We start from the raw sequence: 57,671 nt of genomic DNA, 5'->3' as shown, positions 1-57,671 counted from the left end.
TCATTATTGGCTTACGAGCTGACCGGCCAAGGTCGGTTCAAGGAGCTCTACTCGAGAACGCACGACTACGTCTTCCGGACCTTCCCCCAGCCGGACCGGAGGATCGGAGAATGGATTCAAATACGCGACCGGGAGGGTAACCCGATGGAGAAGGTCGTCGCGCTGCCGGTCAAGGATCCGTTTCATATCCTTCGCAACGTGCTGCTTATCATCGAGCTGTATTCCAAAGCTTAGCATCCATGCGGCTAAGATGCGGCAAAAGATAGAATGAAAGGAGCGGAGTCGGCGATGAGAGAACCGCCGCTTAAGCTTGGCACCGCCAAAGCGGATATTACCCCGGCAGCGCCCGTGCCGCTTGCAGGCTTTGCGCATCGGGCCGGTCCGTTCGAGCATATCGCACACCGGTTATATGCGAGAATTCATTGTTTTGAGCAGCAGGATAAGACGGGAAGGAAAGCTTCCGCTCTCCTCGTCTCCGCGGATTTGATCTGGTGGGGGAGCGATCTGGTGAGCAGGCTGACCCCGGTATTACGGGAGCGTTACGGCTTCCAAACCGTGCTGCTCCATGCGACCCATACCCATTGCGGGCCTCAGACGAGCAGCCTCTTCACGGATGCTCTCGGAAAGCCCGATCCCGGTTATTTGGAGGCTTTGGAGCAGCGGCTGCTTGCCGGCGTTGAGGAGGCGCTGCACAATTCGGAGCCCGTGACGGTGGAACGCGGGAGCGGGCAATGCCGGATCGGGGTGAACCGCAGGAAACAATCCGGCGGCCGCATCGAGATGGCCCCGAATGAACACGGTCAGATCGATCCGGATGTGACCGTGATCCGCTTTCGCACGTCAAACGGCAGCGTCAAAGCACTGTTCGTTCATTATACGTGTCACCCGACAACGACAGGAGATAACGAAATCTCCTCCGAGTACTGCGGGGTGGCCATGGAACGGATCGAGCAATCCTTGGGCGATGGTGCCGTCGGCGCCTTTTTGCAAGGCTGCTGCGGAGACATCCGGCCTGCCCTCGTCAGCGACGGCGCGTTTTACCGGGGCCACCGGATGGAGGTGGAGCGCTTCGGCAGCTGGATGACCGAGGAGGTGCTGCGCATCAACAGCCTGCCGATGGAAGAGCTGGCTCCCGGCGATTTAACAAGCAAGACGTTGGAGCTGCCGCTTGGGTTCGATTCGGTGCCGTCCGTCGAGCTGCTTGAAGAACAGGCCGATCGGAGTGATATTCACAGCGAGTGGGCATGCCTGCTGCTTCGCGAGCCGCACCGCAGAGCGGAGAGCATCCCGCTGGAGATTACGCGGCTTGATGTGGCGAAGGACCTTTCCTTCGTCGCATTCAATGCGGAAATGGTGGTCGACTACGGCTTGTTTGTCAAGCAAGCCTCCCATGGAACGATGCTTCCCTTAGCTTACACCAACGGCATGATCGGCTATGTGCCGACCGCTGAACAGCTGGCGCAAGGCGGGTACGAGTCGCGGGATGCCGTCCCTTACTTCGGCTTGCCGTCGCCTTTTCGTCCGCAGATTGAGAACGATATTCGCAATGCCATATCTTTAATTACCGGAAAGGAAGAGGAAACCCATGAACCTGAATGAAACGATTCAACCTTTACAAACAACAGCCGTCGACCGGCTCCGTGTCCAAATTTATGAGAACAGACAGCAGATGGGGAATGCGGCCGGAAGCCATGTCGCCGGCAAAATGAAGGAGCTTTTGAGCACCAAAAGCCGCATCCGGATGGTATTTGCCGCCGCCCCTTCGCAAAACGAATTTCTGCAAACGTTAAAAAGCAGCGAAGGAATCGATTGGTCCCGCGTCTCCGTGTTTCATATGGATGAGTACATCGGTCTTTCCCTGGATGCGCCTCAGCGATTCGGCACGTTCCTATGTGAACGGCTGTTTGACGAGGTGAAGCCGGGAGAAGTGCATTTGATCGACAGCTCGGGAAATATTGACGAGGAATGCCTGCGCTATGCAGAACTGCTTGGAGAAGCGCCGATCGACATCGTATGCTTGGGAATCGGGGAGAACGGCCATATTGCGTTCAACGATCCGCCGGTTGCCGATTTTAACGATCCGATGCTGGTGAAAAGCGTGGAGCTGGATCTGCCTTGCCGGCAGCAGCAGGTGAACGACGGCTGCTTTGCCACGCTGCAGGACGTGCCCACCCATGCTCTTACATTGACCATCCCGGCGCTTTGCTCCGGCGCGCATTTGTATTGCATGGTACCGGGCAAGACCAAGACGGCTGCCGTTCGACGGACGCTGAACGGCTCCATTTCGACGGAATGTCCATCCACGGTACTTCGCAGACATCCGGACTGCACGCTGTATGTGGACACCGATTCCTATGGCGGAGAGCTCGAGTAGGAGATGATCGCCATGTCTGGATATGTAACGAAGGTGGAAGGAATACATTATACAACCGGTGAGCCCGTTACGATTCATATCGAAGACGGCCTTATTAGGGAGATTCAACCGCTAGCACCGGAGCAAGGGAGGTCTTCGCTGCCTTATATCGCTCCCGGTCTGGTGGATTTGCAAATCAACGGCTACTTCGGCACCGACTTCAATTCGATTCCGATTGCCCCAGAAGCGGTGCAGCAGGCTACGCGCAAGCTGTGGAAGGAGGGCGTTACCTCTTATTATCCTACGGTCATAACGAATGGCGATGCCGAAATCGAACAGGCGGTGCAAACCATTGCCGCTGCTTGTGCGGAAGACCCGGTGTCCGATGCCGGCGTCGCAGGCATTCATCTCGAGGGCCCGTTTATTTCATCGGAGGACGGCCCCCGCGGGGCCCATAACCGAAGCTATACGAAGGCGCCGAGCTGGCCTTTGTTCCAGCGGTGGCAGGAGGCGGCGCAAGGCCGCATCCAACTGATTACGTTGTCGCCCGAATGGCCGGGGGCGACTGAATTTATCGAGCGGGCTACGGATCAGGGCGTCACCGTATCGATCGGGCATACGGCTGCTTCGGCAGAGCAGATCGATGCTGCTGTCCAAGCCGGTGCGACAATGTCCACTCATCTCGGCAATGGGGCTCATTTGATGCTGCCTCGCCATCCCAATTACATATGGGAGCAATTAAGCCAGGACGGGCTGACCGCATGCGTCATTTCCGACGGCTTCCATCTGCCGCGATCGGTGCTGAAGGTCGTGCTGCGCACCAAAGGCAACAAGGCGCTGCTCGTCAGCGACGCCGTTTCCTTCAGCGGTTTGGCCCCCGGAGCGTACGATAATCATATCGGCGGACGGGTGGTCCTTACACCGGAAGGACGGCTGCATATGGCCGATACCCCCGGGCTTTTGGCGGGATCGGTGCAGATGCTCCCATGGGGCATCTCCCATCTGGTCAAAAGCGGCTTGGCACCTCTCGAGGATGCATGGGACATGGCTTCGGTCCGTCCCTCCGCGTTTATGGGATTACCTTCGCAGCACGGACTTGCTGCCGGAGCGCCCGCCGACCTGGTCTTGTTCGAGCTGAAGGATCAGAATGTGACTGTTGTGCAGACGTATAAACAAGGCAGCCGGGTTTACGATTCGACCGCACCCGAGTGAGGAGGAGTCCGTATGAGCTTACCCGTAATGACCCAATACCTTCATAAAATTGTTCACCATCTGGAGCTGCTTCATCAGGAGGAGCAAGCGCCGATTGCCCGCGCGGCCCGCTTGATGGCGGATCATATCAAGCTGGACAAGATCGTGTATGCTTATGGTCCCGGCGGGCATTCGAACCTGGGCTCGCAGGAAATATTTTTCCGGGCAGGCGGCCTTATGCATATCAGCGCCATGCTGGATGAAGGTACGCTGCTGAGCGGCGGAGCGCTCAGGTCGATGGCGGTGGAGAGAACTCCCGGATATGCCCGAATCGTCATGGACGATTACGGATTGAAGCAGGGGGACTTATTGATCATTATTAATTCCTATGGCATCAACTCCGCTACTATTGATGCGGCTTTGGAGGCCCGAGCACGCGGCGTCACCACGATCGGGGTCACATCCGTCCGGCATGCGCTCGCCACACCCGAGCATCACGTTGCGCGCCATCCGTCGAAGCAAAACTTGCACGACCTCGTCGATGTCGTCCTCGACACGAAGATCGAGGTAGGAGACGCCGTCGTCGATATCGACAGGTTGGATCAGCGGGTGGCGGCCATGTCTACGTTCGCCAACGCGTATTTGTTAAATTCGCTCGTTTCGGAGACGATTGAGCTGCTCGTCAAGGACGGAGTCCGGCCGCCGATTTGGATGAGCGGCAATGCAAGCGGCGGCGATGAGTCCAACGCCCGCTTTATTGAACAGTTCAAAGGAAGAATCAAGAAGCTGTAGCCCGGATTCATGAGCCTGCATTCCCGCTCTTATAGTTATAGAAGCCGCTTTATGTAACATAGAGCGGCTTTTTGCATTGCTGCACAGTGAAACCATAAAATAAATCCGACTAAACACATTGACATTTAGGTATATTGCGATACAATAATTAGTAAATAAGCTGCAGCGTTGAATTGAATCGATATCAATCGATATCTTGGGATCGGGGGAATCTATAATGAAGACGGTAGCGATCATCGGAGGCAGTCAGACGGACACATTTAAGAAGCTGGGAGAAAAGCAAGGCTTGATCGTTGAGCATCATAACGGCAAGACCGGCGGCGGATCCGTGGAGCATTATTTTCAGCGGATCATTAATAAAGCGGATGTGATCATTGTGCTGAAAGGCGCGATCAAGCATACGTCGATGTGGGCGGTACGGGAGCTTGCCGAGAAGAAAGGGAAGAAGATCGATTATCACGACGGCTTTGGCGCATCCGGCGCGTTGAAGAAGGCTTTGACGCTGGTCGGTTAATGATCCTACTCAGAAGGTGAAACAAATAGAAAGCTGGTGGAGGCAATTCGATGTAATGGTATCGAAAAAAGACCCTTTCCCGCATAGTTTTCGTTCCATCGAGTCGAGTTGACCGATGGCAAACGGAAGCAGCGGCATAAGGGTCTATTTCTATTGAATGCGCTAATTGCAGCACAGCTGGCTCATTCCATTTATTTCTGGGCCACCATGGCGCTTCGCCGATACTCGCTCGGCGTCATTCCGGTCCACTTCTTGAACATCCGGTTGAACGACGTAATATTCCGGTAGCCGATCTGCAGGCTGACGTCGTTGATGCTCGTATCCGTGCCCGACAGCAACTCCTGCGCCTTGCGGATACGGATATCGTTCAAATGATCGCTGAAGTTCGTTCCCGTCTTTTCCTTAATATATACAGATAAATAAGCGCTCGACATATTGAGCTTATCGGCCAAATAGTCGAGAGACAGCTCTTCACCGTACTTCGTATGAAGATTGTCCATAACGAAATTGATGATCGGATCGCTTTCCCCTTTTTTCTCGACAATCAAGGACACGGCCAGCTCGATAATGCCGGCGTAAGCCTGCTTGTACTCATCGAGCGTACAGCATTCTCTCAGCTGCTGCATCAGAGGCTTAAGGGGCCACGACGCGCCCTGCTCAATTTTATAAATGTCCATGAACTTCCATACTTTGGCCTCGATCGACTCCGCGAACAAAGCGAATTGGGTTACGCTCGCTTCCTTCATGTACATTTCATCGAGAAAACGCCGGAGCAGCTCGTTCGCTCCTTCCGCGTCGCCGGCTTGAATGCTGGCATTCAGCTCCTGATCCTGCGCAGGGCTTAACGTGAACGTTGCCGGCAGCATGCGGCTGCCGAGCAGGATTTGCGTCTCCTCCTCGAGTCTCGCCTGACGGACGATTTCGAGAACCTGCCTGTACGCATGGTTGAACTGCGAAGAATGCTCGAACCATGAGCTGACCGCCACGGTGAACAGGCTGTACTGGCTGTCCCTGTCGAAGACCACCTTCAGCTCCTTCAGCACTTCCTCGATCCGTTCTTTCTCATGTCGGCCGTTGATAACGGTCAGTATTTGATTTTTCTCCATTTGGAACGTATGGCAGCCCGGGAACCGCTCCGAGAAAATAAGCGAAATATGCTCGCGGAAGTAATAAGCGGCACGGTCCTTTTTCAAGGTCGTATCGTCGAACGACCCGCTGCGAAACCTCAGCATATAAAGGACGATCGTGAAGCTTTCCTCCGCCGCGATAAAGTCCTTCCATTCATTAATATCCGTATTGATGCTCTTTAGTTTATTAATATAATTGTAGCTTTTCAGAATGGACTGCTTGCTTGACAGCTCGGATTGGACGACGTTTTTCTCCGCTACGAGATCGAATATTTTCTGATTGATGAAATCGAACTCGCTGATCGAGCTGGTCAGATCGGATTTTTGCCCGTTAATAATCGAGGTAATGAGCTGCTTGACCGGACGATTGATCCGTTTGCTGTAATAAAATGAAGCGGCAAGACCTATGCTAAGCGACATGATGAAAATGAGAAGCAGCGTAACCATCATCCGGTTGAGCTGAGCGGCCATGGCGGCGTTGGGAACAGCCGTAATGTAGGTCATTCCTTCGCTGTCTTGCTCCTTGAAATAATAGATGCCGTCCTTCAGCGCGTAATTCATCCCTTCCGAAAATTGCGGTACCCGCTCCTCCCGCCATTCCCCTCCGGACTGATACAGCATGGTGCCGTCCTTATCGGCAATCATGAATTTGCGAGCGTTCTCACTATCGTCGAAGAAGGCTTGCTGCGACTTGGCGATGTCGAGATAGCCGATTACCATATAATGGCTGTCCGGGAGCTTGAAGCTGATCGGCAGCAGCTCTTTTTTCTCCGGTACATTCCAGGTCGTCTGAAAGCGCGAAACCGGAAGCATTGAGAAATTAGCGCTCTTCGCCAGATGCGACTTCCAGAACGTGAGCGGATAAATGCCGCTCGAATAGAGAGCATTGAACTGATCCTCCGCGCCGCTGCTTCCTTCCTTGTCCAGCGTAAACTCCTTGGATTGGTAATACAGGGTTACATTGTCCAGAAACAGCTGCGGATTATACACCTCGGAGCGCAGCAGCTCGATGATTTTTTTACCCTGCAAATAATTGACGTCCTGATCCTGCTTCGTCAAGAGCTGACGATTGAACCCGGAAACCTCGGGATCGTTATAAATTTTGTAAAGCGATGTCTTCACCCGGGCAAAATGAGTGTTGTACCGTTCTGCCGTATTTTGCAAAATGAGCCGGTTATATCGGATCAGCTCGTCCTGATATTTGCTTTTGAAGAAGGCGAACGCTACCACATTAAATGTGAAAAACAAAAGAATGATGACCAAAAAACTGATAAGTATAGTAAAAAACAACGAAGTTCTTCTAGTTTTAAAACGGTTCATCAGAGCGACCCCTTTAGCGTTCTTGCTTGTCCTTACTATCTTACAAGATGCGTCCGGAACAGGAAAGGAACAAAATTTTAGATATTTATCTCTTTTTTAGAAACGAAGGTAAAGCCGGAAAACAAAAGAAAAGTCTATAGTCAGAGAGCGTTCTGGCGTCGTATGATCCGAAACAGGGGCAGACAACCTGCGAAACATTGCCGTAGAGAGGAAGGTGACCATGAATACAGTCATCAGACGCATTAGAAGAAACGCAGATCTGTACTTGCTGTTCCTGCCGGTTTTGGCATTCTTCATCATATTCGAGTACGTGCCGATGTACGGGGTTCAGATCGCATTTAAAGATTTTATCGCAACAAAAGGCATATGGGGGAGTCCATGGGTAGGGTTCAAGCATTTTGAGCGGTTTTTCTCCAGCTTTTATTTTTGGCGGATTATGAAAAATACGCTGGGCATCGGATTGTATCAGCTAATCGTCGGCTTTCCCGTACCGATCCTGCTCGCGCTTATGATCAATGAGGTGCGTTCGAGCTTGTACCGCCGCTTCATCCAAACGGTGACGTACGCGCCGCACTTCTTGTCGACCGTCGTAGCCGTCGGTATGGTCATGATGTTTCTGTCGCCGGAGACGGGACTTGTCAATATCGTGATCCGGATGTTCGGTGGAGAATCGATTCCGTTCATGACGGAGCCGGGCTGGTTCAAGACGATCTATGTGCTGTCGGGCGTATGGCAGCAAATGGGATGGAGCTCAATCATTTATCTGGCTGCGCTGGCAGGCATCGATCCGCAGCTGCATGAAGCGGCGCGCATGGATGGTGCGAGCAGACTGCAGCGCATATGGCACATTAATTTGCCGGGCATCATGCCGACCGTCGTTATCCTGCTCATCCTTAATGTAGGATCGATTCTCGGCGTTGGCTTCGAGAAAGTGTTCCTGATGCAGAACTCGCTTAACATGAGCGCATCGGACGTTATTTCGACCAACGTATACCGAAGCGGGATTTTGGGTGCGGAATTCAGCTACTCGGCTGCGGTCGGATTGTTCAATTCCGTCGTTAACTTCATCCTGCTGCTTACGGTGAACCGGATCGCCCGCAAAGTCAACGAAACTAGCTTATGGTAAAAAGGGGGAGCCTGTATTGCTCGAAACTCGGACAGATAAAACGATCGAGCTTGTCATCTACGCCGTCCTGGCCATCGTGACGATAACCGTGTTGTACCCCCTGATCTTCGTAGCCGTCGCGTCGCTCAGCAGCCCTGAGAGAGTAATGAACGGGGAAGTGTGGCTGTGGCCCAAGGGGCTGACGTTTGTCGGGTACGAGCGGATTTTCGACAATAAAGAAATATTGACAGGGTATATGAACACGATTCTGTACACGTTAGTCGGAACGGCAATCAACCTGGTCATGACCGTTGCGGCGGCTTATCCGCTGTCACGCCGAGATTTTTACGGCCGCAACGTGTTCACGGCGCTGATTTTGTTCACGATGTTTTTCAGCGGCGGCATGATTCCGACCTATTTGCTCATCAAAAAGCTCGGTATGCTGAATACGTTCTGGGCGCTAGTTATTCCTTCCGCTCTCTCGGTGTGGAACATTCTAATCATGCGCACGTTTTTCCAGAGCAGCATTCCTTGGGAAATTCAGGAGTCCGCCAGCATAGACGGATGCTCCAATATGCAGACCCTGGTGCGGATCGTCCTGCCGCTGTCGGCGCCGATTATCGCTGTTATGGTGCTGTTCTACAGCGTAGGGCATTGGAATGCGTACTTTAATGCGCTGCTTTATTTGACGGACCGGGCCAAATACCCGCTCCAGCTTATCCTGCGGGAAATTCTTGTGCAGGGCCAGATGCAGGAGATGGTCGACGTCAGCGACACGAGTCTGGCCAAGAGCGTGATGGATGCGGAAGCAATCAAATATGCAGCCGTCATCGTCGCCAATTTACCGGTGCTAGTGCTGTATCCGTTTTTACAGAAATATTTCGTCAAAGGCATCATGGTGGGAGCTATTAAAGGGTAACCAAGGACAAGTTTCAACTCCGTATTAAGATTCAATCGATTGAGGCCTTATCTCAAGTTATACTATATATTGGATGGATTCGAGGAGGAACTACAAATGATGAAACGTAACAAATGGATCGCATCGATGCTTACCGTGACGATGGCCGGCAGCATGCTGGCCGCTTGCAGCTCCGGTGACGGAAAAGAGCAGGCCAAGCCGGGCGCCGCGGATGCAGGCAAGGGCGTCAATCCTACGGGGATGCCGATTGTCAATACGCCGCTGAATCTGAAATTTTTCACAGGGAAATCGCCTACGAACGGCAACAAGTTCGAGGACACGCTGGTATGGAAGGAATATGCCAAAATGTCCAACATGAACGTGATCTTCGAGCTGATCCCGTTTGAAAACTTGACGGAGAAGAAGAATCTGGTGCTGGCCGGCGGCGATTACCCGGATGCGTTTTATTCCGCTCGACTGTCCGCGGCGGAGCTGTCCAAGTACGGCAGCCAGGGCGTCTTCGTCAAGCTGAACGATATGATCGACAAGTATGCGCCTAACTTCAAGAAGCTGATGGACAAATACCCGGATATCCGCAAAGGCTTGACGATGCCGGACGGCAACATTTATTCGCTGCCTTCCTTCTATGATCCGAGCTTCCTGCCGATGCTGATCGGTACGCCGCTGTGGGTGAACAAGGAATGGCTCGACAAGCTGGGAATGGAAGAGCCTAAGACGACAGAGGAATTTTACCAATATTTGAAGAAAGTAAAAGATACGGATTTGAACGGGAACGGCCAAAAGGACGAAATTCCGTACAGCAGCGCAGGCATCGGCAACCTGATCAATCAGGTTAAGGGCGCATGGGGTCTTGGTAACCGCGGTCTGGGACATGCGTATGTCGATATGGATCCGGCTTCGAACAAGCTGAGATTTACGAAGACCGACCCGAAATATAAGGAAATGCTGCAGTATGTGAACAAGCTGTATGCGGAAGGACTTTTGGATAAGGAAATTTTCACGATCAAGGACAGCGCGCTCTATGCGAAAGGGCAAAAAGGCGTGCTCGGCTCCACCGTTATCCCGAATCCGGCAACATTGATGAATCAGAAAAACTACATCGGTCTGGGCGCTCTGAAGGGGCCGCAAGGCGACCAGCTTTACTCTCACGTCAAAGTGCCTATGGTACACGTCGGAGCTTTTGCGATTACGAACAAAAACCCGAATCCGGAAGCTACGCTTCGCTGGATGGACTACTTCTACAGCGAGGAAGGCGCGAAGTTCTACTTCATGGGGCAAAAGGACGTAACGTACAAAGAAGGCGCCGAAGGCAAGATGGAATACGTGGACGACATCACGAAAAATCCTCAAGGCTTGACCCAGGACCAAGCACTCGCCAAATACTTCACTTGGCTCGGCGGAAGCTATCCGGGTTATGTGACGGAGAAATGGTTCAAAGGCTCCGAGACGCTTCCTGAAGCGATTGCGACAGGCAAGAAGGCTCAGCCGAACGCCGTGAAGGAGATTTGGAACAACTTCAACTTCACCGATGCGGAGAATGAAATTATGTCTTCGGTAGGCAAGGACATCACGTCCTATGTAACGGAGATGGAGGCGAAGTTCGTTAACGGCTCGGCCTCGTTCGATGAGTGGGACAAATATGTGGCAACGGTGCAAAAAATGGGACTCGACCAGTACATGAAAACGTATCAGGCCGCATATGAAAGGTACAGCAAGTCCAAATGATGACGGAGAACAACAAGGAGATCAAGGACGGGAAGCCGAAAGGCAAATCCCGTCTGCGCCTCGGGCTGGAGCTTGCTCTGGCCTTGTTCGCGCTGTTCGGGATCGCGGCGTTGGCCTTCACCCAATGGAAGCCGGAGGAGCAGGCTACACCTGCTCCGGCTCCGGTTCCGTCGGCGGCTCCAGCCGAGAAGCTGCGGACCGGCGAGGTGTTCGATGCATCCCAATATAAAGGGATGCTTACGGTAAGGTACTTGTACCTGGATGGCGACGTGCTCATGGGAGACAGCATTCTTATTCAGTCCCCGGACGGGAAGACGATGCTGATTGACGCAGGAGTTAACGACGCCGGGCAGCAGGTGGTCGGTTATTTGAACAAGCTCGGCATCGACAGCATCGATATCGCGCTGAATACGCACCCGCATTCCGACCATATAGGCGGTTTCGCTACGGTAGTCAGAAGCAAGGACGTCAAGGCGTTCTATATGGAAAATTTCCCGTATACGAACTCGAGCTACTACCGCAGAACGATGGAAGCCGTCCAGGCCAAGCAAATTCCCGTCACCTTCCTGGAGGAAGGATCGAAGTTCCAGCTGGGCAGCGAGGTATCGATTGAAGTGCTGAGCCCTCCGAAGGGCGCGCTGCCGGACGCCATCAAATCGTATTCGGCTGCGGAAATCAATGATTTCTCCATGGTGTTTAAGCTGACGTACAAGGACACTTCGTATTTGTTCACGGCCGACATTTACAAGCACCGCGAGGTGGAGCTGGTTGGCTCCGCGACGGCGGAGCCGCTGCTGAAGAGCATGATGATGCACGCGCCTCATCACGGCAACGAATCGACGTCGTCCTCGGACATTTTCCTGACAACCGTCAGCCCGTCGATTGCGGTTCTGAGCCAGAACCTGTTCGTCAGTCCGAATTTGATGGAACGTTATAAGAAAAAGGGAATTACCGCTTATTCAACCGGAATGCACGGTAATGTGCTGATCACGTCCGACGGCAAGACCATGAACGTGATTACGGAACGTGAGGGCAAGCGCCCCATTAAGGCCGGGACAACCGGCGTTTCCATGGAAGAGAAGTGAAAGGAGATCACAAGCTTATGAAGGCAGCTGTAGTAGGTTGCGGTATTATGGGGAGAACGCACGCCAAAAATTGGGTCTCGGTACCGGGAGTCGAATTGGTCGGCGTGTGCGATATCGACAAGGATTTGGCGGACAAGGTGGCCGGATCGAACAAGACAAAAGCCTATACTTCGTTTGCGGAGCTGCTTGAGGCCGAAAAGCCCGACGTCGTAAGCGTCTGCGTGCCTACGTATTTGCACAAGGAGCTTGTGCTGCAAGCCGCCGAGGCAGGGGTACATATCGTCTGTGAGAAGCCGATTGCTTCTACGCTTACGGATGCGGCGGAAATGATCGCCGCCTGCAAGGTGCACGATGTGCGGCTGTTCATCGCGCATGTCGTGCGGTTTTTCCCGAGCTATCGGGACTTGTCGGCCAAGCTGAAGGCCGGCGTCATCGGCGAGCCGGGCGTAATCCATACGAAGCGGGTCGGAGGCCATCCGGGCCGGGCGAAGTCTTGGTATTGCGACCAAGAGAAGAGCGGGGGCGTAATTCTAGACCTGCTCATTCATGATATAGACTATTTGCGAAGCGCCGTAGGCGAAGTCGAATCCGTCTTTGCCTTGAAGCGGATGACGGAGGAAGCGGATTATGCGCTCGTAACGCTTCGATTCGCCAATGGAGCCATTGCGAATCTGGAAGGGTATTGGGGTTATCCGGGGCCGTTTACAACTGCGGTTGAAATGGCCGGTACGAAAGGAGTGCTTCGTTATCACTCCGACGATGCGGTCTCTTTGAAGGTGCTCTCGTCACGTAAAGCTTCGGATATCGGTCCGAGCGTTGCCGTGCCGAAAAGTCCGGCATACCACGATCCGTATTATTACGAATTGGAGCACTTTGCCCAATGCCTTGCCAACGGTACGGAGCCGATAGTAAGCACCGAGGACGCTTATCAGGCGATGAGCATCGCCTTCGCCGCCGTAGCTTCGGCACAAAGCGGCAAGCCGGTGCGCATGGACGATTTTGCACAAGAGCGCGCCTTGAAAGGAGACAATTCCGATGTCTGATTCCGTTACACTAAAAATCGGCATGATCAGCTTCGCCCATTCTCACGGGCGCAGTTATTTCAAAGAGCTGGCCGGGATGCCGGACGTAGAAATCGTCGCGATTGCGGACAACGACAAGTCCCGTGTCCAGTCGCTGCTGGATTCGTATGGTGTCGCCTATTATGAGGATCATCAGGAGCTGCTGCAGCAGAAGGAGATCGAAGCCGTCGTCATTTGCTCGGAAAATGTTCATCACGCCCGTCTCACTCTGGATGCCGCCCGTGCAGGGAAGCATGTGATATGCGAAAAGCCGCTTGGCGTTACGGTCCAGGAAATGCAGGAGATGATCCGGGTTTGCAAGGAGAACGGCGTGCAGCTGATGACGGCTTTCCCCTGCCGCTATTTGCCTGCGGTCGTGAGTGCCAAAGAAGCGGTTGAACGCGGCGACATCGGTGAGATCATCGCCATTAAAGGAACGAACCGCGGCTCCATGCCGGGCAGCTGGTTCGTGAATCCCGCCCTGTCCGGCGGAGGCGCGGTACTGGATCATACCGTCCACGTGATGGATTTGATGCGGTGGATTACCGGCAGCGAGCCGGCTCAAGTATATTGCGAGATGGGCACCTTGTTCCATGAGCTGCCTGTGGAAGATTCGGGCATGGTGCACGTGACGTTCGATAACGGCACCATCGCCGTATTGGACACGAGCTGGTCGCGCAGCAAGTCGTTCCCGTTCTGGGGCGACGTGACGATGGAGATCATCGGCACGAACGGCGTCATCAGCGTCGATGCGTTCGGTCAGAAGAACGAAGTGTACAGCAACGAAGCGGCCAAATCGCAATGGAGCCATTGGGGCGACCGGATGGACCATTACATGCTGCAGGATTTCGTCCGCGCGATCAAGGAGAACGCGCCGGCTCCGATCAGCGGGGAAGACGGCATGCACTCGGCGGCGGTAGCTCTGGCCGCATACGAGTCGGTGAAGCGCAAAGCTGCCGTCTCCATTAGCGAGCTGCTAGGATAAGATGAATCTGCTGCTCCTTATGCATAGATAAGCTCTTAACCGCGGGAGTGCAGCATGGACTGTACAGGCCGAAGCGTATCGGCATTCCCGCAAGCGATAGCGGCGTTTATCCAGGGCTTTAGCAGCCAGGGTAACACGCCGCTTTTTGTTGGCAGCTCCAAGCTAAGCGGTTCCAAACTCAGCCGTTCCAAATTCATCTGTTCCAAACTCAGCTGTTCTTAGGCACAAAGAAAGGAAGTCTTGCTCATCCATGACCCGCCATTTTATCTTCCGCTGCCTCATCTGCCTTATGGCTCTTTGCTTTCCGGCCGCTGCCGCACAAGCGCATAACTATAATAACGGGTACTCCTATGTGACGATTCAGGAGCAGGACCATTCGGTCGAGTACGAGCTGCTCCTGCCTTTTCCCATCTTGCTGCAGTACGATACGGACGGGAATGAGCTGATAAGCGATGAGGAGCTGAAGATGAACAAGGCTGCTATCGAAGCGTATTTGTACAAGCATCTGGAGCTGTTCAACAACGAAATCGCCATGGATGCGGAGCTGGTCAGCCTGGGGACGGCGATTCAAAAGCAAACGGAGGACACTGTCGTAAGGGCGGAGCTGAAGTATAGCTCCTCCATGCCGATAGGGAGCCTGACGATTTTGTATAAATTGATATTCGACGACATAGATTCGGGTCACCAAAACTATATTCAGTTGTTCCAGGGAGATCGCCAGCTCATTGGGCATTGGGTGGCGGAGAAAGGCACCGGCGCGATCCGATACATGCCGGACGGCGGTCAACCGTTCACAGCCTCGCTGCTCGGAGCGTATATGGCGGTGGGGGCGCAGCATACGGTGCGAAGCCTGTTCAGCTGGTTCGCTCTGCTCTCGCTCGCGCTTGCGGCAGGAACGTTCAAAGAAGGGTCGGCTTCCGTGGCGCAAGCCTCGCTGTACTGCCTGATCGGGCTTGTCGGGATGGACAAGCTGTCCTCCGGCATGGGCTCGCTATGGCTGAGCCTCTGCGGGCTCATAGCGCCGGGCCTTGTCGTATTGTGCATCGTACTGACTCGCTGGAGGGCCAAGACGAAGCTGGCCGCCGGCCTGATCGGATTGGCGTGGGGCATCGCATCCGCGCCGATGATCGGCTCGCTGCAGCTCGGCAGCCAGTTCAAGCTGGTCTCCCTGGTGCTGTACACGGTGGGTGGACTGGCGGCCTGGCTCGCCATGATGTATGTGCTTCATGTGGTGAAGCAGCTCGTCCCGTTGCAGGAAGCAGGCCATTGGAGCAGGCGAATCGGTCTGCTTCGCAAGCCGCTTTTTATCCTTGCATGCGTATCGGCATGGCTTCAAATTTGATACGGGAATGGGGAAATAGATCCGCATGGATATGATGACCGTGATTTTCATGTATATTAACCTGGGGCTGGAGCATATTTTGACCGGATATGATCATTTGTTGTTTCTATTGGCGCTGATCATCGTCTCCGAACGGTTCGCCGTCATTTTAAAAATCGTTACCGCCTTCACCATCGCTCACAGCATCACCTTATGCCTTGCGGCATTGGGCCTGATCCCGGTCTATCCGAAATGGATAGAAGCAGGAATTGCTTTGACGATTTGCTATGTTGCGGTCGAAAATTTCTTCGTCCGGTCGTTCCGCTGGCGCTGGGTGCTGACGTTTCTGTTCGGCTTGATCCACGGGCTGGGTTTCGCGAGCTCGATCAGCGAAATCGGCTTTCATACCGGCTATTTGGTCACCTCGCTTGTATCCTTCAATGTCGGTATTGAGCTAGGCCAGCTGGGAATCGTTGCGGTTCTGCTGCCTATACTGTCCCGTTTGCGCAAGCAAACAGGGGTGTACACGTGGTTTTTCCGCGCCACGTCCGCGTGCATATTGGTTATCGGCTTGTATTGGGTCGTGGAGCGAATATGGGGCGGCGTGTAGCGCGGATCACCTTGAAAAGGAACAACACCTAATTAGAATACGACAAAAAGCCTCCAGCGTCATCGACGTTGAAGGCTTTTTTCACTGTTTTCTTTCCTTGCTTGAGCGTTACTTCTTCAATTGCTGCTCGATATTTTTGTTGACGGCTTCTTCCGCCGTGCGTAATGCCGTGTTAATATCCACGCTGTTCTGTGTTACGGCTGTGACCGCGTCGCCCATCGGCTTGCCTACGGCGCTGCTGTCAAGAACATGGAATGGCGGCAGCGGAGCCATTTTATTTTTGAAAATCGCATCGATGTTTTTGTTTTTCAAGCTTTGGTAGTTTTCGCCGAGATGCTTCCGGATTTCCTTATCCGTCTGAACCGGGATTCTTCCGGTCTTGGCTACTTCTACTTGCACATCACGGGATGTGGTCAAATATTGAATGATTTCGAACGCTTCGTCCTTGTGCTGGCTTTGGGACGAGACCATAAGAATGTGAGCATCGACTTTGGCTCCAACGCCCGGCTTATCCGGGAAAGACGGAGTGGTTACAAGATCCCAATTCAGCGGCGTCCCCGCTTTGTGCGCCTCCTCCAGCTTGGAGACCGTATCGGTCCACCAGAAGGAATACATCGCCAGCGTCTGGTCCTTCGTAAATCCGTCCATCCCTTTCAGCTTGCCGATATCCGGTATCGAGTTAATATCCTTCAGAAGCTGCAGCACCTTGCCGTAGCCCTCGCTGTTGACCAGAGCTTTGTTCGTCTTCGGATCGATCTTCGGCAGTGACAGCTGGCTTCCCAGCGTATCCCAGCTTCCCGGATTCAAGCCCTGATAAGTCACGCCGCCGTCGTTGCGCGTTACTTTGCGGGCCAGCTCGACGATCTCCGTCCAGGTCATGCCGTCTTTGGGATAAGGCACGCCGAAACGGTCGAAAATATCTTTGTTATAGAACAAGGCTGTCGTTCCCATGTAAAAAGGCAGCGCTACGAGCTTGCCGTCGCGGAACCCTTTGAGGGCATCCAGCGCCACCGGTTCAAATTTGGATAAATCGACTCCGTTTTGCTTGATCCGGTCGTCGATCTCGAGAGGAATGCCTACATCCGTCAAGTTAGGGATATAGTAAAAGCCGGTCAGCAAAATATCGGGGATCGCTCCGGCGGCAATCCGGTCGGTGATTTCGTTGCCTTTGGCTTTCTCGCTTCGCTCCAAGGTAACATTCGGATACTTGGCCTTCACCGGTTTGGCGATCAAATTGTCAAAGTCCTCCGCCAGCATCGGCACTTCGGTAAATACGCTCAGAGTAATCGGATTGGTGCCGATTTTGCTTTGAGCTTGGGGCTTGCCTTCCGGAGGCGGCGCCGCCTCTTCCTTGCCGCAGCCGGCACCAATTCCGGCTACCAGCGTCAAGGTTAATAATGATGCACTCCATTGTTTTTTCATTCTCGTTAGACTCCTTTTCATTCAGGTACGGTTCTCTCTTTTTCTGAGTGACCCTCTTTTTTGTTAGCGTTTTCAGTAACTCTTATTTTAGTTGGTTTTTCCTGCAATTAAGATGGTTAAAGTTAACCTTTTTTTGTATTTAATTAACATGGGCTTATGGAAGACGGATACTTTGCCCTAAGAAATGGAATGATACAAGGTGATTTATGGGTAGGCGGATGTCCAATATGTGCCCCGTACCATAGTGCAAGATGTTGAATCTTTGCAGGGTCAGCTTGTTAAGTTATTGTTAATGTGTTGAATGATCCAGGTTGTAGTTAACAGATTTCTATATTCGGAGGCAGAACATGCAGAAGGAATTTACGATTGCGAATCCGTTAGGAATCCATTCCCGACCGGCCGGAGACGTCATGAAGAAAGCCAAGTCGTTTCCATGTGAAATAAGCATTATCAAAAACGATAAACGGGTTAACGCCAAAAGCATCGTAGGCGTATTGGCGCTCGAGATGCGCTGTGGAGATAAAGTAACGGTGGAGACGAAGGGCGAGCGGGAGCAGGAAGCACTGGATGAGCTCGGAGCGATGCTCGAATCGGTTCTGGAATAGATGTCGAAAGACGGGATAGAGGAGGTGGTTGGCGCCATGCGGTTACAAGGGATTGCTGCTGCATCCGGATTTGCGATGGGGCCGGCGTTTATGCTTCAGGAACGTTCCGGGACGGTTGAAAAATATAATGTTGCCGAGGATCGAGTGCAAGCTGAAGCATCTCGGCTTCAAGAGCATGTTCAGCTCGCCATCCGTCAGCTGGAAGCGCTCATCGTTCAGACGCGGAACAATGTAGGGGAAGAGCAGGCCAAAATTTTCGAATCGCAAATTTTGCTGCTCGAGGACGAGGAATTTACGGGCGCAGCCGTACAATCCGTTCTATCCGAGCGTATCAATGCGGAAGCGGCGCTGGAAGCGGCTTCACAAATGATCATCTCGATATTCGAGAGCATGGAGGACGAGCATTTGCGCGAGCGGGCGGCGGATATCCGCGATGTGACGAATCGTGTCATGCGGCTGCTGAGAGGCGAAGACGGCGATCCGTTATCCGCGATTTCGGAGCCGGTCGTGCTGTTCGCCCATGATTTGACGCCTTCCGATACCGCACAGCTCGACCGCAGCAAGACGGCGGGCTTCGTTACGGCCATCGGAGGCAAGACGTCCCACTCGGCGATCATGGCCCGATCGATGGGGATACCTGCCGTAGTCGGGATGGGCGGCGCGATGACTCAAGTCCAAGCGGGCGATTACATTATTTTAGACGGGGCACAAGGCATCGTCTATGTGAATCCCGAGCCGTCCGTCATCGAAGAATACAAAGCGAAGCAGGCGAAGTTCGAAAGCCGCCGTGCTGCGCTGATGCGCTACATGAATCAGCCGACGGTCACGGCCGACGGGCATTCGGTGGAGCTAGTCGCCAATATCGGCAATCCGAAGGATGCCCACTCAGCCAAAGAGCTAGGCGCCGAGGGAGTCGGCTTGTACCGGACGGAGTTTCTGTACATGGGAAGAAACAGCTTTCCGTCGGAGGAAGAACAGTTCCAGTCGTACAAAGTGGTGGCCGAAGTATTCGGCAAAGATCAGCCTGTCGTCATCAGGACTCTCGATGTCGGCGGCGACAAGGAGCTTCCTTATTTGGAGCTGCCGAAGGAAGCGAATCCGTTCCTCGGCGTCCGTGCGATCCGGCTTTGCCTGGAGGAAACGGAGCTGTTCAAGACGCAGCTTCGCGCCATAGTAAAAGCAAGTGCCTTTGGCAATATTAAGCTCATGTATCCGATGATTGCCACGCTTAACGAGCTGCGCCAAGCGAACGGGCTGCTGGCGGAGGTCAAGGCCGAGCTCGACCGGGAAGGCATTCCGTACAACCGGGAGATGGAAGTCGGCATCATGATCGAGGTTCCCGGAGCGGCCCTCATCGCCGATCAGCTGGCGAAGGAAGTCGACTTTTTCAGCATCGGGACCAACGACCTGGTGCAGTATGTGATGGCGGCGGACCGGATGAACGAACGGTTGTCCTATTTGGCCGAGCCGTTCCAGCCTGCCGTGCTGCGCTTGATTTATCAGGTCATTCAAGCTGCACACCGCGAAGGCAAGTGGGTCGGCATGTGCGGGGAAATGGCCGGCAACCTGACGGCCGTGCCGATATTGCTCGGCATGGGGCTCGACGAGTTCAGCATGAGCGCAAGCTCGGTGCTTCCGGCACGCGCGCTGCTTCATAAGCTGAATCGCGCCGACATGGAGCAGCTGGCAGAGCACGTGCTTCAGCTGGCCTCGGCGGAAGACATCAAAAGCTATGTCGAAGAGCAAGTGAAGGCTATTGCCGATTTGCGGGCTTAGACAGCACAATCACAATCGAATCGCAGGCAAACGAGGTGATTCCGATAGCACTCTCAACACGTTCACGCATGCTGCTTAAGAAAATGCTGCTCTCCCGGATGCCGCATAGAGTCAAGGAGCTGGCGCACCAATTCGATGTAAGCGAGAGAACGATCAAATATGATCTGGAGACGATTCGCGTTTGGCTGCAGGAGCAGAATGTCTTCATGCGTTCCAATCCGAGCAAAGGGATTTGGATCGAATGCGACGAAGCGGAGCGAAAGTCGCTGTTGGAGCAGGTGGAGGACTCCGGCAATCACAACTGGGCCAATCAGCAGGAGCGAGTCCGCCGCATGGTGCTCGATTTGCTGCTTAGCGATTCTCATATAACGATCGGTGAATGGGGAAAGAAGAACGATGTGAGCCGGAATACGATCCTCTCGGATTTGGCGCTGGCCGAGGCGTTCTTCGCCGATTGGCAGCTCCGCCTGGAGCGCAGCCGGTTCGGCATCCGCATCGTCGGCACGGAAAAGCAGCGCCGCTCGGTGCTTGAGAATGTCATACATGACATGCTGGACGGCAACGATATGCTGCAAATCGTCCAAGGCGTCGTGCAGCGGCAAAAGCCGGCCCTGCATTTCAGCAAGGTGCTGGAGCGGCTGCTGGGTCCGGTCAAGGACCTGGATTCGCTGTTCGGCGCGTTATCCCGAATCGTAAGAGACATCGAAAAGGATGTCGGAGTTCTGCTCTCCGACCGGGTCATTATCGGCGTCTTTGTCCGGCTGTGCATCGTGATCCAGAGACACCGTCAGCCCGGGGGACATGCAGAGGACTTCGCCGAATCCAGGGAGTTTTTTTCCGAGAACAGCTTGAACATGTACCATTTGTTCCGCAAGGTCTTGATCGAACTGTCGGAGCGGGAGGAATGGCGGCTCTCTGACGACGACATCTGGTTCATCAGTCTGCAGGCGATAGGAATGGCTTCGCCGTTCCCGAACGAGCAGGAGACGAACGGGGAGGGCATGCCTGACGTCTATACGGTTACGCAGGAGCTGATCGAGCATGTGGCTCGGCAAATGCAGTTTCCGTTTCAGAAGGATCCGGAGCTGTTCAACAATCTTCTTGCCCACATGTCGGATAAATTAATGAAATACAGTATCGGCGTGGCGGAGCCGAACCCGCTGCTGAAAGAAATTGTCCACTCCTACCGGACTATGTTCGATTATGTAAAGGCTGCATGCGGCGATGTATTAGGCCGCCAAGGCGTTCATCTGACAGACCCGGATATCGCTTTTATCGTGCTTCACTTTCAAACCGCCTACGAACGCAGGGCTGATCAGTATAAGTGGAAGGCGCTGATCGTTTGCGGTACGGGTCGAGGCACATCGAAGCTGCTAATGACGATCATTGAAAATGAAATTAAGCATATTCAGTTCGTAGCCTCCTGCTCGGTTATGGACGTGGAAAAGGTGCTGGACAACATCCAAGTGGATCTTGTCGTCAGCATTTTGCCTGTTAAAGCCGATGTGCCGGTGGTCGTTGTAAGCCCGATCCCGGGCAAGCACGATTTTCAGGCTATCCAGAAACAGCTGAATGAGTTAGCCGGCAAGAAGGTACGCTCCGCGTCAAGAGAACGTGCAGACATAGGCCGTTCAGGAATGCTCTCTCCGGATACCGGGCAGCTGGAAAGCATGGTTCAAGACATTATTTACACCGGCTTCGAGCTGAGCAGGGACATCGTTACCCGATTCAAACCGTATTTGTCGGAGGAACGGGCGGAAGGCCTGATGCTGCACCTGCTGTTTATGGTCAATCGCCTCCATTTTAATAAGGCCTATAAGCAGTATGGAGAAACGCCTGCATTGGAAGGGTCGGCATTAGCCTTGAAGGAGGAGCTGGAGCAAGTGCTGAAAAGTAAAAATGTAAGCGCTACAGAGGGTGAGATTCATGCGATCCTCAGATACTTCGAGCCTGCAGATAAGGGAGTGGAAACATGCTGATAGATGTATTGATTGAAAGCGGTACGGTCATCGATCCTTCGACCGGTACGTCAGGCAAGCGCGATGTCGCCATAGCCGGAGAGCGTATCGTAGGGGTGTTCGAGCCGGGTACGTTCACCGGTGAAGCCCGCCGGATGCTGGATGCAGAAGGCTGTCTGGTCACTCCGGGGCTGATCGATATTCACGCTCATATATTCGAAGCGGTGCCGGAGATGGGAGTGCGTCCCGATAGTGTCGGCATAGATCAGGGAGTCACGACCGTAGTCGATGCAGGAAGTGCGGGAGAGCGCAATTTCGACGCCTTCGTGGAGAACAGTGTGAAAACCAATGCGACGCAAGTGCTTGCATGGTTGAACATTGCGGGTCCCGGCCTCGTAGAAGGCAGATCGGAGCTCGCGAATACGGATAACCTCGTGGCGGATCGAACGTTGGCCTGTATCGAGCGCTACCCGGAGCTGATCGTAGGAATCAAGGCGCGGATGAGCGGCTCGGTCGTCAAGGACAACGGCATTTATCCGCTGGCTGTAGCCAAATCCGTCGCTCGGCGGGCCGGTCTCCCTGTCATGGTTCATATCGGCAATGCGCCGCCGAGCCTGGGCGAGGTGCTCGATTTGCTGGACGACGGCGATGTCGTCACCCATGCGTTTCACGGCAAACGCGGCGGCATGATAGGCGAGGACGGGCAGCTAATCCCGCAGGCGCGCAAGGCGCTGGCTCGCGGCGTCCGGTTCGACGTAGGGCACGGCAGCTCCAGCTTCAGCTTCGATACGATGAAGAAGGCACGCGAATTAAGGATAACGCCTTATTCGATCAGCACGGATTTGTATTTGGAAAACCTGCTGAGGGGGCCGGTGTACAGCCTGACCACGACGATGACGAAGTTTTTGGCGCTAGGGTATTCGATAGAGCAAATCGTCGAGTGGACTACTCTCGCGCCGGCACGCATTCTGCGCAGGTCTGACGAGCTCGGAACATTGAAGGAAGGAACCGTCGCCGACATCACGATTCTTAAGATCGCAGAGCAGAACGTAGAGCTGGTGGATTCGGAGAATGCCCGCCTTACGTTCGACAAGCTGATTCAAGCGCAATACACCATGAAATCCGGAGAGATCTACACATGCAAATAATTGAAACGATACTGAATGAAATTCCTGACAAAACAACGGTAACGACAGCCGAGCTCGAGCAGCTGCGCCCGCTGCTGACCTTCACGAAAGCAAGCGCGGAAGAAGCGGGATTGACCTTGACTCACGATAAGCTTCTCATTATCGGCATCCATCTGCTGGCTTATATGCGCCGAGTCCGCAATAACGAATATTTGCCGGAGCTGGAGGAAAGCATGTTTGAAGAAGTCACCCCGGAGCTGGTCGAATTAAGCAAGCGGGTGCTTAGCAGCTATGAAGCAGGAGCTGAGCGCAAGCTCGATGCGGCGGAAATTTTTTATTTGACGGTACATTTTGAAGCAGCCAAATTTAACGAAGAGGAGTAATTTTATATGGAAAATAAAGTAAAAGTTGTTATCGGCGATCGTTTGGGCAAAGGGCAAAATGTTGCGAAAGGCGTTGAGGCCGCTGGCGGTATCGCAATCGTCATTCCGGGCGTAGGCGCGGACATGAAGGTCGGCGATGTCATGAACAAGGAAAACGCGGACTTCGGCATCTCGTTCTGCGGCAGCGGAGGCGCGGGAGCGGTAACGGCCAATACGAAGTATAAGTATCCGATGGAGTTCGGGCTTCGTTCGGTGGATGCGGGAGTCACCGCCATCCGTGAAGGCAAGAAGGTGATCGGCTTCGGCTTTATGGATATCGAAGAATTGGGAAGAAAGCTGACGGAAGCGTACATCAAAAAAAATCAGGGGTGACGTCAATGTTTCAAGTAACGGAACGTTCGATTGTCGTAAGCGGTTCGGCAGAGACGAAGGCCATGGCCTTTCAGCAAGCGCTGACGCAAATGAAGAAGAACATCGCGAAGGAAATACCGGATATTTTGCTGCAAATCGAGCCACAAAATGTCGAGGTGCTGTCCGCCACGGAGTCGACCTACAGGGAACGGTTTCTCGGGCTATTGTTCCCGCGGACGAGAACCCGTTACGACATTACGATACGGGTGGATGTCAAAATCCGTGCGGTGATCCTCTCCGAGGTCCCGTTCGAGCAAAAATCCGAGCAGCTGCCTCCTTTGCAGCGCGTCTTGAAGATGCGTTAAGCGGAAATAGTTTGTTTAAAAAGTTGGTTTTTCAGCACCGAGAAGGTTGCGAGAACCTGAAGAAGGAGGAGCGGAGTGTAGGCGAAACCTACATGAGCACCTGAGAGCTTTCCGGAGGAAAGCTAGCACCGTAAGCGTTACTCCTTCGAAGGTGAACGCAAGATTCGATGTCGATTGAGCCTCCCGACCTGCTTCGTGATCAAAAGACGACTTTTTAAACCTTATAACAAGGAATCTAGTAGGGAGGTACCATATGAATACACTTACGATTGTATTCGAATCCATCATCATTGGCATCCTGGTTGGTTTTGGCGTAGGAGCGGGTGCGGCGCGGATGTTCCACGCGCCCAGCGTTCAGGGAATGGGGGCTTTCCGGACGTTCGGAGAGCTGAATGCCTGCGAAGGCGACCCGGTAGCGCATTTTTCATTCGGTCTCGGCTTCTTGTTCAATGCATGGGCATCGGTCGTAGGGGCCGGCGGCTTGACTCAGGACGTCGACCACCGGATTATCCCGCATTGGGCGGCGGCAGCTTTGATGAGTAAGAACAAAAACGTCGAGGAGACGCTGCACGACCCGAAAAAGATGGCGATCGCCGGCGCGCTGATCGGTGCTGTCGTCGTAGCCGTGCTGAACTCCACCGCCGCGGCGATTCCGGCGTCCTTGCAGGCGATCGCTACGAAGGTGCTTGTTCCCGCGGCCAACTGGCTGATCAATCCGATCATGCCGATCGTTTTCTGGACGGCGGCGATGGATGCGGGCAAAAGAACGGGCGTATGGGCTACGGCTTTGGGGGGACTTGCCCACCTCGTTATGGGTAACGCCGTTCCGGGTCTCGTGCTCGGTATTCTTATCGGCAAAGGTGTTGATGACAGCGGCTGGAACCGGATTACGAAAACTCTTGTTGTAGCCGTTGTACTCTTATACATTTTCAGCGGCTTCTTCCGCGGCTTTGACGTTGCTTTGCTGCACAGCTTGAATGTACAGGTCATTCCTCAATGGCTTATTGATCTTCACGCATTTTTCGGATCGGTGGTGAAGTAAGATGGAAAACACGGAACAATTGAAAAAAGGCTTTTGGTATTCCGAATGGGCGTTTACGCTGTTCGTAGCTTGTCTGTCTTCAGGGATTTTTGCGGGAACGCATTTGTACTACGTGTACCATGTCGGGGCTTTTAACGATATTGCTATCGTTGCGCTGCTCGAAGCGGGCATTAAAGGCGGAAGCTTCGGAGCCGCTGCGGCGTTCGGCGCGAGCTTCCTGTTCGCCCGTATTTTGGAAGGGCCGCTGGTCGGTATCCTCGATATCGGCGGCTCGCTGCAAACCGGCCTTGGCATAGGAGTTCCGGCCTTGATGCTGGGTGCGGGAATTACCGCTCCGCTTACGTCGTTCCCGTTGGCTTTGCTGACCGGAGCGGTGCTCGGCTTCCTGGTCGGCTTCGTTATCATTATGATCCGCAAATATACGATCAACGCTTCCAACTCGACCTTCGGCGCCGACGTTATGATGGGCGCGGGCAATGCGGCCGGACGGTACCTGGGTCCGCTCATCGTCATCTCCGCAGTAATGGCGTCCATTCCTGTAGGCATCGGAGCGACCATAGGTGCGGCGGTGTTCTACTATTACAAAAAGCCGATCGCAGGCGGAGCTATTATCGGTGCGATGATTTTGGGGGCATTTTTCCCGATTATTACAAAATAAAAGGAACTACAAGGAGAAAGCCATGAGTATATTCGAACAATACGGCTGCAAAAAAGTCATCAACGCGAGCGGCAAAATGACCGCTCTCGGAGCAAGCGCTGTCGCTCCCGTTGTTGCCGATGCACTGCGTACTGCTGCAATGGACTATGTGGACGTTTCTGAATTGTTAGTCGCCGCAGGCAAAGTAATCGCGTCGGTGACAGGAGCCGAGGACGGATGTCCTACGACCGGCGCGGCGGCGGGAACCGCTATCGCGGCGGCGGCCGTTATCGCCGGAACGAACTTGTCGTTAATCGAGAGCATTCCGAATACGAATGGAGTTCCGAACGAAATCATTATTCAGAAGGGCCATTCCGTTCATTTCGGGGCTCCGATCATCCAAATGCTTTCCATTGGCGGAGCAAAGGTTGTTGAAGTCGGCCAGGCGAATCACGTGGAGAAAGAGCATATCGCCGACGCGGTGACGGAACGTACCGCTGCGCTCTTTTATGTGAAATCGCACCATGCCGTGCAAAAAGGAATGCAGTCGATCGAGACGATGCTCGCCATCGCCAAGGAGAAGGGTATTCCGCTCATCATCGATGCGGCGGCCGAGGAAGATTTGCGCAAGTATATCGCCATGGGAGCCGATCTCGTTATTTACAGCGGCGGCAAAGCGATCGAAGGCCCGACATCAGGTATGATCTGCGGACGGGCGTCGTTGATTGAGGCTTGCCGGGCGCAGTATAAAGGCGTCGGCCGGCCGATGAAAATCGGCAAGGAAGGCATCATCGGCTTCCTGACGGCTTTGCAGCGCTACGATGATAGGCCAGACGAATCCCAGCAGCAGCTGGAGCGGATGAAATGGCTCATCGAACAGCTCAAAGGTACGCCGGGCGTGACCGGAACGATATTGCAGGATGAGGCGGGCCGCGCGATTTACCGGGCACAGCTCGCTATCGACGCCAAAGCTGCGGGCAAGACGGCCTACGATGTGATCCGCGAGCTGGAGTCGGGGAACCCGGCGATTTACACACGCAATCATTATGCCAATCTGGGCCTGATCAACATCGATCCAAGACCATTGTTGGAAGGTCAGGAAGAGATTATCGTCGCTCGGGTCAAGGAAATATTGGCCAAGTAAGAGATAAGAGATCGTTACGGTTTAACGTGCTATAGACATCAGGGAAGGTAAAGGAGAGGACATACGGTGAGTAATCCTATTATTAAATTGAACGTTTTGGCTAAAAATGCGGACAACGCGAAGCAAATCGTCGACGCTGCCGAAGGGAATGTCTACGTTGGACTTCTGGTGAAAAATTTCCCTACGGTGGAGGCTGCCGTAGAAGCCGTTCGGGAATTCCAGCAAGCGGATGTGCCGGTATCCGTCGGTTTGGGAGCGGGTGACCCTGCCATGTGGAAAAAGGTCGTTGATGTCGCCGTGCAAACCAAGCCGGCTCACGTGAACCAAGTATTCCCGGCTGCGGGCTATACGCTCGGCGCGCTTCAGCATGTGGGCAGCGAGCATTCCATCGTGAATGCGCTGATTACGCCGAGCGGGACGCCGGGCAAGGTTATCATTACAACCGGACCGACGAGCGAGCCGTTGAAGGAAACGGTATCCTGCGACGCAGCCGCTGCCATGCTGGCGGAAATCGGAGTCCATTCCGTCAAGTTTTATCCTATCGGCGGCACGGATCATTTGGACGAAGTAGCGGCTATGGTCAAAGCGGCCGTGAAGCATAAGATCAAAATTTTCGAGCCTACGGGCGGCATCGATATCCATACGATCGGTAAAGTCATTGAAGTGTGCGTTGACAATGGAGCGGATTATATCATTCCGCACATTTATACCTCGATCATCGACAAAGCAACCGGCTTGACGCGTATTGAGGATGTGCGCGAGCTGGCGCGCTTTTGCAAGTAAGCAAATTTAATGAAGAGCAGGAATGACGGTTGAGGCCGTTGCTCCTGCTTTTTTGCATTGTACGAATTACCTTTAGACGATTATCAACGGAGTAAGTTGTTGAATTTTGGAGAAACGAGAATTTTTATACCACAAATTGGTATATTTTGCTATAATACGTTTTAAAACATTTAGGGGGAGAAACGGTTTGTCGCTTATTGAAGTGAATCATATCCGAAAAGTGTTTGAAATGAACGTTCGGCGCAAAGGGAAGCTCGGCGCGCTCACCAGCCTGGTACGGCCGGAGAAGCGGGAGGTTGTCGGAGTGGACGATATCAGCTTTACCATTGAGAAAGGGGAAAGCGTCGCTTATTTGGGTCCTAACGGCGCGGGCAAGTCGACCACCATCAAGATGCTGACCGGTGTACTGGAGCCGAGCAGCGGGGAGATCAAGGTGGCGGGAGTCGTTCCGAGCAAAAACCGCAAGCTGAACAGCTACCAGATTGGAGTTGTCTTCGGACAGCGCAGCCAGCTTCTGTTCGATTTGCCGGTCAAAGACTCCTTCGATTTGCTGCGGTATATGTACAGCATTTCTTGGGAGCGCTATCATCGCAACCTGAAGGAGTATTCCGACATTCTCGAAGTCGGGCATCTCTTGGAGCGTCCGGTAAGAACGCTGTCCCTCGGGCAGCGAATGCGCTGCGAAATATTGGCTGCTCTGCTGCACGAGCCGGATATTTTGTTCCTAGACGAGCCTACGATAGGACTCGATGTGGTAGCCAAGGAACGTATCCGTGCCTTTATCGAAAGCATTAACCGCGAGAAGGGCGTTACGCTGCTGCTGACAACCCACGATATGCATGACATCGAGAGACTGTGCCATCGGACGATGATTATTGACAAAGGCCGCCTGATCTACGACGGCAACCTTCAATACATACGCGATCGTTTCGCAACGGAGCGGCAGATCCGCGCTGTATTCTCCGATTCGGATGCTGCGTTGGCGGCGGCTGCCGTATTGGACGGGATTAAGGAGATCGCCGTTCATGCGGAGGAGCAGGTGCTGCGCGTCACCTACGACCAGCATTTGACCGATACGTCGGAGCTGCTGCGGCTGCTTCTGCAGCGGGCGAACCCGCGCGACCTGTCAATGCAGGATGAGAGCATCGACGCGCTGATCAGCCGTATTTACCGGGAAGGCATCGACGATACGGATAGGGATACGTATACATATGCGAGGAAAGAAGCGGCGGTTGCCGCGTCAGGAGGAGCGGTACGATGATCCACGCCGTGCAGCGAATGATCGGAATGTCGCGGATCGCCGTCCGTCAGCGGATGCAGTTCCGGTTCGATTTTATTATGACCTTGATTTCCACGCTCATGTTCAGCGTCATGTACTACATGCTGTGGAAAGCCATTTATATGTACTCGACCGATACGGCGCTCCCTTGGGAGCAGCTGATTACATATGTCATGGTCGGGCAAGCCATTAACTTTGCGCGCTGGTCGCCGGCAGAGCGGGCGCCTACTTACGCTATGGCTCAGAGGGTAAGGACGGGGGATATTGCGCTTGATCTGATCCGTCCGGTCGATTTTCAAGTTCAGCGCTTCTTGGAGGCCGCCGGGTTCTTCATTGTGGAAATGCTTTGGGTGAACATTCCTGCGATGCTTCTGCTCATTTTCATTCTGGGCATTTCCCCTCCGCCGGATGCGGCTGCCGTAATAGGCTTCGCCGTCAGCCTGTGCATCGGCTTTCTGGTCGCCTTCAGCATCAATTCGATCATCATGATGATTTCCTTCATGACGACGAATACGTTTGGGGTTCAATTGGCCAAACGAGCGATCGTAGACATCTTCGCGGGAACGCTGATCCCGTTCGAGTTTTTTCCGGAGGCGCTGCGCCGGGTGCTGGAATTGTTGCCGTTCCAATCAATGGCGTATATTCCGCTCTCCATTTATACGGGGCGGCTGTCCGGGATACATATGCTGACCGCTCTGCTGGAGCAGCTCGGCTGGGCTGCGGTCATGATTATTATTAGCCGATTGCTGTGGATGAAAGCAGCCAAGCGGCTGTCGATCAACGGAGGGTGAGGGCATGCAGGTACCGAAACGAAATATGGCTCAACAGCTGCTGTACTTAATCGGCTTGTACGGTCAATATTTGAAAGTGTACGGAAAAACGCTTCTGGAATACCGGGCGGATACGATTATCGCCGTGATCGCCGGGATTGTAGCTCAAGGCAGCACGCTTGTTTTTCTGACGGTTATTTTTCAGCGGATTCCTTCTTTGGCCGATTGGAGCTTTTACGAGCTTGTCTTTATCTTCGGTTTGGCTGCGACAGGGAAGGCATTGAATCAAACGCTGCTTAATGCGCCTTTCTCGTTAACGGGGTACATTCGCCGGGGACAGCTGGATATTATGATGATTCGTCCGGTAGGCGTGTTGTTCCAAGCAATTGGAAACTCACAAGAATTGAACGGAGTAGGGCAGCTCGTGACCGGTGTCATCGTCATGGGGTATGCAGCCGGACATCTGGAGATGCAGTGGACGGTAGGAACGGTGGCGTATGTCATCATCGCTTTGTTCAGCAGCGCGATCATTCAGTTCGCCATCCTGCTGACGATCAGCGTTCTGACGTTCTGGGTGCAGGAGGTGAGGTCGCTCATCTATCCGATCACCTGGCTGTACGATTTCACCCGGTATCCGCTGGAAATATTTCATCCGCTCCTACGCGGATTGTTGACCTACGTGATTCCGTATGCTGTCGGAAGCTTCTTCCCAGCGGCATTCCTGCTTCGTCCGGAGCAATACCCATGGGCGGTTTGGGGCGTACCGGCGGCGGCCGTTGTCGTTATGTCATTGACCTATTGCGTCTGGTCGTTCGGTCTAAGACGCTATTCGAGCGCTGCAGGGTAATTAATGCTTGAAGCAGTTTGATAAGACCTCCAATGTCGCTATTATGGCGAGATCGGGGGTTTTCTTTTGTGGTACGGATTGCTCTGGGCTGGCCGAAAACGAATAGCGCTTCAGCGCGCTGTAGTCGAAGGAAAGAAGAAATGCTTGTCATTTTATTGTATCGAATGAAGATACCACCTCTCCGGTATGAAAAAAACGCCACTACATCAAGATGTAGTGACGTTGTGCGGCGCGAAAGATGAGGGGGCTGCGGACAATGGTTCCGTTATTATTGAAAAAGCGGCCATAAACGGAAGGCTATCGGACCGTCGTTCCGTTATTAGGGCCCAATCCGAAGAGATTGGGTGAGAAAAACAGCCCATAGCGGATCCTGTGTCCGATAACCATGCGTTTTCGCGTTATTTTTGGCAAATAACGGATCTCCTGTCCGATGAAGCTGTACCTTTTGCGTTCCGCTAGCCGTAAGTGGTCTTCCTAGATGAGCTGCATGAAAATGTGGAACGGTGGAGGAACAACGCACTTGCGATCTTGTATCAACCTACGCAGTTGCTGCCCATCCTTGCTTACCTCAACCTACTGGACGCCTCATCCTCGTTCTGCCACAACTTGAGCTGTTGCATCATTTGCGCATGGCTTCAATCTACTCGGAGCATCAAACTCCTCTTAGCGAGGCGTTGGCGTCGGAGCAAACGGATAACTGTAATTCAGCTCTTCGTCAAAGGTTACATAGTCGAGGTTCACCATCAGAAGCAGGTAGCGCATGCCTGTTTTCGGATCGCTGATGATAATATGGTCGCGTCCTGCAGCCTCGATTCTCCCCTTAAAAACTTTGGCGTTCCATTGGCTGTTGTTTTCATAAGTCATGTAGAACGTTCCGATTTTTCCCAGATTCAGCCTTAAAATATTCTCGACGTAAGACTGCTCGATGGGCAGCATAGGCATGCTTCCGGGAGCACCTGGTGGAGGTGCACCGGCAGGACCTCCGGGTATGTACGATCCGCCAGCTCCCGTTTGACCTCCGGGCTGCCCTGTCATACCAGGACCGTAGCCAGGTACACCGCCTTGGAAGCCGGTTCCGGGATATGCGCGATACTGCTGCGGCCCCAGATTGTTGTAAGGATTATTCATCATGCTCACAAATTCCTCCTTTAACAAGTATATGAAACCTCCTACATTAATACCTATTATGAAGGCTTGGACAAATAGCACTAGTTGGCCAATAAAAAAAGCTGCCATCAACAATGAATGGCAGCCTTGCTTTGGTTATTAGAAATTAAAGTTGTCCGGATCGGGGCCGAAACGGCGGTTTTCGTTCAATGCGTCCAGCTTGGCCATATCCTCGGCAGACAGCTGGAAGTCGAAGATGTCGCCGTTTTGCTGGATGCGGCTTGCTGTGACCGATTTAGGGATCGTGACGACGCCATGCTGCAGATCCCATCGCAATATAATCTGGGCAGGGGATTTGCCGTGCTTCGCTCCAAGCTCGGACAGCAGCGGGATATCCAGGTTGCCTTGCATTAATGGACTCCATGCCTCCAGCTGGATCCGATGCTCGCGGCAGAAGCTGCGCAGCTTCTCCTGGGTCAAGAGAGGGTGGAATTCCACCTGATTCACCATAGGGGTAATCTCGCTTTGCGACATCACATCTTCAAGGTGATGAACCTGGAAATTGCTGACACCGATGGCGCGGACAGCGCCGTCTTTATACAGCTTCTCCAGGGCGCGCCAAGTGTCTTTATATTTGCCTTTGACCGGCCAGTGTACGAGATACAGGTCGATGACGTCCAGACCAAGCTTGCGGCGGCTTTCCTCGAACGCCCGCAATGTGGAGTCGTAGCCTTGATCCGCATTCCACACCTTGGTGGTAATGAACAGCTCGTCCCTTTGGACTCCGCTTTCCTTGATGGCTGTTCCAACACCGTCTTCATTGCCGTAAGCCGCTGCCGTATCGATGCTGCGGTAGCCTGCTTGAATAGCGGCTTTTACAGACTGGATGACTTCTTCACCGTCTTTGGTTTTCCATACGCCAAGTCCAAGCCAAGGCATCTCGACGCCATTGCTTAGAGCCGTGCGGCTAGAAATATGCTGTGTCATTGTTACGCCTCCTCCATTTTTTGCTTACTTATTAATCATATCATATTAATGCGGTAGGATAAAAATCGCAGCGAGGTTGTCCTTGTACGGTCACTACCGCTTGCCGCGATGGAATGATAAAAAGCCTCCCCCGGTCGTCGAAAATGGGGGAGGCACTCTGGGACGCGGCACCGCTTATCGTTACACGGCAAGGTGTTTCTTAACCTGCTCTTCGCTAAGCTGGGCGGAGCTGCCCTCGGCAACGATAGTGCCTTTATCGAGCACGTAATAATAATCGGCGATGCTGGTGGCGAACGTCAGGCTCTGCTCAACCAGCAGCACGGACATCTGCTTTTGCGCTTTGATCGACTCGATAACCTGTTCGATCTCCATTACAATGGAAGGCTGAATGCCTTCCATCGGCTCATCGAGCAGCAAAAGCTTCGGCTCGGCGACAAGCGCACGCGCGATGGAAAGCTGCTGCTGCTGTCCTCCGCTCAGATCGCCGCCTTTGCGGCGCATCATTTGCTTCAGTACCGGAAACATCTCGTAGACCGATTCCGGTACGGCATGCTTGCGGGTGCTGGATGCTTCCAGCCCGAGCAGCAAATTTTCCTCAATCGTCAGCTGAGGAAAAATATCGCGTCCCTGCGGGACATAGCCGATACCGGCTTTTGCCCGCCGGTCCGGCGTCGCTTGAGTAATGTCCCGGTCGCCGTAGGAGATCCGGCCGCGCTTGGACTTGATCAGCCCCATGATCGTCTTCATCAGGGTTGTTTTGCCAACCCCGTTGCGGCCCATGAGGCAGACGACCTGACCGGGCTCCACTTTCAAATTGACGCCGCGGAGTACCATGCTTTCTCCGTATCCGGCCTCTAGATCGTTAATGATCAGCATCGCGCTCACCCCGTCTTCCCAAATAAACTTCCGCGACTTTATCGTCGTTCTGGATCTCCTGCATCGTTCCTTCCCGGAGCACTGTACCTTCATGCATGACGGTCACCGTCTTGGCGTAATTGCGGACGAACTCCATGTCGTGCTCCACGACGATGACGGTTTGGCGGTCGCTGATTTTGTGAAGCAGCTCCCCGGTTTTTTCCGTTTCACTGTCGGTCATTCCCGCTGCAGGCTCATCGAGCAGCAGCAGCTCCGGCTCTTGTATGAGCAGCATACCGATCTCGAGCCACTGCTTCTCTCCGTGGGAGAGTGACCCGGCCACTTGCTTCGCTTTCTCCGCAAGCCCGATCATGTGCAAATAATATTTCATCCGGTCCCGCTGCTCGGGTGTCGTTTTGGCGACAAGGGAGCTGAGCAGACCGCGTCTTTGGCGCATCGAGAGAAGCAAATTTTCTTGAACGGTTAAAGTGACGAAGATGGAAGGAGCTTGAAATTTTCTTCCGATGCCGAGCTGTGCGATTTGGTGCTCCTGGTGCTTCGACAGATCCGTATTTTTGAACCACACTTTCCCTTTGGAAGGTTTTACTTTGCCGCAGATGACGTCGAGCAGCGTTGTTTTGCCTGCGCCGTTCGGTCCGATCAAAAAGCGAAGCTCTCCGGAATGAAGCGAAAAATTGAGGCCGCGGATCGCTTTGAAGCCGTCGAAGTCGACCTCCAGCTGTTCGATGTTGACGAGAGGCGATGCGGGTTCTTTTCTTGGTGACGATTCTATCATGGGATTACCTCCTAAAAGTTTTGCTGAAGGCAAAACTTACTTCGTAAGGATAAGCTTGAGTTTTCCGAAGGAAAACTTACTTCGTAAGCGTTACTGTTTTGCTGAAGGCAAGGCGAGCGCAACAAGAACAGGGTATGCTTGGTATTCATCTTCGCAGCGGCTGCAATCCCCCCGGGCGGGGCCAATTTCGATTGTTTGCGCTTGTGTTACGGCTTGGCTTCCTGCTCCAGGGAGGCATAGGACGGCAGCGAACCGGTTCCGGATGCGGCCGATTTTGATTTTAGAGGGAACAAGCCCCATTTTTGAGCCAATTCTTTTGCGGTACCCACAATGCCTTTAGGCAGGAAGAGGACGACGACGATAAACATCGCTCCCATAATTATTGGCCACCATTCGGGATAAGCCTCGCTGAACGTTGTTTTTGCAGTGTTGGTAATGACAGCGCCGATAATCGCCCCGAAGATGGAGGCGCGGCCGCCGATAGCAACCCAGAGCACCATTTCAATAGAAGGAACGATACCCATTTGCGCTGGGGAGATGATTCCTTCCTGCAGTACGAACAAAATGCCGGCGAGTCCCGCAAGACCTGCGGATAAGCAATAGATGAACACCTTGAACGTCACCGGATTGTAGCCGATGAAACGAACCCGGTTCTCCGCGTCGCGAACGGCAACGAGTATTTTACCGAGCCGGCTGCCGGCAAGCCATAGGCACAGCAGCAGCGTAGCGATTACGACCGCAACGGTAATGTAATAAAACATCAGCTTCGTGGAAGGATCGCCTACGGATAAGCCGAGAAACGTATCGAAGTTGGTCAAGCCGTTCGTGCCTCCCGTAAAGCCTTGCTGGCCCACGAACAGGGTGACGGTAATAATGACGAGCGCCTGGGACAGTATCGAGAAAAAGGTGCCCTTGATCCGGTTGCGGAACGTCAAGTAGCCGAGCACGAAGGCTACCGCCATCGGCACCAGCACGGCAAGCAGAAGGGCTGCGGGCGCTGACTGGAACGGCAGCCAAAACCACGGCAGCTTCTCTACGCCGCTCCATGACATGAAATCGGGAAGCTCTCCCTTGGAGGCAACCAGCTTCAGATGCATCGCCATGCAGTAAGCGCCGAGCCCGAAATAAACGCCGTGTCCGAGGCTTAAGATGCCGGTGTAGCCCCAGATCAGGTCGAGGCCCATGGCGAGAATCGCGTAGGCGAGAAATTTGCCCAGCAGCGATAAACGGAATTCGCTCAAAAACATCGGTGCTACCAGCATGAGCGCCAACAAAATGAAAGTAAACACGATTTTGATTTTGGTATTGTTTATGGTCATGGTATCAACTCCTGAGAGTTTCCGTAAGGAAACTTACTTCGAAAGCACAAGCTGAGTTTTGCGGAGCAAAACTGGCATCGAAAGCATAAGCTGAGTTTCCGTAAGGAAACTTACTTCGAAAAGCATTCTTCGTTAATCCAGTGCGCGAGATTTGATCGTAACTAGCCCTGATGGCTTCCACTGCAGGAACGCAATGATCAGCGTGAACACGATGACCTTGCCGATCGTGGCGCTTGTCGTATATTCGAAGGCGGTGTTCAGAACGCCGATTCCGAGAGCTCCGGCGACGGTGCCGATGATCTTGCCGATGCCGCCCAGCACGACGACCATGAAGGCGTCGACGATGTAGTAAGTGCCGATCGTAGGTCCGATCGGGCCGAGCAGTGTCAGCGCGCAGCCGGCGATTCCCGCCATGCCGGAGCCGAAGGCGAACGCCTGCGCATCGACGCGGCGCGTAGAAATGCCGAGGCAGGAAGCCATGCCGCGGTTTTGCATAACCGCCTGCATGTTGCGGCCGCCGCGGGTATGGTACTGGTAAATGTAGATGACCGTAATACATACGATGACAAGCCCGATGATAAACAACCGCTTATAGGGCAGCATTAAGTCGGCTGTGATAGCCAATCCGCCGTCAAGCCACTCCGGCGCTTTGACCGCCACATTCGGCGCGCCGAAGATTTGCCGCGCAAGCTGCTGCAGCACAAGGCTGACTCCCCATGTAGCAAGCAGGCTGTCGAGCGGCCTTCCGTACAAGTAACGGATGAGCGTCGCTTCCAGCAGCCAGCCGATTGCGAAGGCTACGGCGAACGCGACGCCGAGGGATACGACGAAATACCAGCCGAACACGGGAGCGGGGAGAAATTTTTGAAACAGCTGCTGAATCGTGTAGGCCATGTAGGCGCCGATCATGATGAACTCGCCGTGAGCCATATTGATGACATTCATCAAGCCGAATGTAATGGCGAGCCCCAAGGCGATCAACAGCAGAATGGAGCTTAGCGACAAGCCGTTAAACAATTGAAGAAGCAGTAAGCTCATGAGCCTCATCCTCCGTGATAAAACTGGGGACCGCCCGTTGTAGTGGGCAGCCCCGGTCCAAGGTTTTGTGTATTTCGTTAGTGCGGTTAAAGCTGCGACGGCTTCTGTAGATGTACGCGGAACCGTTATTTTTTCGTTACTTCTGCGCCCCAAGGGTAAGTTTTCAAGAACGGATCGGGTTTGACCGGCTGGCCGGAATTCCATACTTCCTTGATCATGCCGTCACCCTGAATTTGACCGATACGGACGGTTTTGAATACGTGCTGGTTGTCGCCGTCAATTTTGACTTTGCCGCCCGGTGCGTTGAATTCGATGCCTTTGGCCGCTTCGCGCACTTTATCGACTTCGAAGGAACCGGCTTTTTTCACGGCTTCCGCCCACAAGTAGACGCCGAAGTAGCCTGCTTCGATAGGATCGTCGGTTACGCGGTCTTTGCCGTACTTCGCTTTGTAAGCCTCGACGAACTTTTTGTTCTCCGGCGTTTCCGTCGTTTGATAGTAGTTCCATGCCGTGTAGTGTCCTTCCAGCACGGAGGCGCCGATCCCGCGGATTTCTTCCTCTGCGATGCTTACGGACAAGGTAGTCAAATCTTTGGCGGAGATTCCCGCATCCTTCAGCTGTTTGAAGAACGCTACGTTGCTGTCTCCGTTCAATGTGTTGAATACGACGTCAGGCTTTTCCTTTTTGATTTTGCTGATGATGGTGTTGTAATCGGTATGGCCAAGCGGAGTATATTCTTCAGCGATCAGTGTGCCGCCTTCGGCTTTCAGCTGTTCTTTGATGATTTTGTTAGCGGTTCTCGGGAATACGTAGTCGGAACCGAGCAGGAAGAACTTCTTCCCTTTATTTTGCAGCAGCCAAGTAACGGCAGGAACGATTTGCTGGTTCGTTGTAGCGCCGGTATAGAAGATGTTAGGTGATGCTTCGAGTCCTTCGTACTGAACGGGATAGAAAAAGAGTCCTTTGTTTTGCTCTACAACAGGGAGCACCGCTTTACGGCTGGCCGATGTCCACCCGCCGAAGATGACTGCGGTTTTGTCTTTTTGCAGCAGCTTCTTCGTTTTTTCGGCAAAGGTAGGCCAATCCGACGCGCCGTCCTCAATGATCGGTTTCAATTGTTTTCCAAGCACGCCGCCTGCTTTATTGATTTCCTCAATGGCCATCATTTCCGCATCCTTAACGGAGACCTCGCTTATGGACATCGTGCCGGTGAGGGAGTGCAAAATACCGACCGGAATCGAATCGTCCTTGCCCGCCTCCGGCTTCGCATCCGCTGCTGCCGAAGAATTTGCCGCAGGCTTGGATTCGGTAGCGCATCCTGCCAGCAAGGCTGTCAGAGACATGCAGACCGCCATTAATACCGGAATCCCTTTTTTCTTCATTTTGTTGACCATCGACCATCCACTCCTCTTCATATTGTACAGCTTCATCGATAGCTTACCGGTTGAAATCGCAGGGTTGATCTTGATGATCGGTTAAGCGAATCGAGCATGGAGAACGATCCGTTCCGGTACGACGTTCGGTTAATATCCGGTTTCTCTTTTCGTCGAAACTATGGAAAGTTTTCTCACACGACCTATCATAGATCTTGCGTCACTTATATGTCAATATACTTTACATAAATTTTGTTCTCAAGTTTTTGTACGGAAAAACTGGCTACATATTTAAAATATATGTGATATTCCATTCGTGTGAGCCTGAAAAACGGAAAATAAATCCTGAAAGGCGTTATAAAAATTAACGTAATCGGTTTACAGAATCTGAAATAGCGAATATAATAAACGATATGGCAACGGATTATTCGTCTTTTTGTGTTAAGTAATATAACATAAGTTTTGGGTCAAGGAGGCTGTATATCGTGCATTTAACCGAAAGGGAAAAGGAGAAGCTGCTGATCACGGTAGCGGCGGATTTGGCCAGACGAAGGCTGCAGCGCGGTGTGAAGCTGAACTACCCCGAAAGCATCGCTCTTATTACCTCAGAAATTATGGAGGGAGCGAGGGATGGGATGACCGTAGCGCAGCTGATGCAATATGGAACGACGATATTGAATGCCGATCAAGTGATGGAAGGTATACCGGAGATGGTTCACGAGGTTCAGGTGGAGGCTACGTTTCCGGACGGTACGAAGCTGGTAACGGTACATCAACCGATCGGATATCGGAAGTGAAAGGGGCCGGTGAGGAATGATTCCTGGCGAGTACCGTGTTAGGGCGGGAGATATCCAATTAAATATAGGTAAGAAGACATGCAGCCTGATCGTTGTCAATACGGGAGACAGACCGGTACAGGTCGGCTCGCATTATCATTTTTTTGAAGTGAACCGCGGACTATCGTTTGACAGAGAGGCTGCATTCGGGATGCGGCTTGATATTCCCGCCGGAACGGCGGTCCGGTTCGAGCCGGGCGAAGAAAAGCCGGTGCAGCTTGTGGAATTGGGCGGTGCCAAGCTCTCTTACGGATTGAACGGTCTGTCCAAAGGTCCGGCGGAGCACGGCGCGATGCCTGAAGACGTTAGACAGCGGCTGGAAGCGTGGAAGGAGGGCGTGTAAGCGGATGGTCCAAATGAATCGAAAAGCATACGCCCAAATGTTCGGACCGACAACAGGAGATGCCGTTAGGCTGGCCGATACGGAGCTATGGGCGGAAATCGAGCAGGACTTCACCGTATACGGTGAAGAATGCAAATTCGGCGGGGGCAAAGTCATCCGTGACGGGATGGGGCAGTCGAGCCGCCATACTCGAGAGCAAGGCGTGCTCGATACTTTGATAACGAATGCCGTCATTATCGATCACTGGGGGATTGTCAAGGCCGATATCGGAATCAAGGACGGTATGATCGTCGGCATCGGCAAAGCCGGTAACCCGGACCTGATGGACGGCGTCCATCCGAATATGATCGTCGGGGCCGGCACGGAGGTCATCGCAGGGGAAGGCAAAATTATTACCGCAGGCGGAATCGATACGCACATTCATTATATATGTCCGCAGCAGATCGAGACGGCGCTCGCTTCGGGCGTGACGACGATGATCGGCGGGGGTACGGGGCCGGCGGCAGGTACAAGCGCCACGACGTGCACGCCGGGATCGTGGCATATGTACCGGATGCTCGAAGCGGCCGAAGCGTTCCCTATGAACCTCGGGTTCACAGGGAAGGGCAATGCTGCTTTCACAGAGCCGCTTATCGAGCAGGTGGAAGCGGGTGCCATCGGCTTGAAGCTGCACGAGGATTGGGGCACTACGCCGGCAGCTATCGATGCTTGCCTCCAAGTAGCGGACCGCTACGACGTGCAGGTGGCAATTCATACGGACACGTTGAACGAGTCCGGCTTCGTCGAGGATACGCTGGCTGCTATCGGCGGGCGCACGATTCATACTTACCATACCGAAGGCGCGGGCGGAGGGCACGCTCCGGATATTATCAAAGCGGCGGCGGAGTCCAATGTGCTCCCGTCGTCAACGAACCCTACGCGTCCCTATACGATCAATACGGTTGAGGAGCATCTCGACATGCTGATGGTGTGCCATCATCTGGACAGCCGCATTCCGGAGGACGTTGCTTTCGCCGATTCGCGAATCCGCCCGGAGACGATCGCCGCGGAGGACATTCTTCACGATATGGGCGTGTTCAGTATGCTGAGCTCCGACTCTCAGGCGATGGGCCGGGTAGGGGAAGTGATCATCCGCACATGGCAGACGGCGGACAAGATGAAGAAGCAGCGCGGATACTTGCCGGCGCCTGGAGAACAGGCCGCAGCCGGCGGCACGAAGTCAGCCGCATCCGAGCAGGATAACTTCCGTATCAAACGCTATGTGGCGAAATATACGATCAATCCGGCCATTACCCACGGCGTCTCCCATCTGGTCGGTTCCGTCGAGGTCGGCAAGCTGGCGGATCTGGTCGTATGGAGTCCGATGTTCTTCGGCATCAAGCCGGATCTCGTCCTCAAGGGAGGCATGATCGCTTATGCCCAAATGGGCGATCCGAACGCATCGATCCCGACGCCGCAGCCGGTGTTCGGCCGTCCGATGTTCGGCTCCTTCGGCAAGGCTTTGAACCATTGCATTACTTTCGTATCGCAGGCTTCCTACGATAAGGGCGTGCACAAGGAGCTGGGGCTGCAGAAGCGGATCGAGCCGGTCAAAAACTGCCGCTCCGTAACGAAGAAAGATATGATCCATAACGGAGAGACGCCGGAAATTATAGTGAATCCGGAGACGTATGAGGTCAAGGTGGACGGATCCGCCATTACTTGCGAACCGGCTCACGAGCTGCCGATGGCGCAGCGCTACTTTTTGTTCTAGAAGTCCTTCCAACCGACTTCCGGATATGACGAAAGCAACGGGCAGGAGGGAAGCTCATGAAACAACCGTCCGGCGAGCCGGCGTACTCGTGGCTGACTTACGTTCAGCTGTTGGACTCTGCGCTGCCGATAGGAGGATTCTCCCACTCGTTCGGTTTGGAAACGTTCGTGCAGATGGGAGCGGTACAGAAGCCGGAGCAGCTGCGGCAGTATATCGAGACGATGCTGTTCCACAGCTGGACACCGGTCGACGCTCTCGCCGTCAAGGCTGTATACCAGTACGCTCCGGACGAAGACTGGGAGTCGTTATGGCTTGTCGACCGGATGCAGCACGTGCAAAGGGCGGCTGCCGAGACGAGGGATGGCGTGCTGAAGATGGGCCGGCGGCTGAATCAGCTGGCCCGATCCATCCATCCCGAGCTGCCGTGGGAGCCGCTGCAAACGGCCGTACGCGAGCAGCGCTGCTTCGGGACGCATCCGCTGATCCACGGCTGGATCAGCTACCATCTCCAGGTGCCGCTGGCCATGGCCGTCGAGGGGTATTTGTATACATGTACGATGACATGCATCAACAGCGGACTCCGGCTCATGTCCATCGGTCAGACCGAGGGACAGCGCCTTCTGGCGCAGCTGCTGCCGGTGATTGCTACGGCATGGAACGAAGCGGGGCATTTGGACCCGTTGGAGGACGGCTTCGCCAATGCACCGTCTGCGGAAATTGCCATGATGCGGCATGAAGCATTGTATTCCAGGCTGTTCATGTCTTAAGCGTACAATGCGGGATTTATTTCATACTATTATCTACCTATATAAAGGGAGGCAAACGCCTATGTGTCAAGGAGGAGCGCATCACCATCACCATTGGGAAACACCTGAGCATACTCATCTGGATCGTCCGATGAGAATCGGAATCGGAGGACCGGTCGGGTCCGGTAAAACCGCGCTGGTAGAAAGACTTGCCCGCAAGCTGAACGACCGCTACAGCATCGCAGTCATCACCAACGATATTTATACGAAGGAAGACGCGAACATCTTGATCCGTTCGGAAGCATTGCCTGCCGAGCGCATTATCGGCGTAGAGACGGGAGGCTGCCCGCATACGGCGATCCGTGAAGATGCTTCCATGAACTTCGAAGCGATCGAGGAGCTGGAGCGCCGGTTCTCGCATCTGGATTTGATCTTCATTGAGAGCGGCGGAGACAATCTCGCGGCGGCGTTCAGTCCGGAGCTGGTGGATCGCTTCATCTATATAATCGACGTGGCGCAAGGAGAGAAAATTCCTCGCAAGGGCGGTCCCGGCATTATCCGGTCCGACATGCTCGTCATCAATAAGATCGATCTGGCTCCTCACGTAGGCGCAAGCCTAGCCGTAATGGAAGAGGATACGCGCCGGATGCGCGGGGATCGTCCGTTTATTTTCTCTAACCTGTTCAACGGCCAAGGCCTGGACGACATCGTAGATTGGATCGAGCGGGAATACCGCCATGCCTAGGACAACTGGCCGCGTCTCGGCCGCTTTTCTGGAAGCGGGGGGAGAGACGCGGCTTGGGGACCGGTATCATGCCTATCCGCTCAAAATCGCCAAGGCGTTCCCGTTCGACGACGGACAGCTGGGCGTATATGTCATGGACGCGTCTCCCGGCATTATGTCGGGGGACCGCTATGAGCTCGACTGGCATTTTGGCGAGAATACGAAGGTATATGTTACGAATCAATCGTACACGAAGGTGCACCCCGTCCTTCGCAGCGCAGACGGAAGCTTGGCCGATCAGGCGAGCGTGCAGCGTCAGACGTTAACTCTTGCCCGCGGCAGCGTAGTCGAATATATGCCGGAACCGCTGATGCTGTATAAAGATGCTTATTTTTACAGCGAAACCGAGGTGCGAATGGAGCCGGGCTCTGTGCTCATCCTGTCCGAAACGGTATGTCCGGGCCGTACGCAGCGGGGAGAGTTGTTCCAGTATGGTTTGTACCGAAGCGAGCTTAAGGTCACCTTCGGCTCGGAGCTGATCTTTTGCGCCAAGCAAAGGGTGGAGCCTTCATCACCTACACAAAAGCTGGACGCTATTGGGGCATGGGGGCCTTTTACCCATTACGGAGCTCTCTATGTGTTCTCGGAACAGGTGGATGCCGGCTTTGCCGATCGGGTCCGCGATTATTTAAACCGACTGCTTGGTGTAGATGAGGAAACCGCCGTACCGTTCAGCGGAATGAAGCTGTACAGCGGGGTGAGCCGAACGTACAAATACGGGCTTGTGGTATCCGTTATGGGCTGCAAGGTCTATGAAATTCAGCAATTGCTGGAAGCTATCTGGAAATTTATCCGAAGAACTTATTTTGTCGATTCAGATATTCAAATTCGCAAATAATGTCGGTTTTTTTATGCACAGAAATATTGAAATGTCCCGCAGCCTCCGCCGCTCCTTTAGGGCTGGGGATTTTCTTATGACCGGAACCGGCGCAAATTCTAATGATATCCGCAGCTTTCGCAATCATGTTTATTGTATTCCTTTGTTTTTTGACAAACGGGTGAACTTTGTGATATATCGACAATATTTTGAACTCCCTGCGAGGTTTGTTGTCAAACGGAGTCCGGGTTGATATTATATAGAGGACACGCGAGGAGGACATATAAGTTCCTCCTTCCGTATTGTTTATCGATATAAGTTTCCCTCGGGGGACTTTTTTAAGGGGGCTATAAAGTGGAAGAGCAAATGAGGCTTGATCTATCCAGAGACGGGATGGCGGCTGCGGCGGAAACACATCAAGAACCCACAACAGATCTTGGGCCCGTTACTTGGAGAGATTTTGTTCAGCTTGCCAAACCGGGTATTATATTTTCCAATTCGATTACCGCTTTCGGCGGTTTCTGGGTCGCATCCGGTTGGCACGTCAACTGGCTGCAGCTGTTGTACACGATGATTGGGACCGCATTGGTCATGGCGTCCGGCTGTGTATTGAACAACTATCTGGACCGGGATATGGATGTCAAGATGGCACGTACGCAGAAGCGCGCACTGGCTACCGGCAAAATGTCGCCTAATGTGGTGCTTTGGTACGGTATTATTCTCGGCGTCATCGGGGTATCGGGGCTTTGGCTGCTAGTGAATCCAATGTCCGCACTGCTTGGTATGATCGGCTTGTTCGTTTACGTGTGGATCTATACGGCATGGTTTAAGCGTACCTCCGTGTGGAGCACCTTCGTCGGCAGCTTTTCGGGAGCTATTCCTCCGGTTATCGGCTACTGTGCCGTCACCCCGCAAATCGACGCAGGCGCGCTGATCTTGTTCGGCATCCTGTTCCTGTGGCAGCCGCCGCACTTCTGGGCGCTGGGCATTCGCCGTATGGAAGAGTACCGCGCAGCAGGCTTTCCGCTGCTTCCGGTTGTCCGCGGCTCTTATGTAACCAAGATCAGCATGATGCGCTACATCGTGCTGATTGTGCCGGTATCCTTGCTGCTGTATGTATTCGGCTATGTCAATGTGATTTTCTTTTATGCAGCTATGATTATGGGCTTGTACTGGGCGTATCTCGCCGTCAAAGGCTTCAAGGCCGAGGACGAAGTGCAATGGGCGAAGAAGATATTTATTTATTCCATCAACTATTTGACGCTTCTGTTCATCATCATGGTGATTACGACGGTGAAAATACCATAAGCATAAGTAGCGTCTGGTTGGAGAACGAAACGTACCCATCCCATGGCAACATGGGATATTTTTTTTGAAGAAAGAAGGGGATGCGAAAATGAGCGCAAATGTGCAAAAAAATGGGTTTAAAATCGTAGTCATCGTCGTCTTGCTCGCAATGATTGGCGTATTCAGCTACATGCTGATGAAGGGCAGCGAGGAGAAGATGGGCGTCATTAAAAAAGCGCCGGATTTTAAGCTCGAAAATATCGACGGCAAGCAGGTCGGATTAAGCAGCGATTTGGCGGGGAAAGTAAAGCTGGTCTATTTCTTCTTTTCTACTTGTCCGGATGTATGTCCTCCTACGACGTATTCCCTTTCCAAAGTTCAGGATCAGCTGGTGAAAAAAGGCGTATTCGGCGACAAAACGGCCATTGCCTCGATTTCCTTCGATCCTACCAAAGATACGGTCGCTCAGCTGAAGGAGTTTTCCAGCCGGTACCACCCGGATTATAAGGGATGGTATTTCCTGCGGGGCGAAGAAGCGGCAACGATGGATTTGGCCAATAAGTTCGGCGTGATGGTCGTCAAAGATCAGCAGGGTACTTTCAGCCACAACAACGTCATTTTGCTGGTGGACAAAAAAGGCGATCTGCGCACGTATTATAACGGAAATGACGCCGATCTCAACATCGAAAGAATTGCCGATGATATGATCAAGCTGACGAAAGAATAGACGTAACCCTCAAGGAGCTAAGTCATGACGTACTTCACGCATATTTTACTGAACAATGTCATTCCGCTATCGGTCATGGTAGCTCTTGGAGCCGTATTGCACAGGGCCTTCAAGCTCGATATCAAAACGTTGTCCAAATTGAATTTTTATTTATTCTCACCCGCTCTTGTATTTAAAATGCTTTACGAATCGACGCTGACGTTTGGACTTCTGCTCCAGACGCTGGCGTTTTTCGCGCTTTTCTTCATTGCCATGTTTATTCTGGTGGAGATCGTCATCCGCTGGAGGCGGTATAAGGGCGGGATGGTGCCTGCGATGCGCAACAGCGTCATTTTTTATAACAGCGCCAACTACGCCATTCCGCTAAATCAGCTGGTTTTTGTCGGGGATGCATTTACGCTCTCGATTCAAATTATCATCATGATGATGCAAAATTTGCTTCCGAATACCTACGGGATTTACAGCGTTAATGCACATAAGAAGGACACGAAGGAAACGCTGCGGACCATTTTGACGCTGCCGGTCATCTACATCATTCCCATAGCATTTGCTATGCGCTGGCTTCATATTCCGGTACCTGATCCGATCTATGCTCCGATCAATTACATTTCCAACGCCTTTATCGCAACGGCGCTTATTACACTCGGGGTGCAGCTCGGGAATATGAAATGGCAGCTGAAGCTGTCCGATGTTATGCTGTCCAACATGCTGCGGCTTCTGATCGGGCCTACAGTCGGTTTTCTGATCGTACATTTGATGGGGATCGAAGGAGTGATGGCGCAAGCACTGGTGCTGTCCTGTGCGGTTCCGACCTCGCTTAGCAGCGTGCTGATCGCCGTGGAATACGACAACGAGCCGGAGTTTTCGTCCCAGGTGGTGTTCTCGTCGACAATATTCAGTATATTCACGGTGACGATGGTCATTTACTTGATGAAGTTCATACCTTAACCTAATTGAATCCGACTGCAGCCGTCTGCATACCAGCGGTTTATTCGATCGGAAACCCTAAAGCCGCGTCTTGAAGAGGATAAATAATAAATTCCTCGAGGCCGGCTTTTTCCAATTGCTGAATCAAATATTCATCCGGCGTGCCTTCCACACCGGCATAACCGCGCCTTGTATAGATTTGCTCCGCATCAGGAAAAGTATCTCTTAAGATGCCGCGAATTTTTTTACCCGATGAATCGTTGTCCGTGAACAGGTACACTTCGCTTGCCCCGATTTTCTTCTTCAATTTCTCCAGCCGCTCGGTGTTCAAGGACCCGAAGGTGCAATGAATTTCAATGTCGGAGGTCAGCAGTCGCCGTAATCTGCTCCTATCGTTTTTGCCTTCCACAATGATCGCAATGGACAATGAAGCTTCCCCCAATCCGGTTTTTATCTCCTTGTAGTATATCCCGTTTTCGGCGAGGATCCAAGTCGCAGGACGCAGTAATTTCCCAGGAAATGTCGAATTGTTGAGAATACAGTCCATCGTGCTTATATCTGGAGATCGACTCATTGAACGCTTGACGAATATCTTGATTAGAATTATACTATTATTAGTTACTTAATATAAGTAAGTTAATTACTGTTGGCGATATGACATAAAAAGATTTGTAGCTCATGATAAGGAAACTTTACAATGGGAGGCGTTCATGATGAAAATCACCATGTATCCACCGGAGCAGCAAGTGAGAGGCGCTTTTGACGGTGGGAAAATTACGGAGCTTAAGCCCATCGGATTTCCGGGCGAGGGCTCTGCGGTGAAGCGGGTCGGCCCTTTATTTTACTGGGCATGGGCTCATTCCGCGGTGGAAGGGTACATCCCTCTGCACCCGCACCAAGGGTTCGAGATTATTACGTATATGCTGCACGGTCATGCGGAGCATCAAGATACACTGGGGACACAGAGTCAGGTCGCAGCCGGAGGAGCCCAGGTGATGCAAACCGGGTCGGGGGTGTCGCATGCGGAGCGTTTTATCGGGCCTGATGCCGAAGGGTTCCAGATTTGGTTCGAGCCTCATCTTAGCCAAGCGCTTCAACGTCCTCCCGCTTATTATCAATACGAGCATGAAGAGTTTCCGACGGCCGCAGCCGAAGGAGCTGCTGTCAAAACAATCATTGGAGCGGATGCGCCTGTGCAGCTGGTCGCCGACGTTCGGATGTGGGATATCGAGCTCGCAGCCGGCGCTTCCTATACGCATACGCTGCCTGCAGGGCGTTCGTTAGCGGCTTTGGCGATTCACGGAGAAGGACGCTGGGCCTATGAGGATGGCGAAGCGAGCTTCCATCATAAGGATTTCACCGTGCTGGAAGCCGGGGCGGAGCAAGCATCCGAGGTTCGTCTGCATTCCGATGGAGGGGTCCGCATCATCGCCATCGAGGTTCCGACCGAGGTGGATTATCCTTTATACCAAAAGCGGCAACGCTAAATAACCCCACCAAGTGGAGCTTTGTCATCAATGTCCATCAGTTCCTTTGCGGGGAGCACGTATTGACAATATATACGTTAAAAAAACGACCTGACATGTATCTTGTCAGGTCGTTTCAATATAGGAATGGAGAGTGGTTAAGCAGCAGTTCGCCGCTTAGTTGATGAAATTTGCTTTTGTCAGCAATCGGTTCAGCATTGTAGCGGATTGTGCACGAGTTGCTTGCTTGGAAGGCTCAATCGTAGTGTCGGTCATACCGTCTACGATGCCTGCTTCGATAGCAACGGCCAATTCGTTTTGTGCCCAAACGATTTTGCTGGAATCCTTAAACTTCGCAAGAAGCTCGGATTGACGATCAGCGGATACGTCCGGTTTAGCACCTGCGTAAGCAAGAGCGCGAACTACCATAGCAGCCAGTTCTTCACGGCTGATTGCTTGGTTTGGTTTGAACGTGTTGTCTTCGTAACCGTCGATGATTTTAGCGTTGACTGCCGAAGCCACAACGCTTGCATACCACTCGGAAGAAGAAACGTCCTTGAAGCTGCTGCTCGCAGCTGCGGATTGATCAAGGCCAAGCGAACGAACTACCAATGCCGCGAATTCGGCACGAGTGATGTTACGCTCAGGCTCGAAGGAAGTGTCAGTCACGCCGTCAACGACGAGCTTGTTAGCCAACAGGTTGATGTAGGATTGTGCCCAGTGACCTTTCACGTCCTCAAAGCTTTTGCTCAGCTCGATTACAGTATAGATGCTGTTGCTGTTACGCTTGATTACCGCTTCGTTCGACTCGTTGGAAGAGGAGAACAGAGCAGGCACGAAGCTCAGCTTTTGCGTGTTCGGATCGTACACAACCGCTGTTGCCGTAGCCGGATTTACGGCTTTGGACAATGGCAATGTGCGGCTGATGTAGTTGTTGCCCAGATCTACGGCTTGCGTTTTGTCGCCGGTGCCGACAGCTGCCAGGTTGAAATCAACCGCACCGCTTACTACCGTAGCGCCCAATGCTGTAGCAGCATTTTTAATGCCGTTAACAGCCGCTTCGCTTGCTGCACTGATCGAAACTTTGATTTTCATGTCGTCTACACTCACGGAGAGCTTGCCGGCAAGATCATCAAGCTTCAATACATGGATAGGAAGCATGTAGGAGCCTTTGTCGTTTTTGATTTTCAGCGCTTTTTTAGTGTCGCCTGTGAACTTCGCAAGCACTTTGGCTGGAATCAACGCAACGTCGCCGCTCAGAACCAGTTCAACGATGTCGTTGTTGTTCAGAGCGTTTTCCAGCGTGTAGGCATCAATGGAACCGTCGGAAGGCACATTGATGGATGGGCCGGAGATGATTCCGCCGCCACCGCCACCGCCACCGCCGCCGCCAGGACGACCGCTATTGGAGTTGTACACGGTGTAGTATACGGAATCCGTTACTTTTTCTTTAAGTTTCAAATAAGAATAGCTGGAAACGTTGTTTAAAGAGAAATCGTACGTGTATACGCCGTTATAAACGCTGTATGTAGCGCTGGATGCGGTACCGACGTAATTGCCGTTCGGGTCATACAAGTATACTTGTGCGTTTACGGAGTATACATCGGAATACACCGAACCTGAAACTGAGTTGTTGCGGTAAACGACATCTTTAAAGCCTGTCGCCGCAAAAGCCAATACGGGCAGTAATGCCGAGATGAACATCATCAATACGGTTACTTGCGCCGTCTTTTTGAAGACAGCTGGCTTCATGGATCTTTCACTCCTATCTCTGCATGGACTAAGATTTGTACTGCCGCTGGATTCCTTCATGGAACGGATTTCACCTCCTTCGCATTTGAGTTTCACTTTACACATGTTCGAATGGGATTCACGGTATATGTCCGTCTATCCTTGGTTGAAAAATAATGAAATGGATAAATTGACAAAATTGTGAAGTCCCGTTCTGCATAAGCTTGTCTTACCCGAGAAAAATACGGTTGAAACAGCTGCAATACAGCTTGCCGGACATAGTAAAAAGCCGCCCGGAGAACGGACGGCTTTGCTTGAAACGTTAAATTAGTACACGAAACCGCGAAGTACGATAACCAGAAGGATGAACAGTACCAAAATGATGGCAGCGGAAGTCCAACCACCGTATCCTACGTCTCCCATTCCGACTCTCTCCCTTCAACTAAAGAGTTGTCATCCGACATACTGTATAATATGTGGAAGGCAAAAAACGGTATGTGCGAATACCCATCCGCTGCAAATATCGTGTACTCGCCATGGGATGGCAAATATCATGCAGGGACATGCGGGGAGGCGGCTCTTCCCGTAGGGTGCTTATGCCTGAACCGGCTTAAAGGCTTTAAGCGGGAGCATGCAGAGCGCCAGCATTAAGCCGACAAATGCGATAAAATAAGGGGAAGTATGACTTCTTATATGACCGGCAACAATGGGTCCTATAAAGGCTCCGATCGAATAGGATATCGACAAAAAAGAAAATACCCGTCCGTAGCGGTTGGCACTCGTCACGCTTGCGAGCAGAGAGGCGATGGCGGGGAAAATCACTCCTTTGGCCATGCCGATCAGGAACAGCGATACATAGAGAGGAAGCGGCCAGCTCACCGACATGCCGAAAAAAACTAGAGCGAGCGCGAGACACCCCGTCGTCGTACGGAGCAGAGGTGAAAAGCGGTTGATGAACAGCATGCTCAGCGTAACCAAAGCGCCCAGACTGACGACGGAGAACAACAGGCCGGACGTCATGATCGATCCGCTCGCTTCTTTCATTAAAGGGAGCTCGAAGAACAGAATGCCCTGCGAACAGGACAGGCCGAGCGGGATGACGAAAAACAGCCAAGGGACCGGCTCATCCAATGCGCCGGCTTGCTTCTGGTTTTTGAGCGCAGGGACGTTACTGTCTCCATGTACGGGAGGGAACAGCTGAGCGGCGGCCAGTGTATACTGGCGTTCTTTTACACCGAAGATGGCCAGAACCCCCGTGATGATGAGAATCCATCCGAGAACCGTGAACGATAGCGCAAATCCTAGCTTGGCTACCAGATAGGCGCCGGCGGCAGGGCTCAAGACCGAGGCCATCGTATGAACGAGCCCGTTGCCTGCCATCAGCTTGCTTTGCTGGACATTATCTCTGGCGATTTTGGCCAAAAGCGAGAGACATGCCGGGGATAAGAAGGCCAGCACGAATCCGCTGACGGATCGAATGTAAAGAAGCTGCCACGGATCGGTAACGCGGGATTGAACTAACAGCACGATACCTGCTACAATCAGGCTAGACACAATGAATCGTTTGCTTCCATACTTATCTACTCCGTAGCCTGCCAGCAAGTTGCCGGGCAAATGCGTTATGGAGTAAACGCCCAATATAAGCCCGATAAATGAGGGAGCAGCCCCGAGCGAGATGGCAAACGGAGACAAGATTGGGTACTGAGCATGCAAATCGAAAAAGGCTACGAACATAAATAAATATAGCCATATTGCGGTTTTCAACATCATCACCTCGAACCTCATGTTTGTCTAACGCGTGGACACGATTGCCTTATCATTACTTTTACGTGACAAGCCGTACGGTTAGTACCATTATTTTGCAGCCCGGGGGCGTAGCGGTTTGTGCGGGAACCTATTTGAAAGAAAGGCGGTTGTTTGTGGACCCGGTCATCATTGCGATTTTGGGAGTTATCGCCATCGTCGTGCTGTTCCGCTTGCGGATGACTTACCGAAAAGCGAGAGACACGGATAAGTCGGAGGAAATCCAAAGGAAGCTCGCGGAGCTGCGGCGCAAAAGAGAAGAAGAGTAAGTTTCGTTACCTATTGAAGGGGAGAGATGGAAGTTGGATTTTATCGTACCGTTTTTGCAGGAGCGCTGGTTTATCATTGTAGCCGCCATTGTCGTGTTATTCGTTGTCATTAAGATTGTAAAGACGGTCATCAAGTGGATCCTCGTGCTGGCGATTTTGGCGGGGTTGTTCTTTTATGGCGCCAACTACAAAGATCAGCTGCTGGAAATCGGAACCGCCGTAACGGCCGAGGTGAAGAACCAGGCGATCAAGACCATTTCCGGGGAAATGAAGGAAGCGCAGTACAAGCAAAATGCGGACGGCACGTTCACCGTTACGACCAAAAGCTTGAAGCTGGAAGGAAATCCCGGCTCCAACGAGGTTAAAGTCACCTTCATGAATCAGACGTTCACGATGAAAATGGACGAGGTCGTCAATGCTTTGATCGAGCAAGCCAAAATGAATACCAAAATGTAGAGGCTATCAGGAGTCTAAAAGGAAGCCGAGCACGCTCCCGTGCTGAGCCAAAGTCGAAAGAGGTGAGAGCATGAACGGATTGATGGACGCGGCGGAAACCGTGAATTGGATAACGATCATTCTGGTCGTCACGCTGGCGATGTCCGCCATCCAGGGCATGCTGCGCGGAGCCTCTTCCTCAGCGCGCCATCTTATGCTGATGGTTGCGGAAGCCGTAGCGACCGTTCTCAGTCTCCTGCTTGCCTGGAAGCTGGCCTCCTGGCTGTCTCCGCAGGCTCAAGCCTGGCTGGCATCGCTGCCGCTCGACATTCCCGACGAGGAGCTAGGATGGTTCAAGCAGCTGTATTATACGCTGATGACAGGGATGAGAGACTTCTCTCTGCTGCGGTACGGCATATTGTTCGTGTTAGGGTACGGTATCGTCAAGCAGGTGCTGTGCCGCATTATCGATCCGATCATGGACGGCTGGGTAGCGGACTCGCTGCGGAATGAGGATTCTCGCCGCAGAGGGGGGCCGTCGTTTATCAGCAGTGTGCTTGGTGGCATCATCGGCATGGTGACCGGCGCGGGAAGAGCCTTGCTGATCATCGCTGCCCTCTTCATCGCCGTTACGCTGTTTCCGCAGACGCCTGCCGCCAATTACATCCAGGCTTCGGGCCTGTACCAGAAAGGCGCCAATCAGGTGATTAAGCCGGTGACCGGGGATTTCCTGGCCAGCTCGCTGCCGGTATTTACGCGGGCGGTCGAGCAGGAGTTCAGCAACATCCTGCAGCGCAAGTACGAGGTGCTGGATGCCAGAATCCCGGACGACATTGCAGCGGCCGCCAAGGAAGTAACGGCCAAAGGCGGGAACGACGAGGAGAAGGCGCGGCTGCTGTACCGCTGGGTCGGAACCCGCGTCCAATATGATTGGGACAAAGTGACGCTGTACGAGACAAAACGGATTTGGAAGGAGCAGACGCCCGACGAAACGTTTGCCACGAAAAAGGGTGTGTGTATTGACTACTCCCGGTTGTACGCAGTGATGGCCCGTTCCATAGGCCTGGATGTAAAGGTCGTTACCGGACTCGGCTATGACGGACGGGGCGGCTATGGGCCTCATGCATGGAACGAGGTTTACTTATCGGAAACGCAGCAATGGATTCCTCTTGATTCCACCTGGGTGTCCAGCGGCGGGAACTGGTTCAATCCGCCGAACTTTAACGAAACGCATATACGCGAAACTTAGATTGCAAGCCGGTCGTCTCTGTTTGGGATGGCCGGCTTTTTCTCTTTGGGGTGAAATGTGGTAAACTACACAATAGTGAACATCCGCGAAAATTGTTGGATTATAGCATAACCATGCAGTTGATGAAACTCGCATGAGTCTGTGAAGGAGTAAGCTGATCATGTTGCCTAAACCTCTTGAAACATATAAAGCCGTGTTTTTCGATGTAGGGGATACGCTGATGACGATTCCGGCATCGAGGATTATTATGCAGCAGTTTCTGGCGAGCCGTTCGCTGCAGCGCGGGGAAGAGCAGGTAGGAGAGCTGTTTACCGAAGCGTTCCGTCTGTTTTATTATGGTAAGCAGCTCGACCCTTTCGCCGTATGCACGCCGGAGTCGGACCGCGCCTTTTGGATGAAGCTGTATCATTATATATTGGAAAAGCTGGGCGTTCATGAGGAGCGCTGGACGGAGGATCAGATTCACGAGTGCTGCCACGGCATGTACGATCTGTTCACAGGACCGGAGCCATACCAGCTGTTTGACGACGTAAAAGAGAGCATCACCAAGCTGAGCGAGAGGGGCTTACGCCTCGGCATCATCTCGAACTTCGCGGCTACGCTGCCGACGATTCTGGAGCACAAAGGAATACTGCACTACTTCGATCCTGTCATCGTCTCTACTCTGGTAGGGCTGGAAAAGCCGGATCCGGCGATCTTTCATTTGGCTCTCGAGCAATCGGGGTTAGCGGCTTCCGACGTGCTGTATGTAGGGGACCACGATCTGAACGATATTTGGGCGCCGAATCAGGCAGGGATTGACGCAGTGAAGATCAAGCGTTACGATTATCATTCTGGCACAGGCATTCATTCCTTGCACGAGCTGCTCGCGTAATTTGTTAAAGGAGCTGTCGCATCATGAGAAAATCTATGTCCACGGATGACCCGCAGCAACATGAAAAAAATAAGCGGCGTCATTTTACCGTCCGCATAAATTTATTGTTTTTTTGCACATTCTTTTTGTTTTCCGTCCTTATCGTCCGTTTAGCTATACTTCAATTCGTCGAGGGCAAAGAGCTGAAGGCTGAGGAAGCGATGAACACGAAGCGGGATACACCTATCGCGCCGATCCGCGGCAATATTTTTGATAGCAAAGGGTACCCGCTCGCTTTTACCTCCTCCACCCAGTCCTTATATTTCCGTATGGAAACCGATCAGAAAAAAGAAGAAGTCATCGCTCTGGCCCATCGGCTGGAGGAATTGTTCAAGCTGTATAACGAGTCGCCGAAATCGAACCTGACGGCCGCCGATATTATCAAAGAAATGGACGTCGGATACGATCTGGAGAAAAATTCGACCACGTCTCCAAGCTATTCCTTCGTGCCCCGGCGGATCAAATCCGGCTTGTCCGAGAAGGAAATCGCCTATATTTTGGAGCATCGCGACGAAATGAAATGGCTGGAAATCATGGAGGAAAGTATCCGCACCTACGACAATGAGAGAATCGCCGTGCAATTGATCGGCTATATGCGGCCTTTCTCCCGGGCGAGAGAGCCTAAGAACGGGCTTGATTTCTACAAAAACAAAGACAATACAACCGGATATCTCGATACCGAGGATGTAGGCTACGACGGCATCGAGCTGATGTATCAGGAGGAGCTGCGCGGCAAAAACGGGATGAAAACTTACCCGGTCAACGCCTCGCAAAAAATTATCGGCAAAGTGTCGATCGAGGCGCCTAAGAAGGGCAATAACTTATTTTTGACGATCGATAAAGACATCCAGCAAGTAACCGAGCAGGCGATTATCGATCAGCTAGCGCAAGCAAAGTCTCCGGCCGCGAGGAATAACCGGTACGGGTACGCGCCGTATGCCAAAGCGGGATACGCCGTAGCGATGGAAGTCGACACGGGACGCGTCGTTACTATGGCGAGCATGCCCGATTATGATCCGAACGTATGGAGCGGGGGTATTTCTACCCAGGAATACAACGACATCCAGCCGTTCATCAACAACGGGACAATTACGACGGCTTACCCGGACTACCCCGAGAACGAGCTGAAAAACCATCCTACCTCCATCGTGTATGTAGGGTCGATCATTAAGCCTTTGTCCGTGCTGGTCGGCTTGAACGAAGGATTGTTCGGGGTCAATACACCGTATAACGATACGGGAGTGTTCACGTACGGTAAGGACAACAATTCCAAGCTGACGAACTCCGACCGGAAAGCTTACGGACCGATCAATGCTGCGGAAGCGATCGAGCATTCGTCGAATACGTTCATGTCGGCGATGATCGGCAACGCGCTCTATATGCGCAGCGGCGCCAAATCCGTAGATATTTGGGAGTCCTACTTGAACAAGTTCGGGCTCGGCGTGCTGACGGGCAGCGGGCTTCCGAGAGAGTACGCGGGGGGCAGTGAGTTCAAGACGAATACGAAGGAAACGCTCCAATCCCGTATGGTGTTCGCCTCCTGGGGACAGAACGAGAAGTATACGACCTTGCAGATGGCGCAGTATGCCGCAACGCTCGCGAACCGCGGCAAAAAGATGAAGCCGATTTTGGTCGATAAAATCGAGACGTACGATTTCAAGCCGGTGACGCAAATCCAGCCGGAGGTGCTCGAAGAAACGACATTCCCTAAAGCCTATTGGGATACGATCATCAAAGGGATGGAAAAGGTTAACGTGCAGGGCTTCGACGGCTTCCCTTACAAGTTCGCGCGAAAAACAGGAACGTCGACTCAATCGGTCGGCGGCAAAATGATCGATAACGCGGTGTTCGTAGCGTATGCGCCGTTGGACAAGCCTAAGCTGGCCGTTGCGGTCGTAGTGCCGGAAGGCGGCTTCGGAGCATGGAATGCAGCGCCTATCGCGCGCAAAATGTTTGACGCCTACGATCAAGTGTACGGCCTAGACGGGGTGCCTAAGGGCAAGCCGACTAACACGAACACTCCAACTCCATAGAGCTGGGCTGACAGGCTTGGCACATAGTGAAAGAACCTCCGGTTCGGTTCGCAGCTTGAAGAAGCTGCTTACGAACGGAGGTTCTTTTTTTCGCCGCCGATGCAAAAAATGATCCAAATTGTTGTGATAAGTCGCACATACAAACAGGGGGGAGCGTAGTAATCTGTAGAGTATACAATATTTTCGTTCATGGAGGCGGGGAAAATGATGGTGCACGGTAAGCCGCAAATGAAGTCCGAAAGCGCTCATGTTACGGAGCTGTCTGCGCTGGTGGACCGCTTGAAGGAAGAACACGCCGAGCTGATGCAGGTGCTGGACGAGATGGAGCAGCAATCGGTTCAAGCGGAGCAGGAGACGGACAAGAGCAGGGCGATCGGAAGCCTGCTGCATTTGAGGCTCTGGGCGACGGCTTTTCAGGAGGAGCTGCAAAAGCACTCCGATTGGGAGGAAAGAGAGCTGTATCCGTTTCTGAACGTGTATTTTCACAAGCACAATAAGCCTTCGATTGTCCCGTCGCTATGGATGCTGGAAAAAGAGCATGAGCTCGCAATGGATAACATGAATTCCTTCTTCCGCGCCGTGCATGCGTTGAGGCCGGATTCCGACGCGATGCTGATCAAACGGGCCGCAGCCTATTTGACTCACTCGTGCCGCATCATGAAGGAACATCTGGAGAAGGAGCAGCAGTTTATATTTCCGTTGACGGATCGGGCTTTGACCGACATCGATTTTTTATTTTCCTGAGTCGAGTTCAGCGGCGATGACTTTATGCAGGTATGGCGTCACTACGTTATGTAGTGGCGTTTTTTGTATGGGTGGGAAGGAGTAATACGGTGCCGGAGATGCATGTTGCGGTTGCGCTGCGGTTGCTAGCGGGGGGAGGCTGGTGTGCCGGTTTGAGGTACTCATTGGCGTGGTGCGTGGGGAAGCGCAGGTGGTCAAGAGCAAAGGCAGATCAAGGTTACTCCATGCCAGACCGCAATGCTTCGAGCCTCGACTAGAGCGAATGTATTAGAAGGTGAGCCATGGGGGGGCAAGGTTGGTAAAGAACAAAAGGGCATACCAAGGTTACTCCATATCAGAGCGCAATGCTTTGTGCCTTGACCAGAGCGAATGTATTAGAAGGTGACTATGGGGGCAAGGCTGGTCAAGAGTAAAAACGCATAACAAGGTTATTCCATATCAGAGCGCAATGCTTTGTGCCTCGACCATGGCGAATGTATTAGAAGGTGAGTCATGGGCGTGAGGCTGGTCAAGAGCAAAACGCATACCAAGGTTACTCCATATCAGAGCGCAATACTCTGTGCCTCGACCATGGCGAATGTATTAGAAGGTGACTATGGGGGGGCAAGGTTGGTCAAGAGCAAAAGGCATACCAAGGTTACTCCATATCAGAGCGCAATGCTTTGTGCCTCGACCATGGCGAATGTATTAGAAGGTGACTATGGGGTGAAGGGCTGGTCAAGAGCAAAGGGCAGAC

Annotated in this window: 57 protein-coding genes (1 of these 57 only partly in view); 44 read left to right on the top strand and 13 right to left on the bottom strand. The window is 52.9% G+C overall.

Annotated elements, in window-relative coordinates:
* The 6 genes from ACFQ88_RS35650 to ACFQ88_RS35625 form a co-directional block, all read left to right on the top strand.
* Positions 1–234: the end of an AGE family epimerase/isomerase gene (locus ACFQ88_RS35650; protein WP_379462159.1), read on the top strand. The gene continues 1,029 nt to the left of window position 1, outside the view; the window shows 234 of its 1,263 coding nt (coding positions 1,030–1,263); the start codon falls outside the window, past its left edge; it ends in the stop codon at positions 232–234.
* 54 nt (positions 235–288) lie between these two features.
* Positions 289–1,599 (top strand): neutral/alkaline non-lysosomal ceramidase N-terminal domain-containing protein, encoded by a 1,311-nt coding sequence (locus ACFQ88_RS35645; RefSeq protein ID WP_379462157.1) that lies wholly within the window; start codon positions 289–291, stop codon positions 1,597–1,599.
* A complete protein-coding gene (locus ACFQ88_RS35640; protein WP_379462155.1) occupies positions 1,586–2,374 on the top strand; it encodes a glucosamine-6-phosphate deaminase in 789 nt (262 codons plus the stop codon). The genes ACFQ88_RS35645 and ACFQ88_RS35640 overlap by 14 nt, the downstream gene beginning before the upstream one ends.
* Before the next feature lie 12 nt (positions 2,375–2,386).
* Complete coding sequence (locus tag ACFQ88_RS35635) at positions 2,387–3,565, top strand: N-acetylglucosamine-6-phosphate deacetylase (protein ID WP_379462153.1); 1,179 nt, start codon at positions 2,387–2,389, stop codon at positions 3,563–3,565.
* Positions 3,566–3,577: 12 nt separating this feature from the next.
* Positions 3,578–4,336: a sugar isomerase domain-containing protein gene (locus ACFQ88_RS35630; RefSeq protein WP_379462151.1), complete on the top strand. Its 759-nt coding sequence runs from the start codon at positions 3,578–3,580 to the stop codon at positions 4,334–4,336.
* A gap of 217 nt (positions 4,337–4,553) precedes the next feature.
* The gene (locus ACFQ88_RS35625) at positions 4,554–4,850 is read left to right on the top strand and encodes a DUF2325 domain-containing protein (RefSeq protein WP_239628514.1); all 297 of its coding nucleotides are present in this window, start codon (positions 4,554–4,556) and stop codon (positions 4,848–4,850) included.
* Between the two features lie 191 nt (positions 4,851–5,041).
* On the opposite strand, the gene ACFQ88_RS35620 is transcribed toward ACFQ88_RS35625, so the two are convergent.
* Entirely contained in the window at positions 5,042–7,297 is a 2,256-nt protein-coding gene (locus ACFQ88_RS35620) for a helix-turn-helix domain-containing protein (protein WP_379462148.1), read from the bottom strand.
* A gap of 220 nt (positions 7,298–7,517) precedes the next feature.
* Here ACFQ88_RS35620 and ACFQ88_RS35615 point away from each other — a divergent pair, with 220 nt between their 5' ends.
* From ACFQ88_RS35615 to ACFQ88_RS35580, 8 genes are all read left to right on the top strand, one after another.
* Entirely contained in the window at positions 7,518–8,423 is a 906-nt protein-coding gene (locus ACFQ88_RS35615; protein ID WP_379462146.1) for an ABC transporter permease, read from the top strand.
* Positions 8,424–8,466: 43 nt separating this feature from the next.
* Positions 8,467–9,321, top strand: a complete 855-nt coding sequence (locus ACFQ88_RS35610) for a carbohydrate ABC transporter permease (RefSeq protein ID WP_379462228.1) — start codon at positions 8,467–8,469, stop codon at positions 9,319–9,321.
* Between the two features lie 99 nt (positions 9,322–9,420).
* Positions 9,421–11,046, top strand: coding sequence for a type 2 periplasmic-binding domain-containing protein (locus ACFQ88_RS35605; protein WP_379462226.1), 1,626 nt, complete (start codon positions 9,421–9,423; stop codon positions 11,044–11,046).
* Positions 11,046–12,131 carry a ComEC/Rec2 family competence protein gene (locus tag ACFQ88_RS35600; protein WP_379462144.1) on the top strand — a complete coding sequence of 362 codons (1,086 nt, stop codon included), beginning with the start codon at positions 11,046–11,048 and terminating at the stop codon, positions 12,129–12,131. Before ACFQ88_RS35605 ends, ACFQ88_RS35600 begins: the two co-directional genes overlap by 1 nt.
* Positions 12,132–12,148: 17 nt before the next feature.
* Positions 12,149–13,174, top strand: coding sequence for a Gfo/Idh/MocA family protein (locus tag ACFQ88_RS35595; protein WP_379462142.1), 1,026 nt, complete (start codon positions 12,149–12,151; stop codon positions 13,172–13,174).
* Positions 13,167–14,177 carry a Gfo/Idh/MocA family protein gene (locus tag ACFQ88_RS35590; RefSeq protein WP_379462140.1) on the top strand — a complete coding sequence of 337 codons (1,011 nt, stop codon included), beginning with the start codon at positions 13,167–13,169 and terminating at the stop codon, positions 14,175–14,177. The genes ACFQ88_RS35595 and ACFQ88_RS35590 overlap by 8 nt, the downstream gene beginning before the upstream one ends.
* Before the next feature lie 250 nt (positions 14,178–14,427).
* Entirely contained in the window at positions 14,428–15,519 is a 1,092-nt protein-coding gene (locus ACFQ88_RS35585; RefSeq protein ID WP_379462138.1) for a hypothetical protein, read from the top strand.
* Positions 15,520–15,544: 25 nt separating this feature from the next.
* Positions 15,545–16,108, top strand: coding sequence for a HupE/UreJ family protein (locus ACFQ88_RS35580; RefSeq protein WP_239628498.1), 564 nt, complete (start codon positions 15,545–15,547; stop codon positions 16,106–16,108).
* 108 nt (positions 16,109–16,216) lie between these two features.
* Here the strand turns inward: ACFQ88_RS35580 and ACFQ88_RS35575 are convergent, their stop codons facing one another.
* Positions 16,217–17,530: an ABC transporter substrate-binding protein gene (locus ACFQ88_RS35575; RefSeq protein ID WP_239628497.1), complete on the bottom strand. Its 1,314-nt coding sequence runs from the start codon at positions 17,528–17,530 to the stop codon at positions 16,217–16,219.
* A 347-nt stretch (positions 17,531–17,877) separates the two neighbouring features.
* On the opposite strand from ACFQ88_RS35575, the gene ACFQ88_RS35570 reads away from it, so the two are divergent.
* The 14 genes from ACFQ88_RS35570 to ACFQ88_RS35505 all read left to right on the top strand — a co-directional run bounded on the left by ACFQ88_RS35570 (position 17,878) and on the right by ACFQ88_RS35505 (position 30,597).
* A complete protein-coding gene (locus ACFQ88_RS35570; protein ID WP_239628495.1) occupies positions 17,878–18,135 on the top strand; it encodes an HPr family phosphocarrier protein in 258 nt (85 codons plus the stop codon).
* Positions 18,136–18,171: 36 nt separating this feature from the next.
* The gene (gene ptsP / locus ACFQ88_RS35565) at positions 18,172–19,911 is read left to right on the top strand and encodes a phosphoenolpyruvate--protein phosphotransferase (protein WP_239628493.1); all 1,740 of its coding nucleotides are present in this window, start codon (positions 18,172–18,174) and stop codon (positions 19,909–19,911) included.
* A gap of 35 nt (positions 19,912–19,946) precedes the next feature.
* Positions 19,947–21,890 carry a BglG family transcription antiterminator gene (locus ACFQ88_RS35560; RefSeq protein ID WP_379462134.1) on the top strand — a complete coding sequence of 648 codons (1,944 nt, stop codon included), beginning with the start codon at positions 19,947–19,949 and terminating at the stop codon, positions 21,888–21,890.
* The gene (locus tag ACFQ88_RS35555; protein WP_379462132.1) at positions 21,884–23,017 is read left to right on the top strand and encodes an amidohydrolase/deacetylase family metallohydrolase; all 1,134 of its coding nucleotides are present in this window, start codon (positions 21,884–21,886) and stop codon (positions 23,015–23,017) included. Before ACFQ88_RS35560 ends, ACFQ88_RS35555 begins: the two co-directional genes overlap by 7 nt.
* Entirely contained in the window at positions 23,008–23,379 is a 372-nt protein-coding gene (locus ACFQ88_RS35550; protein ID WP_239628486.1) for a PRD domain-containing protein, read from the top strand. The genes ACFQ88_RS35555 and ACFQ88_RS35550 overlap by 10 nt, the downstream gene beginning before the upstream one ends.
* Before the next feature lie 6 nt (positions 23,380–23,385).
* On the top strand, positions 23,386–23,751 hold the full coding sequence (locus ACFQ88_RS35545) for a glycine-rich SFCGS family protein (protein WP_239628483.1): 366 nt from the start codon (positions 23,386–23,388) through the stop codon (positions 23,749–23,751).
* Between the two features lie 5 nt (positions 23,752–23,756).
* Positions 23,757–24,095, top strand: a complete 339-nt coding sequence (locus tag ACFQ88_RS35540; protein WP_239628481.1) for a DUF4312 family protein — start codon at positions 23,757–23,759, stop codon at positions 24,093–24,095.
* A 253-nt stretch (positions 24,096–24,348) separates the two neighbouring features.
* Complete coding sequence (locus ACFQ88_RS35535) at positions 24,349–25,137, top strand: DUF4311 domain-containing protein (protein WP_379462128.1); 789 nt, start codon at positions 24,349–24,351, stop codon at positions 25,135–25,137.
* A gap of 1 nt (position 25,138) precedes the next feature.
* Entirely contained in the window at positions 25,139–25,795 is a 657-nt protein-coding gene (locus ACFQ88_RS35530) for a DUF4310 family protein (RefSeq protein WP_239628475.1), read from the top strand.
* A 22-nt stretch (positions 25,796–25,817) separates the two neighbouring features.
* Positions 25,818–26,918 (top strand): DgaE family pyridoxal phosphate-dependent ammonia lyase, encoded by a 1,101-nt coding sequence (locus tag ACFQ88_RS35525; protein ID WP_379462125.1) that lies wholly within the window; start codon positions 25,818–25,820, stop codon positions 26,916–26,918.
* 66 nt (positions 26,919–26,984) lie between these two features.
* Positions 26,985–27,701 (top strand): KDGP aldolase, encoded by a 717-nt coding sequence (locus ACFQ88_RS35520; protein ID WP_379462123.1) that lies wholly within the window; start codon positions 26,985–26,987, stop codon positions 27,699–27,701.
* A 187-nt stretch (positions 27,702–27,888) separates the two neighbouring features.
* A complete protein-coding gene (locus ACFQ88_RS35515) occupies positions 27,889–28,962 on the top strand; it encodes an ABC transporter ATP-binding protein (RefSeq protein WP_379462121.1) in 1,074 nt (357 codons plus the stop codon).
* Positions 28,959–29,771 (top strand): ABC transporter permease, encoded by an 813-nt coding sequence (locus ACFQ88_RS35510; protein WP_379462119.1) that lies wholly within the window; start codon positions 28,959–28,961, stop codon positions 29,769–29,771. The genes ACFQ88_RS35515 and ACFQ88_RS35510 overlap by 4 nt, the downstream gene beginning before the upstream one ends.
* Positions 29,772–29,775: 4 nt before the next feature.
* The gene (locus ACFQ88_RS35505) at positions 29,776–30,597 is read left to right on the top strand and encodes an ABC transporter permease (RefSeq protein ID WP_379462117.1); all 822 of its coding nucleotides are present in this window, start codon (positions 29,776–29,778) and stop codon (positions 30,595–30,597) included.
* 663 nt (positions 30,598–31,260) lie between these two features.
* Here ACFQ88_RS35505 and gerQ read toward each other — a convergent pair.
* The 7 genes from gerQ to urtA form a co-directional block, all read right to left on the bottom strand.
* Positions 31,261–31,728 carry a spore coat protein GerQ gene (gene gerQ / locus ACFQ88_RS35500; RefSeq protein WP_379462115.1) on the bottom strand — a complete coding sequence of 156 codons (468 nt, stop codon included), beginning with the start codon at positions 31,726–31,728 and terminating at the stop codon, positions 31,261–31,263.
* Between the two features lie 135 nt (positions 31,729–31,863).
* On the bottom strand, positions 31,864–32,691 hold the full coding sequence (locus ACFQ88_RS35495; protein ID WP_239628458.1) for an aldo/keto reductase: 828 nt from the start codon (positions 32,689–32,691) through the stop codon (positions 31,864–31,866).
* Between the two features lie 180 nt (positions 32,692–32,871).
* On the bottom strand, positions 32,872–33,567 hold the full coding sequence (gene urtE / locus ACFQ88_RS35490; RefSeq protein WP_379462224.1) for an urea ABC transporter ATP-binding subunit UrtE: 696 nt from the start codon (positions 33,565–33,567) through the stop codon (positions 32,872–32,874).
* The gene (urtD, locus tag ACFQ88_RS35485; protein ID WP_239628454.1) at positions 33,554–34,342 is read right to left on the bottom strand and encodes an urea ABC transporter ATP-binding protein UrtD; all 789 of its coding nucleotides are present in this window, start codon (positions 34,340–34,342) and stop codon (positions 33,554–33,556) included. Before urtD ends, urtE begins: the two co-directional genes overlap by 14 nt.
* A gap of 206 nt (positions 34,343–34,548) precedes the next feature.
* Complete coding sequence (urtC, locus tag ACFQ88_RS35480) at positions 34,549–35,661, bottom strand: urea ABC transporter permease subunit UrtC (RefSeq protein WP_379462112.1); 1,113 nt, start codon at positions 35,659–35,661, stop codon at positions 34,549–34,551.
* A 132-nt stretch (positions 35,662–35,793) separates the two neighbouring features.
* A complete protein-coding gene (gene urtB, locus ACFQ88_RS35475; protein ID WP_239628449.1) occupies positions 35,794–36,699 on the bottom strand; it encodes an urea ABC transporter permease subunit UrtB in 906 nt (301 codons plus the stop codon).
* A gap of 125 nt (positions 36,700–36,824) precedes the next feature.
* Positions 36,825–38,093, bottom strand: a complete 1,269-nt coding sequence (gene urtA, locus ACFQ88_RS35470) for an urea ABC transporter substrate-binding protein (RefSeq protein WP_379462109.1) — start codon at positions 38,091–38,093, stop codon at positions 36,825–36,827.
* 464 nt (positions 38,094–38,557) lie between these two features.
* Between urtA and ACFQ88_RS35465 the strand changes: the two genes are divergently transcribed.
* From ACFQ88_RS35465 to ACFQ88_RS35425, 9 genes are all read left to right on the top strand, one after another.
* Positions 38,558–38,869, top strand: coding sequence for an urease subunit gamma (locus ACFQ88_RS35465; protein ID WP_239628446.1), 312 nt, complete (start codon positions 38,558–38,560; stop codon positions 38,867–38,869).
* 16 nt (positions 38,870–38,885) lie between these two features.
* Positions 38,886–39,251 (top strand): urease subunit beta, encoded by a 366-nt coding sequence (ureB, locus tag ACFQ88_RS35460; RefSeq protein ID WP_379462106.1) that lies wholly within the window; start codon positions 38,886–38,888, stop codon positions 39,249–39,251.
* Between the two features lie 4 nt (positions 39,252–39,255).
* Complete coding sequence (gene ureC, locus ACFQ88_RS35455; RefSeq protein WP_379462104.1) at positions 39,256–41,004, top strand: urease subunit alpha; 1,749 nt, start codon at positions 39,256–39,258, stop codon at positions 41,002–41,004.
* A gap of 56 nt (positions 41,005–41,060) precedes the next feature.
* On the top strand, positions 41,061–41,771 hold the full coding sequence (locus ACFQ88_RS35450) for an urease accessory protein UreF (protein ID WP_379462102.1): 711 nt from the start codon (positions 41,061–41,063) through the stop codon (positions 41,769–41,771).
* Between the two features lie 61 nt (positions 41,772–41,832).
* A complete protein-coding gene (gene ureG, locus ACFQ88_RS35445) occupies positions 41,833–42,495 on the top strand; it encodes an urease accessory protein UreG (protein ID WP_239628438.1) in 663 nt (220 codons plus the stop codon).
* Positions 42,488–43,372: an urease accessory protein UreD gene (locus ACFQ88_RS35440; RefSeq protein ID WP_379462100.1), complete on the top strand. Its 885-nt coding sequence runs from the start codon at positions 42,488–42,490 to the stop codon at positions 43,370–43,372. Before ureG ends, ACFQ88_RS35440 begins: the two co-directional genes overlap by 8 nt.
* A gap of 333 nt (positions 43,373–43,705) precedes the next feature.
* Positions 43,706–44,659: a heme o synthase gene (gene cyoE / locus ACFQ88_RS35435; protein WP_239628433.1), complete on the top strand. Its 954-nt coding sequence runs from the start codon at positions 43,706–43,708 to the stop codon at positions 44,657–44,659.
* A gap of 88 nt (positions 44,660–44,747) precedes the next feature.
* On the top strand, positions 44,748–45,365 hold the full coding sequence (locus ACFQ88_RS35430) for an SCO family protein (protein WP_379462097.1): 618 nt from the start codon (positions 44,748–44,750) through the stop codon (positions 45,363–45,365).
* A gap of 24 nt (positions 45,366–45,389) precedes the next feature.
* On the top strand, positions 45,390–46,313 hold the full coding sequence (locus ACFQ88_RS35425; RefSeq protein ID WP_379462095.1) for an AEC family transporter: 924 nt from the start codon (positions 45,390–45,392) through the stop codon (positions 46,311–46,313).
* A gap of 40 nt (positions 46,314–46,353) precedes the next feature.
* Here ACFQ88_RS35425 and ACFQ88_RS35420 read toward each other — a convergent pair whose 3' ends face one another.
* Entirely contained in the window at positions 46,354–46,719 is a 366-nt protein-coding gene (locus tag ACFQ88_RS35420; RefSeq protein ID WP_239635533.1) for a toprim domain-containing protein, read from the bottom strand.
* Between the two features lie 286 nt (positions 46,720–47,005).
* Here ACFQ88_RS35420 and ACFQ88_RS35415 point away from each other — a divergent pair, with 286 nt between their 5' ends.
* The gene (locus ACFQ88_RS35415; RefSeq protein ID WP_379462092.1) at positions 47,006–47,779 is read left to right on the top strand and encodes a pirin family protein; all 774 of its coding nucleotides are present in this window, start codon (positions 47,006–47,008) and stop codon (positions 47,777–47,779) included.
* A gap of 156 nt (positions 47,780–47,935) precedes the next feature.
* On the opposite strand, the gene ACFQ88_RS35410 is transcribed toward ACFQ88_RS35415, so the two are convergent.
* The 3 genes from ACFQ88_RS35410 to ACFQ88_RS35400 form a co-directional block, all read right to left on the bottom strand.
* Positions 47,936–49,510 carry an S-layer homology domain-containing protein gene (locus ACFQ88_RS35410; protein ID WP_379462089.1) on the bottom strand — a complete coding sequence of 525 codons (1,575 nt, stop codon included), beginning with the start codon at positions 49,508–49,510 and terminating at the stop codon, positions 47,936–47,938.
* 306 nt (positions 49,511–49,816) lie between these two features.
* Complete coding sequence (locus ACFQ88_RS35405; protein ID WP_239628424.1) at positions 49,817–49,912, bottom strand: YjcZ family sporulation protein; 96 nt, start codon at positions 49,910–49,912, stop codon at positions 49,817–49,819.
* 171 nt (positions 49,913–50,083) lie between these two features.
* Complete coding sequence (locus ACFQ88_RS35400; RefSeq protein ID WP_379462213.1) at positions 50,084–51,253, bottom strand: MFS transporter; 1,170 nt, start codon at positions 51,251–51,253, stop codon at positions 50,084–50,086.
* 44 nt (positions 51,254–51,297) lie between these two features.
* On the opposite strand from ACFQ88_RS35400, the gene ACFQ88_RS35395 reads away from it, so the two are divergent.
* The 6 genes from ACFQ88_RS35395 (at position 51,298) to ACFQ88_RS35370 (ending at position 56,935) form a co-directional block, all read left to right on the top strand.
* Positions 51,298–51,561 carry a hypothetical protein gene (locus ACFQ88_RS35395; protein WP_379462087.1) on the top strand — a complete coding sequence of 88 codons (264 nt, stop codon included), beginning with the start codon at positions 51,298–51,300 and terminating at the stop codon, positions 51,559–51,561.
* A 33-nt stretch (positions 51,562–51,594) separates the two neighbouring features.
* A complete protein-coding gene (locus ACFQ88_RS35390; protein ID WP_239628420.1) occupies positions 51,595–52,017 on the top strand; it encodes a hypothetical protein in 423 nt (140 codons plus the stop codon).
* 70 nt (positions 52,018–52,087) lie between these two features.
* Positions 52,088–53,245, top strand: coding sequence for a transglutaminase domain-containing protein (locus tag ACFQ88_RS35385; RefSeq protein ID WP_379462084.1), 1,158 nt, complete (start codon positions 52,088–52,090; stop codon positions 53,243–53,245).
* A gap of 160 nt (positions 53,246–53,405) precedes the next feature.
* Positions 53,406–54,119: an HAD-IA family hydrolase gene (locus tag ACFQ88_RS35380; RefSeq protein WP_379462082.1), complete on the top strand. Its 714-nt coding sequence runs from the start codon at positions 53,406–53,408 to the stop codon at positions 54,117–54,119.
* Between the two features lie 23 nt (positions 54,120–54,142).
* Entirely contained in the window at positions 54,143–56,191 is a 2,049-nt protein-coding gene (locus ACFQ88_RS35375) for a peptidoglycan D,D-transpeptidase FtsI family protein (protein ID WP_239628414.1), read from the top strand.
* Between the two features lie 204 nt (positions 56,192–56,395).
* Entirely contained in the window at positions 56,396–56,935 is a 540-nt protein-coding gene (locus ACFQ88_RS35370) for a hemerythrin domain-containing protein (RefSeq protein ID WP_239628412.1), read from the top strand.
* The last annotated feature ends 736 nt before the right edge of the window (positions 56,936–57,671 follow it).

Origin of the sequence: Paenibacillus sp. NPDC056579 (assembly GCF_042793215.1) — a bacterium.
GTDB lineage: Bacteria > Bacillota > Bacilli > Paenibacillales > NBRC-103111 > Paenibacillus_S.
This window is presented reverse-complemented; position numbering and strand designations above follow the sequence as displayed.

What these genes read in the sequence shown, in the direction of transcription:
- ACFQ88_RS35645 (WP_379462157.1), top strand. Translation starts at nt 289, where the DNA reads ATGAGAGAACCGCCGCTTAAGCTTGGCACCGCCAAAGCGGATATTACC.
- ACFQ88_RS35640 (WP_379462155.1), top strand. Translation starts at nt 1,586, where the DNA reads ATGAACCTGAATGAAACGATTCAACCTTTACAAACAACAGCCGTCGAC.
- ACFQ88_RS35635 (WP_379462153.1), top strand. Translation starts at nt 2,387, where the DNA reads ATGTCTGGATATGTAACGAAGGTGGAAGGAATACATTATACAACCGGT.
- ACFQ88_RS35630 (WP_379462151.1), top strand. Translation starts at nt 3,578, where the DNA reads ATGAGCTTACCCGTAATGACCCAATACCTTCATAAAATTGTTCACCAT.
- ACFQ88_RS35625 (WP_239628514.1), top strand. Translation starts at nt 4,554, where the DNA reads ATGAAGACGGTAGCGATCATCGGAGGCAGTCAGACGGACACATTTAAG.
- ACFQ88_RS35620 (WP_379462148.1), bottom strand. Translation starts at nt 7,297, where the DNA reads ATGAACCGTTTTAAAACTAGAAGAACTTCGTTGTTTTTTACTATACTT.
- ACFQ88_RS35615 (WP_379462146.1), top strand. Translation starts at nt 7,518, where the DNA reads ATGAATACAGTCATCAGACGCATTAGAAGAAACGCAGATCTGTACTTG.
- ACFQ88_RS35605 (WP_379462226.1), top strand. Translation starts at nt 9,421, where the DNA reads ATGAAACGTAACAAATGGATCGCATCGATGCTTACCGTGACGATGGCC.
- ACFQ88_RS35600 (WP_379462144.1), top strand. Translation starts at nt 11,046, where the DNA reads ATGACGGAGAACAACAAGGAGATCAAGGACGGGAAGCCGAAAGGCAAA.
- ACFQ88_RS35595 (WP_379462142.1), top strand. Translation starts at nt 12,149, where the DNA reads ATGAAGGCAGCTGTAGTAGGTTGCGGTATTATGGGGAGAACGCACGCC.
- ACFQ88_RS35590 (WP_379462140.1), top strand. Translation starts at nt 13,167, where the DNA reads ATGTCTGATTCCGTTACACTAAAAATCGGCATGATCAGCTTCGCCCAT.
- ACFQ88_RS35585 (WP_379462138.1), top strand. Translation starts at nt 14,428, where the DNA reads ATGACCCGCCATTTTATCTTCCGCTGCCTCATCTGCCTTATGGCTCTT.
- ACFQ88_RS35580 (WP_239628498.1), top strand. Translation starts at nt 15,545, where the DNA reads ATGGATATGATGACCGTGATTTTCATGTATATTAACCTGGGGCTGGAG.
- ACFQ88_RS35575 (WP_239628497.1), bottom strand. Translation starts at nt 17,530, where the DNA reads ATGAAAAAACAATGGAGTGCATCATTATTAACCTTGACGCTGGTAGCC.
- ACFQ88_RS35570 (WP_239628495.1), top strand. Translation starts at nt 17,878, where the DNA reads ATGCAGAAGGAATTTACGATTGCGAATCCGTTAGGAATCCATTCCCGA.
- ptsP (WP_239628493.1), top strand. Translation starts at nt 18,172, where the DNA reads ATGCGGTTACAAGGGATTGCTGCTGCATCCGGATTTGCGATGGGGCCG.
- ACFQ88_RS35555 (WP_379462132.1), top strand. Translation starts at nt 21,884, where the DNA reads ATGCTGATAGATGTATTGATTGAAAGCGGTACGGTCATCGATCCTTCG.
- ACFQ88_RS35550 (WP_239628486.1), top strand. Translation starts at nt 23,008, where the DNA reads ATGCAAATAATTGAAACGATACTGAATGAAATTCCTGACAAAACAACG.
- ACFQ88_RS35545 (WP_239628483.1), top strand. Translation starts at nt 23,386, where the DNA reads ATGGAAAATAAAGTAAAAGTTGTTATCGGCGATCGTTTGGGCAAAGGG.
- ACFQ88_RS35540 (WP_239628481.1), top strand. Translation starts at nt 23,757, where the DNA reads ATGTTTCAAGTAACGGAACGTTCGATTGTCGTAAGCGGTTCGGCAGAG.
- ACFQ88_RS35535 (WP_379462128.1), top strand. Translation starts at nt 24,349, where the DNA reads ATGAATACACTTACGATTGTATTCGAATCCATCATCATTGGCATCCTG.
- ACFQ88_RS35530 (WP_239628475.1), top strand. Translation starts at nt 25,139, where the DNA reads ATGGAAAACACGGAACAATTGAAAAAAGGCTTTTGGTATTCCGAATGG.
- ACFQ88_RS35525 (WP_379462125.1), top strand. Translation starts at nt 25,818, where the DNA reads ATGAGTATATTCGAACAATACGGCTGCAAAAAAGTCATCAACGCGAGC.
- ACFQ88_RS35510 (WP_379462119.1), top strand. Translation starts at nt 28,959, where the DNA reads ATGATCCACGCCGTGCAGCGAATGATCGGAATGTCGCGGATCGCCGTC.
- ACFQ88_RS35505 (WP_379462117.1), top strand. Translation starts at nt 29,776, where the DNA reads ATGCAGGTACCGAAACGAAATATGGCTCAACAGCTGCTGTACTTAATC.
- gerQ (WP_379462115.1), bottom strand. Translation starts at nt 31,728, where the DNA reads ATGATGAATAATCCTTACAACAATCTGGGGCCGCAGCAGTATCGCGCA.
- ACFQ88_RS35495 (WP_239628458.1), bottom strand. Translation starts at nt 32,691, where the DNA reads ATGACACAGCATATTTCTAGCCGCACGGCTCTAAGCAATGGCGTCGAG.
- urtE (WP_379462224.1), bottom strand. Translation starts at nt 33,567, where the DNA reads ATGCTGATCATTAACGATCTAGAGGCCGGATACGGAGAAAGCATGGTA.
- urtD (WP_239628454.1), bottom strand. Translation starts at nt 34,342, where the DNA reads ATGATAGAATCGTCACCAAGAAAAGAACCCGCATCGCCTCTCGTCAAC.
- urtC (WP_379462112.1), bottom strand. Translation starts at nt 35,661, where the DNA reads ATGACCATAAACAATACCAAAATCAAAATCGTGTTTACTTTCATTTTG.
- urtB (WP_239628449.1), bottom strand. Translation starts at nt 36,699, where the DNA reads ATGAGCTTACTGCTTCTTCAATTGTTTAACGGCTTGTCGCTAAGCTCC.
- urtA (WP_379462109.1), bottom strand. Translation starts at nt 38,093, where the DNA reads ATGGTCAACAAAATGAAGAAAAAAGGGATTCCGGTATTAATGGCGGTC.
- ureB (WP_379462106.1), top strand. Translation starts at nt 38,886, where the DNA reads ATGATTCCTGGCGAGTACCGTGTTAGGGCGGGAGATATCCAATTAAAT.
- ureC (WP_379462104.1), top strand. Translation starts at nt 39,256, where the DNA reads ATGGTCCAAATGAATCGAAAAGCATACGCCCAAATGTTCGGACCGACA.
- ACFQ88_RS35450 (WP_379462102.1), top strand. Translation starts at nt 41,061, where the DNA reads ATGAAACAACCGTCCGGCGAGCCGGCGTACTCGTGGCTGACTTACGTT.
- ureG (WP_239628438.1), top strand. Translation starts at nt 41,833, where the DNA reads ATGTGTCAAGGAGGAGCGCATCACCATCACCATTGGGAAACACCTGAG.
- ACFQ88_RS35440 (WP_379462100.1), top strand. Translation starts at nt 42,488, where the DNA reads ATGCCTAGGACAACTGGCCGCGTCTCGGCCGCTTTTCTGGAAGCGGGG.
- ACFQ88_RS35430 (WP_379462097.1), top strand. Translation starts at nt 44,748, where the DNA reads ATGAGCGCAAATGTGCAAAAAAATGGGTTTAAAATCGTAGTCATCGTC.
- ACFQ88_RS35425 (WP_379462095.1), top strand. Translation starts at nt 45,390, where the DNA reads ATGACGTACTTCACGCATATTTTACTGAACAATGTCATTCCGCTATCG.
- ACFQ88_RS35415 (WP_379462092.1), top strand. Translation starts at nt 47,006, where the DNA reads ATGAAAATCACCATGTATCCACCGGAGCAGCAAGTGAGAGGCGCTTTT.
- ACFQ88_RS35410 (WP_379462089.1), bottom strand. Translation starts at nt 49,510, where the DNA reads ATGAAGCCAGCTGTCTTCAAAAAGACGGCGCAAGTAACCGTATTGATG.
- ACFQ88_RS35405 (WP_239628424.1), bottom strand. Translation starts at nt 49,912, where the DNA reads ATGGGAGACGTAGGATACGGTGGTTGGACTTCCGCTGCCATCATTTTG.
- ACFQ88_RS35385 (WP_379462084.1), top strand. Translation starts at nt 52,088, where the DNA reads ATGAACGGATTGATGGACGCGGCGGAAACCGTGAATTGGATAACGATC.
- ACFQ88_RS35380 (WP_379462082.1), top strand. Translation starts at nt 53,406, where the DNA reads ATGTTGCCTAAACCTCTTGAAACATATAAAGCCGTGTTTTTCGATGTA.
- ACFQ88_RS35375 (WP_239628414.1), top strand. Translation starts at nt 54,143, where the DNA reads ATGAGAAAATCTATGTCCACGGATGACCCGCAGCAACATGAAAAAAAT.
- ACFQ88_RS35370 (WP_239628412.1), top strand. Translation starts at nt 56,396, where the DNA reads ATGATGGTGCACGGTAAGCCGCAAATGAAGTCCGAAAGCGCTCATGTT.